Raw genomic sequence first — 48,514 nt, 5'->3', positions numbered from 1 at the left:
GTTATAGTCTCGTGGGCTCGGAGATGTGTATAAGAGACAGTCCCACCACTTCACGCATCTGGCGCGCCAGCTCGGCGACGACCTGTCCATCGGCCCGATGCCCGTCGGCGTCCGCACCGTGGAGGAAGTCGTCCGCGAGCTGTTGAAGCCGCTGCTGAAGGAGTGGCTGGACGAGAATCTGCCGACCATCGTCGAACGGCTGGTCCAGCAGGAAATCGACCGGATGATCCGGCGCTCCCAGAAATTCTGAGCGGCGTCACGCCCGCCACGCATTCCGTTTGAATTCGTAAGCGAAAGTTCCTGGTGATGTTGGAAAAGACGTACCGGCCCGCCGAGGTCGAGGAAAAGCACTACCGGCTGTGGGAAGAGACGGGCGCGTTCGCGGCGAAGACCGAGTCGAACGGCAAGCCCTACACCATCATGATGCCGCCGCCGAACGTGACCGGCAGCCTGCACATGGGCCACGCGCTGACCTTCACGCTCCAGGACGTTCTGACCCGCTACAACCGGATGCGCGGGCGCGACGCGCTGTGGCAGCCGGGCACCGACCACGCCGGCATCGCGACCCAGATGGTCGTGGAACGGAACCTTGCCAAGGAAGGCAAGACGCGCCACGACTTCGGCCGCGACGCCTTCATCGACAAGGTGTGGGAGTGGAAGGCCGAATCGGGCGGCACCATCACCCGCCAGCTGCGCCGGCTGGGCGCCTCGCCCGACTGGCCGCGCGAGCGCTTCACCATGGACGAGGGGCTGAGCCGCGCCGTCCGCAAGGTGTTCGTGGAGTTGCATAGGCAGGGGCTGATCTACAAGGACAAGCGGCTGGTCAATTGGGACCCCAAGCTGCACACCGCCATCTCCGACCTCGAGGTCGAGCAGAAGGAGATCAAGGGCAACCTCTGGCACTTCCGCTACCCGATTGAAGGCGAGGCGGACCGCTTCATCGTGGTCGCCACCACGCGTCCCGAGACGATGCTGGGCGACACCGGCGTCGCCGTCCATCCGGAGGATGAGCGCTACAAGGATCTGATCGGCAGGAACGTCGTCCTGCCGCTGGTCGGCCGCCGGATCCCCATCGTCGGCGACGAGTACGCCGATCCGGAGACCGGCTCGGGTGCCGTGAAGATCACCCCGGCTCACGACTTCAACGACTTCGAGGTCGGGCGGCGCAACAACCTCGCGGCCATCAACATCATGGACCGCGACGCCCGCATCACCGGCGACGAGGTTCCCGAGGCCTACCGCGGGCTCGACCGCTACGAGGCGCGCAAGAAGGTCGTGGCCGAGCTGGAGGCGCTGGGCCTCTTGGAGAAGATCGAGCCGCACACCCACATGGTGCCGCACGGCGACCGCTCCGGCGTGGCCATCGAGCCCTGGTTGACCGACCAATGGTACGTCGACGCCGCCACGCTCGCCAAGCCGGCCATCGAGGCGGTGGAGACCGGCAAGACCGTGTTCGTTCCCAAGCAGTGGGAGAACACCTATTTCGAATGGATGCGCAACATCCAGCCCTGGTGCATCAGCCGCCAGATCTGGTGGGGCCATCAGATTCCCGCCTGGTACGGCCCGGACGGCCATTTCTTTGTCGAGGAGACCGAGGAGGCGGCCATCGCCGCGGCCAAGGCCCATTACGGCGAGGACGTGGCGCTGACCCGCGACCAGGACGTTCTGGACACCTGGTTCTCGTCGGCCCTGTGGCCCTTCTCCACGCTGGGCTGGCCGGACGAGACGCCGGAACTGGCGCGCTATTACCCGACCGACGTGCTGGTGACGGGCTTCGACATCATCTTCTTCTGGGTCGCCCGGATGATGATGATGGGCCTGCACTTCATGAAGGACGTGCCCTTCCGGACGGTCTACATCCACGCCCTGGTCCGCGACGAGAAGGGCCAGAAGATGTCGAAGTCCAAGGGCAACGTCATCGACCCGCTGGAACTGATCGACCAGTACGGCACCGACGCCCTGCGCTTCACCCTGACGGCCATGGCCGCCCAGGGCCGCGACATCAAGCTGGCGGTCAGCCGCGTCGAGGGATACCGCAACTTCGCGACGAAGCTGTGGAACGCCGCGCGCTACACCCAGATGAACGGGGTGGCCCCGGTCCCCGGCTTCAAGCCGGTCGGGCTGACCCAGACGGTCAACCGCTGGATCGTCGGCGCCCTGGCGGAGGCGGCGAAGAAGGTCGGCGAGTCCATCGAGGCCTACAAGTTCAACGAGGCCGCCAACACCGCCTACGCCTTCACCTGGGGCACCTTCTGCGACTGGTACCTGGAGTTCACCAAGCCGATCCTGAACGGTTCGGACGAGGCCGCCATCGCCGAGACGCGGGCGACCACCGCCTGGGTTCTGGACGAGATCCTGCACATGCTCCACCCGCTGATGCCTTTCATCACCGAGGAGCTGTGGGAGCAGCTGTCCACCGACCGGGCGAACCGCCTGATCTCCGCCCATTGGCCGGAACATGGCGCGGAACTGATCGACCCGGCCGCCCGTGACGAGATGGATTGGGTGGTGCGGACGATTTCCTCGGTCCGCTCCATGCGGTCGGAGATGAACGTCCCGCCCGCGGCGCAGATCGAACTGAAGCTGAAGGACGCCGGTCCGGAGAGCCTGAAGCGGCTGGACACGCACCGCGACCTGATCCTGCGCATGGGCCGTCTGGCCAGCGTCGAGCCGCTGTCCGGCCCGGTGCCCAAGAGCGCCGTTCAGGCGGTGCTCGACGAGGCCACGCTGATCCTGCCGCTGGAAGGCATCGTCGACCTCGACAAGGAGCGGGCGCGCCTGACCAAGGAGATCGAGAAGCTGTCCGGCGAGATCAAGAAGATCGACGCCAAGCTGTCGAACGAGCAGTTCGTCGCCAAGGCGCCGGAAGAGGTGATCGAGGAGCAGCGCGACCGCCGCGACACCGCGGAGCAGGCCCGCGACAAGCTGCAGAAGGCGCTGGAGATGCTGGCCGCGTAAGGCTGGTCATCCAGATCCCAAAAGCGAGAAAGGGCAGGGGCTTCGGCTCCTGCCCTTTCTCTTTGTCTGAAGAGTGCCTGACAGCTTGGTGCCTCAGATCTTGATGGAGGACACGAAGCGGTCGGCGTCGGCTTCGAGCTGCCGGAGTTCGTCGGCCAGTTGCGCGGCGGAGTAGATCATCTCGATGGCCGACTTGCCGGTCTCCGCGGCGGTGATCGCCATGGTGCTGACGCTCTCGGTCACCTCGTGGGTGTTGTCGTTGGCCCGGCCCACGGCGCCGACGATCTCCTCGGTCTGTTCGAGCTGGTCGCGCACGGCGGCGGACACGTCCTCCGACAGGTGGGCGACCTCCTCAACGGTGGTCCGGATGGCACGGATTGCCTCGACGACGGAGCCGGTGGCCTCCTGGATGGCGCCGACCTGACCGGCGATGTCTTCGGTCGCCTTGGCGGTCTGGTTGGCCAGCACCTTGACCTCCGAGGCGACGACGGCGAAGCCCTTGCCGGCCTCTCCGGCGCGGGCGGCTTCGATGGTGGCGTTCAGGGCCAGCAGGTTCGTCTGCCCGGCGATGTCGTTGATCAGACGGACGATCTCCCCGATCCGCTGCGAGCTGTCAGCCAGCGCCGCCACCGCCGAGTCGCTCTGCCGGGCGTGGTCCACGGCGCGGCGGATGGCTGTGCTGGAGGTGGTCACCCGCCCGCCGATCTCGCCGATGGAGGCGGAGAGGGTGCGCGATACGTTGTTTACGATGCCGACTACCTCGGACGTCTGCTCCGCCTTCTCGGACGTGTCGAGCGCCTGTTCCTTCATCTTCTCCGCGGTGTCGCGCAGGATGTGGGCGCCGTTGCGGATCTGGTCGGCGGCGTGGCTGACCGTGTGCAGCACGCGCCCGAAGGCCGAATCGAAGTCGTGGGCGATGGCGCGCAGCGCAGTTTCCCGTTCCTCTTCCGCCCGCCGTTCGGCCCGGCGGGACTCCTGCTCCAGTTCATGCGTGCGCTGAAGATTCTCCTTGAACACACTGACGGCGCGGGCCATCGCACCGATCTCGTCTCGCCGTCCGGTCTCCGGCACGGTGGCCGTCCGGTCGCCGCCGGCCAGCCGTTCCATCACCCCCTCGATCAGGCGCAGCGGCCGGGTGATGCTGCGGGCGACCAGAAGGCTGATGATCGCGAAGCCGACCAGCAGGACGGAGCCGACCTGGAGCACGTTGGCGATCACCTCGCTGCGTACCCGGTTCTGAGTCTCCACCGCCCCGGCCATGCCGGCGTTGGCCGACTCCAGCAGGGCCTCGAAACGCGGCACCATGGCCTGGAAGGCGTCGTTGAAGGTCTGCACCTCGGCCCGGAAGGCCTTGGTGGCGTCGACGAACCGGCCGAGGTCGGTGCGGTAGGTGCGGGCCTGTTTCTCCAGCCTGGTCTGGGTGGCCGCGTCCAATCCTGAATCGGCGAGGAAGAAGGTGAATTCGTTGAAGGCCTTGCGGTGGCCTGACAGCAGCGATTCGTCGCTGTAGATGATGAAGTCCTTCTCCATCTTCCGCATGGATTCCATGCGGCCGGTCGGCTTGTCGGCGTTCGGCCACTGCTTCAACTCGTCCTCGATGGCGCGGGCGGAGGCGCGCAGGACGCCGCGCAGACCGCTGTCGTCGGACAGACCCAGTTCCTTCGCCCGCGCGACGACCGACGAGAAGCGCTCCTTCAGCGTGCCGATGCCCTGCGACAGATGGCCCAACTCCTCCTGCGGCAGGCGCTCCACGCCGCGTTCCTTGAGATCGTCCAGCAGGCGCGAGGCTTCCTCGGCGTTCTTCGCGAAGGCGTCGGCCGCCGTCTCGTCGCGGTCGGCCACGAAACGAAGCGCCTGGAAGCGCAGACGGCTGGCCCGGCGCTCGATGGCGGCGGTGTGCTCATAGGCGTCGCGGAACTGATCCAGTTCGGCGGTCGCCTCGAACATGCGCTGGGCGCCGACGGTGACCGTCCCACCCAGCAGGCCCAAGGTGACCACGGACGCGGCGACCAGCAGCGCGATTCGCGTGCCGATGGAAATGTTCGACAGCATATGCGGGAAATCCTTGGTTGCACCGCGGACCTTACCCGCCGCCGAAGACGCCGCTGTTACGGATCGATGGCGGATTCGTTACCGTGCCGTCGCCCCCTGGGCATCGGGGATGAACATCCGTATCTAGAAACCACCGAAAATCGAAAGGGGAGGTCGGCTGTTGTCCTTCGTGCTGTCGAAGCTGCTGTGGCTCCTGGTCTCGCCGGGCAATCTGCTCGTGCTGATCCTCACCGCCGGGACGGCGCTGCTGTTCACCCGCCGTCTGGCCCATTGGGGGCGGCGGCTGGTCGTAGCGGTCACCGTCGGCTTCGTCGTCGTCATGGTCACGCCGATCGCCTCGTGGGTCGCGCTGCCGCTGGAGGAGCGCTTTCCCCGCCCCGATCTGCCGGAACGGGTGGACGGCATCATCATGCTGGGCGGGGCGGTGAACCCGCCGATCACCCGCGACCGCGGCGAGCCGTCCGTCAACGACGCGGCGGAGCGTATCCTGGGTTTCGCCGAACTGATCCGCCGCTATCCGCAGGCTCACGCGGTGTTCACCGGCGGCTCGGGACGGCTGGCCGGTCAGGACGCCCTGGAGCTGCGGGAGGACCTCGCGGTCCGTGGTGCGCTTCGGCAGGTCGGGATCGACCCCGACAGCGTGACCTACGAGAACGAGTCCCGCAACACCTGGGAAAACGCCCTGTACAGCCAGCGTCTCGTCCAGCCGAAGCCTGGGGAGACCTGGGTCCTCGTGACCTCGGCCATGCACATGCCGCGGTCGGTCGGCATCTTCCGGCAGGTCGGCTGGGAGGTGATTCCCTATCCGGTCGATTACCGCACGCGCTTCGGCGGACGGCCCTTCGTCCGCTTCGAATTCGACAAGCAGATCGACGCGCTCCAGGACCCGGTCCGCGAATGGATCGGCCTCGTCGCCTACCGCCTGATGGGGCGGACCGATGCGCTGTTTCCAGGGCCGGCCCATGACCGCACTGCAGCACAGGCGGGCTCCTGAGGGGTGTTGCGCGGTTGGCGCGGCGAGGTAACTCGGCTAGAGTGGCGCCACCAGATTTAGCGGGGTGGGACCATGCGACGCGCGCATATGCTGAGGGGGGCAGTCGTGCTCGCAGGAGCGCTGACGCTCGCCGCCTGTGCGTCCGCGCCGCCCGCGCCATCCTCGTCCGGACTGCCGCGCAGCGGCGTCTACAAAGTCGGCAAGCCCTATCAGGTCAACGGCGTCTGGTATTATCCCGCCGAGGATTACTCCTACAGCGAGACCGGGATCGCCTCCTGGTACGGTCCGGGATTCCACCAAAAGGTCACCGCTAACGGCGAGGTTTACGACCAAAATGAGCTGACGGCCGCGCACAAGACCTTGCCCATGCCAAGCCTCGTGCGCGTCACCAATCTCGACAACGGCCGGTCGTTGGTTGTTCGCATCAACGACCGCGGCCCCTACGCCAACGGGCGAATCATCGACATGTCGCGGCGCGGCGCGCAATTGCTGGGGTTCGAAGGCACGGGCACGGCCAAGGTGCGCGTGCAGATTCTGGCCGAGGAAAGCCGCGCGGTCGCCGCCGCGGCCCGCCAGGGCACGCCGGCGCCGATGCTGGCGGAACTGGACGGCCCGCCGCCGAAAGCCGCCCCGCGCGGTTCGGTGGAGGTCGGCGGCGTCGCCCGTCCGACTCCCGCCGCGGTCACCCGCGCCCCGGTGCCGCCGCCCACGACGGTGGCCGGCGACATGGTCGACGGTCGCTTCGTTCCGGCCCCGGTGGTCGCCGAGCTTCCGATGAAGCCCTATGAGCAGATCTACGTCCAGGTCGGCGCCTTCGGCAGCCAGGACAACGTCACCCGCGTGCGCGCCCGTCTGGCCTCGCTCGGCCAGCAGGCGCAGGTCACCCAGACGGTCGCCGGACGGCAGCGTCTGCAGCGGGTGCGGGTGGGCCCTCTGACCAGCGTGGACTCCGCCGACGCCGTTTTGAACCAGATCCTCCAAGCCGGCCTTACCGACGCCAAAATCGTGGTTGATTGATCACCCGCGAGCCCAGTCCAAGCTTGGCCCGGCACCGGGCCTCGTTCCGTTTCACGTCTTGTCCAGTCCGCGTTTCGAAGGGAGTTGTCATGGTCGCTGTCGTCCGCACCCGCGTTGCCCGCACCCGTTTCGCCATGGGCCTTGCGGTCGCGCTGTTCGCGGCGGGGGTGGGGCCGGTGGCTCACGCCGCCAGCATCGAAACCATCGCCAAGCAGGCGATCCTGGTCGATATCACCTCGAACACCGTGCTGTTCGAGAAGAGCCCGGATCAGCGCATGGCGCCGTCCTCAATGAGCAAGATCATGACGATGTACATGGTCTTCGACGCGATCAAGGAAGGCCGGCTGACGCTGGACAGCACGCTGCCGGTGTCGGAGCGCGCGTGGCGGATGCAGGGCTCCAAGATGTTCGTGGAGCTGCACAACAACATCAAGGTCGACGACCTCATCAAGGGCGTGATCGTGCAGTCGGGCAACGACGCCTGCATCGTCTTCGCCGAAGGTCTCGCCGGCTCCGAATCGGCCTTTGCCGAGCGCATGAACAAGCGCGCCCGTGATTTGGGGCTGAAGGACACCAACCTGACCAACGCGACGGGCTGGCCCGACCCGAATCACTACATGACCGCCCGCGATCTCGCGATCCTGGCCGAGCATCTGATCAAGGACTTCCCGGAATACTACCACTATTACTCGATCCGGGAGTTCAAGTACCACGGCATCAACCAGGGCAACCGCAACCCGCTGCTCTACCGCGGCATGGACGTGGACGGCATGAAGACCGGCCACACCGAGGCCGGCGGCTATGGCCTGACCGCCTCGGCGGAGCGGGAAGGGCGCCGCCTCGTCCTGGTGGTCAACGGGCTGCCGAGCATGCAGGCCCGCGCCGACGAATCGGCCCGGCTGATCGAGTGGGGCTTCCGCGAATTCGCCACCTACGCCCTGTTCAAGGCGGGCGAGACGGTCGATCAGGTGCCGCTCTGGCTGGGCGCGCAGGACACCGTTCCGGTCACCGTGCCGGAGGACATGAAGGTCACCATGGCCCGCGCCGACCGCAGCGGCATGAAGGTGTCGCTGGTCAGCAACGCCCCGGTCGCCGCGCCGGTGAAGAAGGGCGACGTGGTCGGCAAGGTGGTCGTCTCCGCGCCGGGCTTCCCGGGCAAGGAGTTCCCGGTGGTCGCCGCCCAGGACGTGGAGAAGCTGGGCTTCGTGGGCCGCGCCCTGGCGGCGGCGAAGTTCCTCATTTTCGGGGCGAGCTGATTGGTGTAAGCCGGCCCGTCACCGCCGGATTTCGGAACGCGGCGGGCCTCATCACCATCGGGAGCAGACCATGACGCGCGGGCGGTTCATCACGCTGGAGGGCGGCGAGGGGGCGGGCAAGACCACCCAGATCCGCCTGCTCGCCGACGCGCTGATCGGTTTGGGGAAGCGGGTGGTGCTGACCCGCGAGCCCGGCGGCTCGCCGGGCGCCGAGGAGATCCGCGGCCTTCTGGTGTCCGGCGAGACCGGCCGCTGGGGTCCGGTGACCGAGGCGCTGCTGCACACCGCCGCCCGCCGCGACCATCTGGAGCGGACCGTCTGGCCGGCGCTGGAGGCCGGGCACTGGGTCATCTGCGACCGCTTCTTCGACAGCACCATGGCCTATCAGGGCTACGGGCTGGGGCTGGGGCGCGATCTGGTCGCCACGCTCCAGGCCACCGCCCTGGGCGATTTCCGGCCCGACCTGACCTTGATCCTCGATCTGCCGGTGGAGGACGGGCTGGCCCGGGCCGCCGCCCGGCGCGGCGGGGAGGACCGCTACGAGCGCATGGACGTCGCCTTCCACCACCGCCTGCGCGACGGCTTCCTCGACATCGCCGCGCGGGAGCCGGAGCGTTGCGTGGTCGTCGACGCCGGACACCCCGTGGAAACGGTGCAGGCGACCATTCTGGACACGGTGACCCGTCGCTTGGGAGCCTCCTGAGGTGAGCCGCGCCCGCGCGCCAGAACCGGTCCCGGAGGAGGATGCCCTCGCTCCGCGCCGCAACCCCGCGCTGACCGGCCATGACGACGCCGAGCGCCTGCTGCTCGACGCCTGGAACTCCGGGCGCCTGCCGCACGCCTGGTTGATCGGCGGTCCGCCGGGTATCGGCAAGGCGACGCTGGCCTTCCGCTTCGCCCGCTTCGTCCTGTCCCAGGGGCTCGAGCCGCCGGACGCCGGCCTGTTCGGCGCGCCGCCGCCGCCGGCCTCGCTGGCGCTGTCCCCGGACGCCCCGGTCTTCCGGCGCGTGGCCTCGGGCGGGCACGCCGACCTGCTGACCGTGGAGCGCCAGCGCGACGAGAAGCGCGACCGGCTGAAGCGCGACATCGCCGTGGACGACGTGCGCAAGATCGGCCCCTTCCTGCGCAAGACCGCCGCCGAGGGTGGTTGGCGCGTGGCCGTGATCGACGGCGCGGACCGCATGAACCTCAGTGGTTTGAACGCCATTCTTAAGATTCTTGAGGAGCCGCCAACCGGCGCTTTGTTGCTGCTGGTCAGCGACAACCCCGGCGGCATGCTGCCCACCATCCGCTCCCGCTGCCGCAAGCTCACGCTTCAACCGCTTCCTGAAGAAACAGTCCTCAACCTGTTGTCCCAACATCGCCCGGACCTTGGCGACGACGACCGGGCGGCGCTCGCCCGGCTGGCGGAGGGCAGCATCGGCCGGGCCATCGGGCTGGCCGAGGCCGGTGGGCTCGACCTCTACCGGGAACTGATCGGGCTGCTCGGCACCCTGCCGCGGCTGGACATCGCCGCCGCCCACGCCTTCGGCGATAAGCTGACCCGCAAGCAGGACGACGGACTCTACGAGACGGCCACCGACCTGCTCGTCTGGTGGCTGGCCCGCTTCGTCCGGTCGCTGGCCCGCGGCGCCTGGCCGGCAGAGGTGGTGGCTGGGGAGGCCGCCCTGATGACCCGCCTGGCCAACGCCCGCGGCCTTGAACGTTGGGTGGAGGTGTGGGAAAAGGTCCAACGCCACTTCGCCCGTGCGGAATCCGCCAATCTCGACCGCAAGCAGGTGGTCCTGAACGCCTTGGCGACGCTGGAAGCGGCTGCTACTTAACACGGACGACACAACACGCCCATCCGGGCCGGCAACGCGCCGGGCCGGCGCATTCTCGGGAGAGCCTCTGCCATGACCGGGTCGAAGACCTTCTACCTGACGACTCCGATCTATTACGTGAACGACGTGCCGCACATCGGGCACGCGTACACCACGCTCGCCTGCGACGTGCTGGCCCGCTTCATGCGGCTGGACGGCTATGACGTGAAGTTCCTCACCGGCACCGACGAGCACGGCCAGAAGGTGGAGAAATCCGCCATGAACGCCGGGATCGCGCCGCAGGAGTTCACCGACCGCGTGTCGAAGAATTTCCGCGACCTCGTCTCGCTGATGAACTTCTCCAACGACGACTTCATCCGCACCACCGAGCGGCGGCACATCGCGTCGGTGCAGGAGCTGTGGCGCCGCCTGGAATCGGCCGGCGAGATTTATCTCGGCAGCTACGCCGGCTGGTACTCGGTGCGCGACGAGGCCTTTTACGGCGAGGACGAGCTGACCACGTCGCCGTCGGGCAAGAAGATCGCCCCGACCGGCGCCGAGTGCGAGTGGGTGGAGGAGCCCTCCTACTTCTTCCGCCTCTCAGCCTGGCAGGACCGCCTGCTGGAGTTCTACGAGCAGAACCCGGACTTCATCGCTCCCGCCGGCAAGCGCAACGAGGTGATGGCCTTCGTGAAGTCCGGGCTGAAGGACCTGTCGGTCAGCCGCACCACCTTCAAGTGGGGCATCCCGGTGCCCGGCAATCCCGACCACATCATGTATGTCTGGCTGGACGCCCTGGCCAACTACATCACCGCGGTCGGCTTCCCGGACGAGGGCGGCGAGTACGCCAAATACTGGCCGGCCAACCTGCACATGGTCGGCAAGGACATCCTGCGCTTCCACGCCGTCTATTGGCCGGCTTTCCTGATGGCCGCCAAGCTGGCCCCGCCGAAGCGCGTCTTCGCCCATGGCTGGTGGACCATCGAAGGCCAGAAGATGTCCAAGTCGCTGGGCAACGTCATCGCGCCGGAGACACTGGTCAACACCTACGGCCTGGACCAGACCCGTTACTTCCTGCTGCGCGAGGTGCCCTTCGGCAACGACGGCGACTTCTCGCACAAGCAGATGGTGCAGCGGATCAACGGCAACCTCGCCAACGATTACGGGAACCTCGTGCAGCGCTCGCTGTCGATGATCGGCAAGAACTGCGGGGCCGCCGTGCCGCAGCCGGGCGCCTTCACCGAGGCCGACGAGGCCCTGCTCGGCGCCGCCCGCAACCTGCTGCCGATCGTCCGGGCGGAGATCCAGGCGCAGGCCTTCCATAAGGCGCTGGACGCCATCTGGGCGGTGATCGGCGACGGCAACCGCTATGTGGACGAACAGGCGCCCTGGGCGCTGAAGAAGACCGATCCGGCGCGCATGGCCACAGTGCTGTACGTGCTGGCCGAGACCATCCGCCACCTCGCCATCCTGACCCAGCCGATCATGCCGGAAGCCTCGGCGAAGATCCTTGACCAGCTGGCGCAAGGGCCGGAGGCCCGCGGGTTCGACCGGCTGGGGGCGGGTGGGGCGCTGGTCGCCGGCACTCCGTTGCCCACGCCGCAGGGCGTGTTCCCGCGTTATGTGGACGAAGCGAAGAGCTGACGAACGATGCTGGTCGATAGCCACTGCCATCTCGACTTCCCCGATTTCGCCGAGGAGCTGGACGCGGTCATCGACCGCGCCCGGCAGGCGGGGGTGGGGCGGATGGTGACCATCTGCACCTACCTGTCGCGCTTCGACCGCATCCTGGCGGTCGCCGAACGGTACGACGACGTCCTGTGCTCACTCGGCGTCCATCCGCACCAAGCCGCGGAGGAGATCGCCGGGGTGAGCGTGGAGCGCCTCGTCGAACTGTCCACCCACCCGAAGGTGATCGGGCTGGGCGAGACCGGGCTCGACTACTTCTACGACAAGAGCCCGCGCGACGTTCAGCAGGAGTGCTTCCGCCGGCACATCCGGGCCAGCCTTCAGACCGGCCTGCCGCTGATCGTGCACACCCGCGACGCCGACGACGACACCATGCGGATCATCCGCGAGGAAGCCGCCGGCCAGCCGGTGAACGGCCTGCTGCATTGCTTCAGCTCCGGGCGGCAACTCGCTGAAGAGGCTCTGGATTTCGGCTTTTACATCTCCCTGTCCGGCATCGTCACCTTCAAGAAGTCGGAGGACCTCCGCGCCATCGTGAAGGACGTTCCGCTGGACCGGATTCTTGTGGAGACGGACGCGCCCTATCTGGCGCCGGTGCCCTTCCGCGGCAAGCGCAACGAACCGGCCTACGTCGCCCACACCGCGGCCTGCGTCGCCGAGGTCAAGGGCGTGGCCGCGGCTGAAATGGCCCGGATATCCACCGAGAACTTCTTCCGCCTGTTCCCCCGCGCCGGTACGGGCCAGCAGGCCGCCGCATGACCGGCCAGCGGGTCACGATCCTCGGCTGCGGCGGGTCGCGGGGCGTTCCCGTAATCGGTCTCGGCTGGGGTTCCTGTGACCCGGGGAACCCCAGGAACCAGCGGATGCGCCCGTCCATTCTGGTGGAGTGGGAGCAGGAGAGGGCCGGGCAGGGCGGTGACGTCAGCGTCCTGGTCGATACCTCGCCGGATCTGCGCCAGCAGCTTCTCAACGCCGATGTGCGGCGGCTCGACGCCGTGCTGTGGACGCACCAGCACGCCGACCATTCCCATGGCATCGACGAACTCAGGGAACTGTGCCGCGCCATGCACGCGCCCATCGACGCCTTTGGCAGCGCCGATGATTTGGCCGAGTTGGAGCGGCGTTTTGGTTACTGCTTCGAGCCTCTGCGCCCCGGCGATCCCTTTTACCGACCGGTGTTGAGGCCTCGCGCCGTGGAAGGCCCGTTCGAGGTGCGCGGTCGCCGGATCGTGCCCTTCGAGCAGGATCACGGCTATCTGAAGACCCTTGGCTATCGCTTTGATAAATTTGCCTATTCGACCGACGTTGTGAAATTGGATGAAGATGCCTTCACGGCGTTGGAGGGCATCGAGGTGTGGGTGGTCGACTGCGCACGGATCGAGCCGCCACATCCGGTTCACGCCCATCTCGCCCTGACGCTGGAATGGATCGCGCGGGTGCGCCCCAAGCGGGCCTACCTGACGCACATGGACCAGACCATGGATTACGACACGCTCCGCCGGCTGCTTCCCGTCGGTGTCGAGCCCGCCTATGACGGGCTCGTAATTGAGCTTTAGGATTTACTTGATGACGGCATGGGGCAGGGCGACGGTCAGTCGTCCGGCATGATGAGACCCAGCCGCCCGGCGATGAAACGGTCCGCGGCCGCCTTGGCCGCCTGATCCGCCGTCTGGGGATTCAGCTTGAACTTTTCTCTGTAAAGCTTTGATGTCGCAGTGATGGCTGCCGGCAGAGTGTTCACCGCTGCGCGGTATTCCTTCTCCGGCCAGACGTCGAAATCGCTCCAGGATCGAAAAGCGGCCACGGCCCGGCCGCGCTGCTCGGCCATCTTCTTGGCTTCGGCGGACATGGGCGCTTCGAGAAGCGTGCTGGGCACCAGCGACGCTTGAAGATCGTCCACCTCGAACTGGCGTTCATAGCCATGGCGGATGCTGCCGCGTTCCACCAGGGCCGGCTCGATGGCCGGGTCCATGTGGGTGGAGACGGCCTTCCATTCCGGCAAATCGAACAAGGAGGACGGCGGGTTGCACAGGCCGGGCGTCTCGTCGCGCGCGTTGCCCCAGAAGGCGCCGAAGGCTTCGAAGGCCGGCTGCCCATGTTTGGTGAACAGGAAGCAGGGTGCGTCCATTTCTGTGGTCGACAGGACGTGGCGCAGGAACAGCAGCGACGTGCTCAGCGGAGCGCTCGGAACATCACCGAGATTCGCCATCTCTTCATGAAGATAAGGGTCTTTTGGGAGACCTTGGTTCAAGATCTCGCCCACCAGTCGGCGCACCGTGGCGTCCTTGTCGGGCGCCGCCACCGCGCCACTCTGGTGGAGATAGACCAGCCATGCCTTCGCCGGCGCACCGCTGTAGCGCTGGAGCGCCGCGGCAGCGGCCTTGGCGTCCTTTGGAATGCCGGCGACAATCGCGGCCAGTTTCTTCTGCGCCGCTGAATTCTGAGCGGCGAGGTCGGCGGTGCGTTTCTCGTACAGGGCTCGACAGGCCGGGATGGTGGACTTGTCAGCGCAAGCGGCGTCACGTTCGGTCAGGAACGCTTTCTGCGCACGCTCGATGGCATCCCGGTCATCGGTGGATGTGTTCCCCAAGGTGTCGCGCAGCAGCGTCGCCATATCCTCGGCGACGACCTTCAAGTCGGCGCTGGCGCAGATGGTGCGTTCAGCGCGGCCGGATGGTTTGGCACAATCGGGTGCCGTCTGGGCCACGGCGGCGAGCGGAAGCAGACAGAGCGACAACGCGGGGCCGAAAAGCCACGAGAAACGAGGCATAAGGCGCAGCCTTCATCGATGGAATTGGACGCAGAAACGAGCCGCGACGATAATCCATCGACCGGAAGGCCGGAAGGGACGGATTGGTGCCCTGCTCGCTTCCTTGTGATCCTATTTTCCATAATACAGATTATATGATCGCTCTTTCCCTGGGAGTGACAGCTCCTCCACCCTTGGCAATGCCCAAAATGCGCATTACATAAACCCCAGTTTATAGCCAACGGTCGGAATTCGGTGAAGGACTCCCACACGCCGACGACATGGCGGCACCGATGCGCCAAGGCGCTGCTTGCCGCCGCCGTTGGGGTTGCTGCGACCGCTTGGGCGTCCGATGGCGGCGCGGCGTCCGATGGCTCCGCGGACAGCGAGCCCGTCTCCGCGCAGCCGTCTTCCGTACATGACGTTCCGCCCGTTCCCGCCGTGCCCGATCTGTCGGCGCTGCGGACCGCCTTGGCGGAGTTTCATTGCGCCGAACTCGATGTCGCCATCGGCAAGGACCAGAGGGTGGCGATCTCCGGCTTGACCGCGGGCGATACCGATCCGGACAGCCTCGCGTTGCTCGCCCAGGATCTCCTCACCGGTCAACGGGCCGCCGTCGACGTCGAGCGCGCATCCCCTGCCCTGTGCGAGCCTCTGACCCTGATCGGACCGCTGCGGTCCGCCAACGCCGGTTCGGCGACACCCTTGTCGATCCGTTTCAAGGAGGCCGCCGGAACGCCGTTCAAGGGCGGCCAAGACCTGATGTTCGACGTCGTAACCCCTGATTTTCCAACGCATCTGCAAGTGGATTATTTCACGTCGGACGGCGACGTGATCCATCTGCTGCCCAATCCCTTGGAGATCAGCGGCCGTGTGGAGCCCGGTGCGATTCGCCGGCTGGGTGAGCGCGGCGCCGGCGGACGATTCTGGAGCATCGGGCCGCCATACGGTCATGAGTTGATCGTCGTGATCGCCAGCCCCGCACCGCTGTTCCCGTCTCCTCGCCCTGAAGCCGAAACGGCGGCATCCTATCTTCCCGCATTGAAGCAGGCGCTGGACTCCGCCGCTCCGACCACCGTGGCCACGGCGCGTTTCCTGAAAACCAAGGCGCCCTGACAGGCTTGGCTATGCACCCTGTATTCAGGCCGGGAGAAGGACGAAGCGGGCGAGAATGAGGGTGATGTTGTCCGGCCCGCCCGCTCCGTTTGCGAAATCGATCAGCTTGGCGCAGGCATCCTCGGGAGCGGGAGGCGGCTGTTGGGTGAGAATCCGCTGGATCAGCCCTTCCGGCACGATTCCGGTCAGCCCATCCGAACAGAGAAGGTAGAGATCATCAGGCTGCAGATCGTGGATGGCGATATCGGGCTCCACCTGCTCCCCGGTGCCAAGCGCGCGGACAATGATGTTGCGCTGGGGAGCCTGCCCGCGGCGCCCGTTGTCGAGCCACACCTGGTAAAGGCTGTGATCGCGCGTCAGCAGACGAAACTCACCGCCGCGCAAACGATACAACCGGCTGTCTCCGGCGTGGAACACCACCACCCGACCGGTTCCCGGAATGCGCCAGAGCCCCACCAGCGTGGTGCCCATGCCGCGCCCTTCGGCGAAACCGCGCTGGCGGTTCAGGGCGTTGATGCGGCGGTTGGCAGCCACCACCGCGGAACGGACCGTCAATGCGGCGGCGTCGGCCGTCCTGTCCTCCTCCGACAAGGATGGTGTCCGGCCGTCATGTCTGCGGTCGTAGGACGCAACGACCGCAGCCACCACCTCCACCGCGGTGCGGCTGGCGATGTCGCCGCCAGCGTGCCCGCCCATGCCATCGCAGATCACCGCCAAGCCAAGCGCCGGGTCGAGGTGGAACGAGTCCTCGTTGCGCGACCGGACACGGCCAACATCCGTTTGTCCAGCGGCGATCATGTCGATCAGAGCGGAATGCATCACGCGAACGGCTCCAGCGCGTTACAGCCGAACCAGCTTCCTGGAAACAGCCTTCGGCAACGCGAAAAACCGCCTCGGCTTTGCATACGATAATGGCGGAGAGGTTGCGAATTGAACAGCGGGAAAGGACGCGTGAAAACGCCTCAGACGCTGGCGTCCAAGAGTGTGCCCCGCTGCTTGCCGCCGTAGCCGGTTCCGTTCGTTCGTGCCTGGACAGCCGCCGTCTGCGGATCGATCGCCTGCCCCGACTGGGTGGCGTTGCGCGTTTCCCGTGTCTGGTCCAGCTTGCCGACCGCCTGGGTCGCCTGGACCGTCTGGGTGCGAACAGTGGAGGTGGTCTGTTGCGCCGCCTGAACCGCCGGAGACATAGCCATCTGCATCGCCGGTGTGATCGGCGGCTGAGGCTTTGCCATCGGAGGCATATTGAGCGGGTTTAACTGCATGTTAAAAACATGCGCCTGCGCACCCACCGATTCAAGATCCGAATCGACGCAGTGACCGATTAAAAAGCGAAGGCTGCAAGTTCCCTCGCCTTTCTGCTAACCAGTGAATGCGCCGGATCAGATCGCCGGCTGCTGCTGGGTAATGCAGTGGATGCCGCCGCCGCCGCGCACAATGTCCAGCGCCGGAACCTGCACCACCTCGCGGTCCGGGAAGGCCCGGCGCACGATGCGGAAAGCCTCGTCGTCCGCCGAATCCTCGAAAGCCGGCATGACGATGCCGCCGTTGGCGATGTAGAGATTCGTGTAGGACAAGGTCAGCCGCACGCCGCTCTCGTCGCGCCGCGCCGGCTGGCGGACCGGGATGACCTCCAGTTCCCGCCCCTGGGCGTCGCGGGCGCGCTTCAACCGGTCCAGGTTGTCCTGGAACGCCTTGAAATTGGCGTCACCGGGATCGTCGGTGGTGATCGCCATGACGACGCCGGGCTTCACGAACAGGGCAATCTCGTCGATGTGACCGTCCGTCTCGTCGTCCTGATAGCCCTCGCCCAGCCAGATCACGCTGGAGATGCCGAGATGCTCCTTGAGAAGCGCCTCGATCTCCGCCTTGCCGAGATTCGGGTTGCGGTTGGGATTCAGAAGGCACTGCTCGGTTGTCAGCAGCGTCCCCTCCCCGTCCACATGGAAGGAGCCGCCCTCCATGACCAAGGGCGCTTCGAAGCGCCGCAGACCGAGATGGTCGAGCATCAGGCGCCCGACCTGCTGGTCCTTGGCGCTGTCCGGATAGTTGCCGCCCCAGGCGTTGAAACGCCAATGGACGCCGGCCACCTGCCCTTTCCCATCGGTGACGAAGCTGGGTCCGGTGTCACGAATCCAGGAATCGCTGATCGGCAAGGGTAGGATTTCGACGCCCGGCCCGCAGGCCAGGGAGGCGTCGGCGACGTCGGCGGGATCACAGACCATGGTCACCGGCTCGAACCGGCTGATGGCGCGGGCGACGTCGGTGTAGGCGGCAGCGGCGGCGTCGAAGGCCCCCTCGGGCCACGTCTCGGGCCGGCACGGCCACGCCATCCAGCAGCGGGTGTGCCGTTCCCATTCGCCCGGCATGGTGAAGCCTTCCGCCGCCGGTGTCGTCATCTTTGAATCTCCTGCCAAATCCCTGAATGGCCCGGCTCTTGTGCGTGGCCGGAGCGGGTCGTCACGGCGTTACCCGTGACCCACGGTCACCCTAACCACGGAGCGGAGGATTTGGCAACGGCCACCAAAGGGGCCACCGGAATGCCCGGAAGGGCGGCGCGCTCGACCGCTCAGCGGCGGGAGGGCGGACGATCCGAATAACGGCGCTTGGGCGCCGAAAAAGGCATCGAAAAACCAAGACGAAGCATTGGGAACCATAAGAGCGCGCGCACGATACGACCTCATTCGCTGTTGCAGATGCCATTACAATAGCAAATGCAACGGCGAACGGCCACCCCCACCGGCTGCGGCCTAACGGCATAGCCCCTATGAGGCGACACGGGAGGGAGTCAGCCCCCCTGCACCGCCATTTGCTCGTCCCGCTTCCTCTGCCTTTCCTGCCGCGCCATGACCAGGCTGGCGATGAAAATCCCGGTGGCGACCACCACCATCATCAGAGTCGCCAGCGCATTGATCTGCGGGCTGATGCCGAACTTCACGCTGGAGAAGATGACCATCGGCAGGGTGGTGGAGCCCGGCCCCGACACGAAGCTGGCGACCACCACATCGTCGAGCGACAGGGTGAAGGCGAGCAGCCAGCCCGACACGATGGCCGGGGCGATGATCGGCAGCGTGATAACGAAGAACACCTTGGCCGGGCGGGCGCCGAGGTCCATCGCCGCCTCCTCCAGGCTCTCGTCCAGGCTGACGAGGCGCGACTGGATGATCACCGCCACATAGGCCATGGTGAAGGTGGTGTGGGCGATGGTGATCGTCGTCATGCCGCGGCCGTCCGGCCAGCCGATGGCCTGCTCCAGCGCCACGAACAGCAGCAGAAGCGACAGGCCGGTGATGACCTCCGGCATGACCAGCGGCGCGGTGATCATGCCGCCGAACAGCGTCCGCCCGCGGAACCGCCCGAAGCGGGCCAGCGCCAGACCCGCGACGGTGCCGAGCACCACCGATGCGGTGGCCGACATCGCCGCCACCTTGAGCGACAGCCAGGCCGCCCCGAGAAGCTGGTCGTTCTGCAGAAGCTCCGTATACCATTTGGTGGAGAAGCCGCCCCACACCGTGACCAGCCGCGACTCGTTGAAGGAGTAGAAGATCAGCAGCGCGATCGGTACGTAGAGGAAGGCGTAGCCAAACCACAGCGCCCAGGCCAGTTTTCCCATCTGCTTCATCGCCCGGCCTCCGTCTGGCGCCCCTGGACATGCTGGAAGACCATGATCGGCACCACCAGGAACAGCAGGAGCGCGATGGCCACCGCCGAGGCGACGGGCCAGTCGCGGTTGGCGAAGAACTCGTTCCACAGCACGCGGCCGATCATCAGCGTGTCCGGACCACCCAGCAGTTCCGGAGTCACGAACTCGCCGACCGAGGGGATGAAGACCAGAAGCGACCCGGCGATGATGCCCGGCAGAGACAGCGGCAGCGTCACCGTCAGGAACGCCTTCCAGGGCCGGCAGCCGAGGTCCGCCGCCGCCTCCAGCAGCGTCGGGTCGAGCTTCTCCAGCGTCGCGTAGAGCGGCAGCACCATGAAGGGCAGATAGCAGTAGGTCATGCCGATGTAGACGGCCCAGTCCGAGTAGAGCAGCTCGAACGGCTCCGTCGTCAGACCGGTCCATTGCAGCAGGTTGTCCACCACCCCGTTGGCCTTCAGGATGCCGATCCAGGCGTAGATCCGGATCAGGAAGCTGGTCCAGAAGGGCAGGATGACCAGCATCATCAGCGGCCCGCGCTTGGACGGCTCCGCCCGGGCGATGGCGTATGCCATGGGATAGCCCAGCAGCAGGCAACAGACGGTGGTGACCAGCGCGATCTTCACCGAGTTAAGATAGGCCAGGATGTAGAGGTCGTCCCCGCCCAGCCGCAGATAGTTGGACAGGTTCAGCAGGATCTGGAGCTTGGTCGTGCCCGCGTCCTCGTCCACCAGCCAGTCGATCAGCGGCGCGTAGGGCGGCTGCGCCAGCATCGCCTCCGACAGGCTGATGCCGAACACGATCAGGAAGGGCACCAGGAAGAACAGCAGAAGCCACAGGTAGGGGATGGCGACCACCACCCCCCGCCCCCACAGGCCGATCCGGCGCAGAAGATCGATCATTGCGTCAGCACCACCCCGGCGAAGGGACGCCAGCTCAGATGCACCTCGTCGTCCCAGGTGACGGGCATCTCGGTGCGCCGCACCACGTTGGGCGCCGTGACACGCACCGTCTTGCCCGTCTTCAGCTCGACCAGATAGATCGACACGTCGCCGAGATAGGCGATTTCGCGCACGATCCCGCTGGTGACGTTGCGCCCGTCGGAGTTGGCCGGCGGCTCCTTGCTCAGTGCGATCTTCTCCGGGCGGACGGCGACGCCCACCGTGGCGCCGGCGGGGACCGCCACCGCGTGGTTGATGTAGAGGTCGCAGCCGGCGTCCTCGGAGCGGATCAGCACATGGTCGGCCTGATCCTCCACCACCCTGCCCTCGAACATGTTCACCGAGCCGATGAACTCGGCGACGAAGCGGGATTGCGGGTATTCGTAGATCTCGGTCGGCGTGCCGGTCTGGGCGATGACGCCGTGATTCATGACGGCGATCCGCGAGGACATGGTCATCGCCTCCTCCTGGTCGTGGGTGACCACGATGAAGGTGACGCCCAGCTTCTCCTGGATGTTGACCAGCTCGAACTGGGTCCGCTCGCGCAGCCGCTTGTCCAGCGCGCCCAGCGGTTCGTCGAGCAGAAGCAGCTTGGGCCGCTTGACCAGCGAGCGGGCCAGCGCCACGCGCTGCCGCTGGCCGCCGGACAGTTGGTGCGGCTTGCGCTTGACGAACTGGCCGAGTTGGACGAGGTCGAGGATGGCCCCCACCCGCTCCTTGATCTCGGCCTTGGCGACGCCGTCCTGCTTCAGGCCGAAGGCGACATTCTGCTCCACCGACATGTGCGGGAACAGGGCGTAGGACTGGAACATCATGTTGACCGGCCGCTCGTAGGGCGGGATGCCGGCCATGTCGACGCCGTCGATGAAAATCTTGCCCTCGGTCGGCGTCTCGAACCCGGCCAGCATGCGCAGCAGGGTCGTCTTGCCCGACCCGGAGCCGCCCAGCAGGGCGAAGAACTCACCCCGGTAGATCGACAGGCTGACCTCGTCCACGGCGACGAAATCGCCGAAGGTCTTGGTCACCTTCTCGATTCGCACATAGGGCTTCTGTCCCGGGTCCTGCCAGGGTTCCAGGCGCGTGGGCTTGCGGATCGGCTGGACGGCCATGCGGCTCCTCTCGGCGTCCTCTTCTCATGGGAACGCCCCGGCCGTTCCCGATGGGAAACGACCAGGGCGCGTGTCGTGCGTGCCGGTTCGCGGCGCGCTTACTTGCCGGTCTTGACCTTGGTCCAGACGCGGGTGCGGGCGCGGTCGGTGGTCTGCTTGATCGACTTCAGGGCGAACAGCTTGAGGTTGCTGTTCTCCGGCAGGAAAACGGCCGGGTTGGTCTTCACGCCCTCGTCAACCGAGGCCAGCGAGGCCGGGACGGCGTTGGCGTAGCTGACCGTGTTGGACACCGCCGCGATGTTCGCCGGGTCCAGGATGAAGTTGATGTAGGCGTGCGCGCCCTCCTTGTTCGGCGCATCCGCCGGGATGGCCAGCGTGTCCCACCACACCTGCACGCCTTCCTTCGGCGTGATGTATTCGACCTTCACGCCGTTCTTGGCTTCCTCGGCGCGGGCCGCACCCTGGATGGCGTCGCCATTGTAGGCCATGACGACGCAGGCGTCGCCGCCCGCCAGGATGTTGATGTTCTGGCCGGTGACGAACTGCTTGATGTAGGGGCGGACCGCCAACAGCGTCTTCTCGACCTTGTCCAGATCCTCCTTCTTCTCGGAGTTCGGATCGAGGCCGAGGTAGTTCAGCACCGACGGGATCACGTCGATGGCCGAATCCATCACGGTGATGCCGCAGGCCGCGACCTTCTTCGCCACCTCCGGCTTGAAGATCAGGTCCCAGCTGTCGAGCGGGACGTCGGGGGCGACGGCCTTGATCTTCTCCGGGATGATGGCGATGCCGACCGTGCCGCCCAGATAGGGCACAGCGAACTTGTTGCCAGGGTCCGAGTTCTCGAGGAGCTTGAGAACCTTCGGATCGACATTCTTCAGGTTCGGGATCTTCGCCTTGTCGAGCGGCGCCACGACCTTCGCCTGGATCATGCGCGACAGGGTCGGCTCGGCGGTCGGGACGATCACGTCGTAGCCCGACTTGCCGACCAGCACCTTCTGCTCCAGCAGTTCCAGGCTGTCGTAGAGGTCCACCTTGGTGTCGTAGCCGGTGGCCTTGGTGAAGTCCGCCAGCGTCGATTCGCCCAGATAGTCGTTCCAGATGTAGATGTTGACCGGCTTCTTGGCCTGGGCCAGCGCCGGGCCGGCGATGGCGATCGCCGCGACGGCGCCGATGACGCTGAGAGCGAAACGTTTCATGCAGAAAGCCCCCGAATTCTGGATCGTTCGTCAGTTCGTGACTGGTCGACTTTTTTCCATTCGACGTGGGAGGCGGCGTGCGTTGCACGGCGTCCCCGGCGCGAGCGCTATTGCACCCACGGGGGGGTTGGTTGTCAACGATTTGCGGGTGGTTTTGCGGGTTTTGCGGAACGCAAACGCCCCCTTCCGGGGCAGCGGCGGAAGGGGGCGGAAAAATGCTCAAACGTTCAGCAGAAGATTCTCGCGCTCCCAGGAGCTGATCACGCGGTGATAGGCCTCGTACTCGGCCTCCTTCACGCAGGTCACCGCGTCCAGGAACTTCTCGCCCAGCACCTCCTTCAGCGGCTTGCAGGCGTTGAACTTCTGAAGCGCGTCACCCTGGTGGCGCGGCAGGGTGAAGGCGAGCCGGTAGGCGGAGCCCTTCACCGGGTCGGTCGGCTCCAGCCCCTGGGCCATGCCGAGATAGCCGCACGCCAGCGACGCGGCGATGGCGAGGTACGGATTCGCGTCGGCGCCGGCCACCCGGTTTTCCACGCGGCGCGAATCGGCCGGCGAGACGGGAACGCGCAGGCCGGTGGTGCGGTTGTCGCGGCCCCAATGCACGTTGATCGGCGCGTCGGAGTTCGGCACCAGCCGCCGGTAGGAGTTCACGTTCGGCGCCAGCAGCGGCATCGCGTAGGGCAGATACTTCTGGAGCCCGGCGATGTGGGACATGAACAGCGGCGTGTCCGCCCCGTTGGCGTCGGAGAACAGGTTGCGCCCGGTGTCCGCATCGACCACCGACTGGTGGATGTGCATGGCGCTGCCCGGCTCGTTCTGCATCGGCTTGGCCATGAAGGTGGCGTAGACCTGATGGCGCAACGCCGCCTCGCGCGCCGTCCGCTTGAACAGGAAGGCCTGGTCGGCCAGTTCCAGCGCGTCACCGTGGTTGAAGTTGATCTCGATCTGCGCCGCCCCGGCCTCGTGGGTCAGGGTGTCGATGTCGATGTCCTGCGCCTCGCAGAAATCGTAGACCATCTCGAAGATCGGATCGAACTCGTTCACCGCGTCGATGCCGAAGGCCTGCCGCCCGCTCTCCACCCGCCCGTTGCGCCCGACCGGCGGCACCAGCGGATAGTCGGGGTCCTTGTTGACCTGGACGAGGAAGAACTCCAGCTCCGGCGCCACCATCGGCTTCCAGCCGCGCTCCTCGTAGAGCGACAGCACCCGCTTCAGGACATGGCGGGGCGAGAAGTTCACCGGGCTGCCGTCGGCGTAGACGCAGTCGGTGATGACCTGGGCGGTCGGCTCCTCGTACCAGGGGACGAAGCGGATCGTCCGCTCGTCCGGGATCATGTAGATGTCGGAATTCTCATCCGAGGTCACCGAGTCGTCCTCCGGATACTCCCCGGTCACGGTCTGGACGAAGATCGCCTCGGGCAGCCGCAGACCGCGGTCGCGCAGGATGCGCAGGAACTTCTCGGCGGGCACGATCTTGCCGCGCGCGATGCCCGACATGTCGGGCACGAGGCATTCCACTTCGGTGATGCGGTTCTTCTTGATGAAGTCTTCCATGAAACCCATGAACGTATGGACCGCACCGGACGGTGGGCAGCCCCTCCCTGCTGTGAACGACCGCCTTACTATGATCCCGCACCCCCTCCTCGCGCCAGAGGGGAACAAAGATCCTGCCCATATGACCGCTGGAATCATTGACGGGGCGGGGGTCCCTCCCCTAACTCGGCGGTCATGCCGACATCATCCCACATCCGCTCGTGGTACGCCGACACCGCGACTCCGCACCCGCAGCACCCGGCGCTGGAGGAGTCGCTGTCCTGTGACGTCTGCGTGGTCGGCGGCGGCTACACCGGGCTGATGACCGCGCTGGAACTGGCCGAACACGGCTACGACGTGGTTCTGCTGGAAGCCAACCGCGTCGGCTGGGGTGCATCGGGCCGCAACGGCGGGCAGATCATCACCGGCTACAACAAGTCGATGAGCACCATCGAGCGTTGGGTCGGGGCGGAGGATGCAAGGCGGCTGTGGGACCTCGGCGAGGACTCCAAGGCGTTGCTGGCGGAGCGCGTTGCGAAGCACGCCATTCCCTGCGACCTCACCTGGGGCTTCGCCCACGCGGCGGTGAAGCCGCGCCACATGGACGACGTGGCGGCGATGGAGCGCGAGATGCGCGACCGCTACGGCTACAACAAGGTCCGTGCGCTCGACCGCGAGGCCATGCGGGCGGTGGTGGGCAGCGACGCCTATGTCGGCGGGCTGGCCGACGACGGAAGCGGCCATCTGCACCCGCTGAACTACGCGCTGGGCCTCGCCGCCGCTGCTGCCCGGGCCGGCGTGCGCATCTTCGAAGACAGTCGGGTCACCGCCATCGACACCGGGGATCGTCCTGTCGCCACCACGGCGAAGGGGCGGGTGTCGGCGCGCTTTCTCGTGCTGGCCGGGAACGCCTATCTGGGGGCGCTGGCACCGCGCCTGTCGGCCGTGGTGATGCCGGTCGCCACCTACATGATCGCCACCGAGCCGCTGGGCAAGGCCACCGCAACGTCCCTGCTGCCGACCAATATCGCGGTCAGCGACATGAACTTCGTGCTGAACTACTTCCGGCGTTCCGCCGACCACCGGCTGCTGTTCGGCGGCGGCGTCAGCTATTCCGGGATGGACGCACCGGGGCTGAAGACCGCCATGCGGTCCAAGATGCTGGCGGTCTTTCCGCAGCTCCGCGGCGCCACGGTCGATCATTTCTGGGGCGGCCATGTCGCCATCACCATGAACCGCATGCCGCAGGTCGGGCGGCTGACGCCCACCACCTATTTCGCCCACGGCTATTCCGGCCACGGGGTGGCGCTGGCCGGCATGGCCGGGCGGGTCATGGCGGAGGCGATCCGCGGCACGGCCGAGCGGTTCGACGTGTTCGCCCGCGTGCCCCACCTGCCCTTCCCCGGCGGGCGGCGATTCCGCACACCGGCCCTTGTCCTCGCGATGCTCTGGTTCCGGCTGCGCGATCTGCTGTAACCTGCCCGTCCCATTCCCGCTTCCGGTCCCCGCCCATGTCCGATGTCCCCGATACCGAAACAGGAAGCACGGAAGCCGATGCCAAGGCGACGCCCGCCCCCGCAGTGACCGATGCCGCTCCCGCGGCGCCGATGCGGGACACGCATTTCGATTTCGAGCACAAGGTGTTCAGCCTGTCCGGGGCCTTCTTCTGCATCGACCCCTCGTCCAAGCAGCCGGTGCTCCACATCCTGTTGGGCGATCTGAAGGCCGCCCTGCCCTTCAACACGCTGATGGAATCCTTCGACATCAAGGAGGACAGCCGCGACTCCAAGCTGCTGGACGTGGTGGAAAAGGGCTTGGCCTATGTGAAGCAGATCCGGCCAGGCGAACAGATTCCGGGGGAACTGCTGGACGGCCGTGCCTCCTGGTCGGTGGAGGAGAAGCACCGGAACATCGCGCGGGGACGCTTGACGGTGCAGCTTGTTTCCTCGATCTCCGGAAGCGAAATGATCGTGGTGAAGGCCGACGAGTTGGAGCAGATCGTCGAAGACCCGCAGACGAAGCAGCGCGTCAAGGCCGCCTTCAAAGACATCGCGGCGAAGCTCAACCTGCAGGACAATTACGAGCAGTATCTGACCGACCGCATCGAGGATCTGACTCAGGAGCTGTCCTACATCGAGGCGCTGCGCGACCGCTTCAACGCCATCAGCGCCATCAGCGGCAAGCTGACTCGGCTGACCCAAATCTACCGGACCGACCGCACCCTGTGCAACGAGGTTGCGCGCATGCAAGGGCTGCTGGGCAAGCCGCTGAAGGACTATGACGCCATCTTCGAACAGGCGGACGCCCAGACCGGCGAGATCTTCGGCGCGTTGAAGTCCTTCGACACCACCGTGGCCTTCATCCGCAAGATCCGCGACGACCTCCGCGCCCGGCTTCTGGAGTGGGAGGACATCCTCCAGGCCTGGGACACCACGCCGGTGGAGAAGTCCACCGCCATCGAACAGTTGCAGAAGCAGACCTACCGCTTTCTCGCCAACCGCTTCATGGAAACCAAGGTCTGGATTCGCAAGTAACCGGATTCGCCGCCCTCCCCCGCCATTGCCGTGGCCGAGGATTCGAATGGCTGCGATGATCGGAATCGGCTTGTCACCGGAAAGGCGATAGCGAAGCATCCCTCCATCCGCACCTCGACGGTGGCCGACACGGAGGATGTCGCCATGACAAGGATCAAACTGTCTTTATGGGGTATTTTAACCCTTCTCACGATTTTATGGCTTGCCGCTGAACCCGGCGTGTTTCGCGCGGACAGCTTTTTCGGTCTTCGCGCTGCATTGGTTCAGTACAGCGGGATCATCGCCATCGGTTGCATGGGGATGGCAACGATCCTGGCGCTGCGGCCACGCTGGCCGGAGGCGTGGTTCGGCGGCCTCGACAAGATGTACCGCCTGCACAAGTGGCTGGGCATCGCCGGCCTCGTCGCGGCGGTCGTCCATTGGCTGTGGGCCCAGGGGCCGAAATGGGCGGTGGGCTGGGGGTGGCTGGTCCGGCCGCAGCGGGGACCGCGGGCAATTCCCGACAGCTCCCTCGAACAGTCGCTCCGCAGCCTGCGCGGCACCGCCGAATGGCTCGGCGAATGGGCCTTCTACGCGGCCGTGCTGCTGATCGCGCTGGCGCTGTTCAAGCGCCTCCCCTACCGGCTGTTCTTCAAGACGCACCGCCTGCTGGCGATCGCCTATCTGGTGCTGGTTTTCCACGCCGTCGTGCTGACCGACTTCGCCTACTGGAGTTCGCCCATCGGCTGGGTGATGGCGCCGCTGCTCGCCGCCAGCGCCTGGGCCGCCATCGTGGTGCTTCTCGGCCGGGTCGCCGCCGACCGGCGTGTTCCTGGCACGATCGGCGCGCTCCATTACTTTCCCGGCGTACACACCCTTGAGGTCGCGATCGACGTTCCGCAGGGCTGGCCGGGCCACAAGGCGGGCCAGTTCGCCTTCGCCACCTCGGACAGAGCGGAGGGCGCCCATCCCTACACCATCGCCTCGGCCTGGAACGATGCCGAGCGCCGCATCACCTTCGTGGTCAAGGAACTTGGCGACCACACCCGGCGGCTGCGGGAACGGCTGGCGGTCGGCCAAGCGGTGACGGTGGAGGGGCCTTATGGATGCTTCACCTTCGACGATTCCTGTCCGCACCAGATCTGGGTGGGTGGCGGCATCGGCGTCACGCCCTTCATCGCCCGCATGAAGTTCCTGGCGGCAAGGGCCGAACGGCCACGGCAAACCATCGATTTCTTCCACACCACCAGCGAGTACGACGGGGACGCGATCGCGAAGCTCACCGCCGACGCGGCGGCGGCGGGGGTTCGCCTCCATGTCCTGATCGACAGCCGCGACGGCCGCCTGGATGGCTAGCGCATCCGTGCGCTGGTGCCGGAATGGCGCGATGCCAGCGTCTGGTTCTGCGGCCCGACGGGCTTCGGGCAGGCGCTGCGGCACGACTTCGCGGCCCACGGCCTGCCGGTGGACCAGCGCTTTCACCAGGAACTCTTCGCGATGCGCTAACCCCAAGGAAGCCTTACGCTTCCGGCTCGCGCAGCAGGGCCCCCTGGCGCAGCAACTCGCGCTGGATGGCGCCGACCGGGATGTCGCGGGTGCGCTCGCCGCGCCGCGCCGCCATCGACGCGCATACCCCGGCGGCCTGCCCCGTCGCCATGCAGGTGGGCGTCACCCGGTAGGAGGAATGGGCCTCGTGGCTGCCGGAGATGCAGCGTCCGGCCACCAGCAGCTTCTCCGTCCCCTTGGGCAGAAGCGCCCGCATCGGCACCTCGTACCATTCGCCGGAGGGCACGCGCTTCAGCACCGTGCCGCGGCCGGTCGGGCTGTGGATGTCCACCGGGTAGGTTCCGCGCGCGATGGCGTCCTTGAACTTCGCCGCCCCCAGCACGTCGTCCGCGGTCATGGCGTAATCGCCGACGATGCGCCGCGTCTCGCGGATGCCAATTCCGGTGCCGGTCTGGCAGGTGTAGGCGTCGGCGAATCCGGGGGCGTATTTGCGCAGGAAATTGGCGATCTGAGCGGCCTGCCGATGGCTCTCCCACTCCGCGCGGGTCAGGTCGAAGACGTTGGTGCCCAGCGCGCCGGTGACCCGCGTGCAGTTCAGGGCGATCTCCCCGGGATGGGTGGTGGCGAAGAACAGGATGTCCTCGCGCGCCAGATCGAGGTCGCCATTGGCCGTGGCCTTCGACACGAGGTCCCACAGCCCGTGAACGCCGCGCCATTGCGTCGGATGCTCCCGCACATAGCCGTTGAAGGCGTCATGGTCGAAGCCGACCATGCGGAACATCAGCGTCATCGGCTGGGTCAGCCCGTCCTCCTCCCGCCCGACCTCATAGTCGCAGCCGGCCAGCGCCGCGATGTCACCGTCCCCGGTGCAATCGACGATCACGTCGGCCTCGATCACCACAGGGCCGGACTTCGTCTCGAAGACCACCGCGTCGGGCTTGCCCGGCTCGCCGAGGACGGTGGAGGCGAAGGCGTGCAGCAGCACCTTCACTCCAGCCTCGTCGAGGATTTGCTGGGCGGTGACCTTCAGCACCTCCGGGTCGAAGGGAACGGTGAAGCCGGTGTCCGGCGAGGGTGGTATCGCTCCCTGGTTGGTGTAGAGCCGGCCCAGGAAGACAGCCAGCGCCCCGCCCACCACCGGCTCGCCGGGGCCGTGGTCCTGCGGCATCAGGCGGGTGTTGTCCACGACCGCCACCGAACCGCGCTGGGTGTAGAAGCTCATCCAGGGCATGACGAGGGCCGCCGTGGCGTTGCCGCCGAGGAAGCCGTAACGCTCCACCAGGATGGTGTCGGCCCCGGACTGGGCGGCCCCGATGGCCGCCCCCATGCCGGCGGGGCCGCCGCCGACGACGAGCACGTGGCAGCGCGCGACCTTCATGGCGCGGCGCGGTGGCAGGGTGACCGACTCAGGGTTCGGGGGACAGGGCAGAACGGGCAAGACTGGCTCCTTTCGTCATTCCGCTGCTTTGGCCGCTGCTTTGGCCGCCGCTTCAGCGCGCGGCGCCACCGTCTGCAGGGCCAGCGGCGCCGTCTCGCGGGCACGCTCCATCAGCACGGGAATCCGGTCGCGCAGCAGTCCCTTCTGCTCCGCACGGTGGTCCCACAGACGGTCGAGGTCGGCGAGGAAGGTTCCGGCGGTGGTGTGGGACACCGTCGCCCGCGGCTCCAGCCCGATCGAGGACAGGAAATCCGACACCTTGGAGGCATAGGGCAGCGCGATCAGCGGCGTACCGGTGATGGCTGCGAAGATCAGGAAATGCAGCCGCATCCCCACGGCCATTTCGAAATGATACATCAGCCCGATGATCTGGCGCGGCGTGTAACGGTATTGCAACAGATGGGCGCGCTCCGACACCGCCATGCGGCCCATGACGCGGTGCGCCTCCCGCACATCGGCGCGCTCCATCGGCACGAACACCACATCGGCGCCGAAGCGCTGTACGATGTAATCCGCCGCCTCCGCCAAGAGTTGGTGATAGGCCGCGTCGGTGAGTTCGGGCGCCGCGGCCCCCTGTTCGCGCACCGACAGGCCGACCAGCGGCCGCCCGCGCGGGATGCCGGCCTCGGCCAGCATCTCCTCGGTGAAGGGCTCCGGAGTCAGCAGCAACGCCGGATCGGCGGTGACCGTCACCGGAATCTGCACGCCGATCTCCTCGATCAGCCGCTTGGCGCTCGGTTCGCGGACGGTGATGCCGGCCATGCGGTCGAGCCCCTCGCGCACCGCCTCGCGCTCCACCCGGTCCTTCAGCGGGCCGACGCCGATGGCGAAGGTGTAGGTCGGCACCCCCAGATTCTGCGCGATGGTGACCTCGCGCAGGTAGGTCTGCGCCTCGCTGTCGTAGAGGATGCCGCCGCCGCCGAGGAGGAGAAGGTCGAGCCGTTCGACCTCCGGTGTGATCTCGTCCTTCATGGCTTCCCGCGGATTCAGGACGCGATCCACCGCGTGGTTCTCGCGGGTGTGGGCGGCGTTGCGGGAGAAGACGACCACCTCCACTCCCGGCACCGTGGCGCGCAGCTGCTCGATGGCCGAGGTAAGGATCGCCTCGTCACCCAGATTCAGGCCGCCGTAAGATCCTGAAATGCCTATGACCGTCATCCATGTCCCCCTGCCGCACCGAAGCCGTGCGCCTATGCCTTCGGGTGCAACCCGACCGGCTGGCGAAGGTTCCGTGCGACCGGTATTCTTCCCCTCCCGTTCGCCTGGGAGGTGAATAGGGCAAGACAAGGCAGACGATGCAGAAACCGAAGCTGTTCCTCGACCTCGACGGCGTCCTGGCCGACTTCGACCGCGGCGTGAAGGCGGTCACCGGCAAACGCCCGGAGGAGATCCCGATGAAGGTCATGTGGCGGGAGTTGTCCCGCCACTCCGACTTCTTCGGCACGCTGGAGTTCATGCACGACGCGCAGGACCTCTGGCGATTCTGCGAACCCCACGGCCCGACCATCCTGACCGGGCTGCCGCTGGGCTCCTGGGCGCCGGAGCAGAAGCGGCGCTGGGTCGCCCACATGCTCGGCCCCCATGTGCGGGTCATCACCTGCATGGCCCGTGACAAGCACCGCCACGGCGGACCGGGTACCGTCCTGGTCGACGACCGCGAGAAGGCCCGCGATCCCTGGACCCAGGCGGGCGGCGACTTCATCCTGCACACCAGCGCGAAGGAGAGCATCGCCGCCCTGAAGCGCCTGGGCTTCACCGGCTGACCGGGGTCATGTCACGGCGTCATTCCACCGGCAGCCGCCTGGCCTCGCGGCGCGTCTTGACGAGCGAGACGACCACGCCGCCGGCGATCAGCGTCAGCGTCACGCCCAGCGAAATCAGCGGGTCCGGCTTGCCGAAGACCTGGGTGTAGAAAATCTTGCCGCCGATGAAGACCAGCACCAGCGCCAGCGCGTATTTCAGGTAACGGAAGCGGTGGACCATCGCCGCCAGCGCGAAGTAGAGCGCGCGCAGGCCGAGGATGGCGAAGATGTTGCTGGTGTAGATGATGTAGGGATCGGTGGTGATGGCGAAGATGGCCGGCACGCTGTCCACCGCGAAGATCAGGTCGGCGAACTCGACCATCATCAGCGCCAGGAACAGCGGCGTGGCGTGGAGCGCGCTCCGCCCGTCCGGCCCCGCCTCGCGCACGAAGAACTTCTGGCCGCGGAAGCCATCGGTGATCCGCAGGTGCCGGTTCAGGAAGCGCAGCGCCGGGTTGCCGGCGAGGTCCGGCTCCTTGTCCACGGCGAACAGCATCTTCACACCGGTCAGCAGCAGGAAGGCGCCGAAGACGTAGAGCACCCAGTGGAACTCGCTGACCAGCGCGGCCCCGGCGGCGATCATCAGGCCGCGCATCACGATCACGCCCAGGATGCCCCAGAACAGCACGCGGTGCTGGTAGGCGCGCGGAACCGCGAAGTAGGTGAAGATCAGCGATATGACGAAGACGTTGTCGAGCGACAGGCTCTTTTCGATGAAGAAGCCCGTGTAGTACTGCGCCGCCGCGGTGTCGCCCATCGACCACCAGATCCAGCCGCCGAACAGCAGGGCGACGGCGATGTAGAAGGCGGAGAGGCGGAGGCTTTCCTTCACGCCGATCTCGCGGTCGCGGCGGTTGAGGATGCCGAGGTCGAAGGCCAGCAAGGCCAGGACGAGGCCGACGAAGGTCAGCCAGACCCACGCCGGCTTTCCCATGAAGTCGAGAAAGACAGGGGCGATAAGGGAATCCATAACAAGACCCACTTGATTGCGCTGCGTCCGCAGTGAATTCAAGCGGGATCCGACATCACGGCTGACGCCTCAGCCGTCAGAGGGGCCCGGACCCGAACGCCACGCAAATGGTGTTGCCGATTGGCCGTTCAAGAACCGCGTCCCACGAGTCGATCAACTTTTCCCGCAGAACTTCCTTCCTTTGGCGATCATGCCGCACCGTTGAACCGAGCAGGACGGTCTTTTTGATGCATCCAGGCCACAGTGAAGGCAAGAATTCATAACTGGCGATACACTTAGGGTTGCTTTCCCGTCCATCTCTCTTGTGCCGATGGATTCGATCTGCCAAGAACACGGGAAAATCCACACGCGCGAAGGCGCCAGGAGTTCCGCATGAACCAAGCCGAGCTCATCGAGACCATCGCGACCAACGCCGGCATCCGCAAATCCGATGCGGCGAAGGTCGTGCAATCGGTGTTCGAAGGCATTTCCTCGGCGCTGGCCCGCGGCGAGGAGGTGCGCCTTGCCGGGTTCGGCATTTTCGAGGTGGCCGAGCGCGCCGCCCGCGAGGGGCGCAACCCGCGCACCGGCGAGGCGGTGCAGATCGCCGCGTCCAAGGCGCCGCGGTTCAAGCCGGCCAAGCAATTGCGCGACGTGGTGAACGTCTGATCGACATCGCCCAATCCAAGGCTGTTCCAAAACGGCCGACTCACAGGGGAACGGAGCTGAACGCGGCCATGACCATCGAAGCATCGGAATTGCAGGCCCTGACCGCCAAGGTCGTCTCGGCCTATGTCGGCAACAACACGGTGCCGGTCGCCGACCTGCCGGCGCTCATCCTCAACGTTCAGACGGCCTTCAATGGCCTCGGCGAAGAGAAGTCCGCGCCGGCCAAGGCCGAACTGGTCCCCGTGGTGCCGATCAAGAAGTCGGTGACCCCGGAATACATCATATGCCTGGAAGACGGGAAAAAGCTGAAGATGCTGAAGCGGCATCTGAAGACCGTCTACGACATGTCCCCGGACGATTACCGCGCCAAGTGGGGCTTGCCGGCGGAGTATCCGATGGTCGCACCGAACTATGCGAAGGCCCGGTCGGAGATGGCGACGAAGCTCGGTCTGGGCCGCAAGCGGGTGGTCCAGGACTGACCCCTTCCCCAAGCCGCACACTCAATGGCGGGCGCATCCTGGCGATGCGCCCGTTCTTGCGTTCAGCGGTGATGGATGGCGTCGAAGGAACGATCAAGACGCACCAGGGTGACGACGCTGTGTGCGGTGGGACATAAAACTCCGATATGCCCTTCCGTCGCGTTTCATTCATGAACCCGGGCCGCTGGACAAATCACCCGTCGTTCCGCCCAGTCCCATCAACGCCCCTCAGGCGGTGACGCATCCCCGTTGCCGAGCGGGCGCTGCATCAGGACGCTGTCCACCCAGCGCCCGAACTTGAACCCCACCGCCTTCAGCAGGCCCGCCGGCTCGAAGCCCAGGCTGCGATGCAGACCGATGGACGACGCGTTCTCGCTGTCGCCGATCACCGCGATCATCTGGCGGCACCCAGCCTCCTCACAGCGGTCGATCACCGTCGAGAGCAAAGCCCGGCCGGCACCGCGCCCCATGCAGTCCGGATCGAGATAAATCGAATCCTCGACGCTGTAACGGTAGGCGGTGCGCAGCCGGTAGGGACCGGCATAGGCATAGCCTATGACCCTCCCGTCCATCTCCGCAACGACATAAGGCATACCCCGGGCCAGCACGTCGTCCCGCCGACGGGCAAGCTCTTCCAGGCCGGGTGGGACTTCCTCGAAGCTGGCCGCACCGGTCAGGACATGGTGTGCGTAGATCGCCTGGATGCGCTCCAGATCGTCCGGTCGGCTGCTGCGAATGTTCATAGTGGGGCCTCTCACCTTGCGTCGTCCTGGATTTCCTTCCCGAATAGCACGCCCGCAAGCCCGTGGAACACAAGCGTCGCCGCGGACCGCTCCTGCACTGCCCACCCATCCCTGATGAAAATTCTATGCCGAAAGGCCGAGCAGGCTAGCCTGTATGGCCATGCCTTATGAAATGGATACCCATCTCCGGCCGAGTGATGACAAAGCGGAGAGACCGGCATCTGCCTTCATTCCAAACGAAAGCCGTCATATTTTCGCCAATCTCCCAAAAGTTCTCCGGATCTTTTTGGCATTCATAAGGACCGAATAGTCCGGATATACGCCAAAAAATATTGCTGCACCGCCGTTTCAAGGCTTGATCCAACTTGGTGGTGGCGGCACAGTATCAATGTCTGATTGACGTGTTCCTGGATAATTTCGGCAAATCCCCACAATAAGAATGCCGAAACGATGGGCGTCTGCGAACGGCCATCGAAAAGGTTCCGCGGCAAGAGACGGTGGAGCGTTGGAGAGAGGAGGCCGGTGTGCTCAAGAAACTCCTGACTGGTGAAAACGCCAGCCTGACCCGTTATGTCGAGGAGTCGAAGCGGTTCCCCATCCTGGCCCCCGACGAAGAGCGCGAGCTGGCCGTCGCTTGGCGCGACCGCGGGAACGGCCATGCGCTGGAGCGTCTGGTGGGCAGCCACCTGCGGCTGGTCATCAAGATCGCCCGCGGCTTCGGCGGCTACGGGCTGCCGCTGGTCGACCTCGTCGCCGAAGGCAATGTGGGCCTGATGCAGGCCGCTCAGAAATTCGATCCGGGACGCGGTTTCCGTTTCGCGACCTACGCCACCTGGTGGATCCGCGCGGCCATACAGGAATACATCCTGCACAGCTGGTCCCTGGTGAAGATGGGCACGACCGCCGCGCAGAAGAAGCTGTTCTTCAACCTGCGCCGCCTGAAGAGCCAGATGCAGGAGCTGGAACAGGGCGACCTGTCCCCCTCCACCGTCACCGCCATCGCGACCGAACTGGATGTGCCGGAGCAGGAGGTGATCGAGATGAACCGCCGTCTGTCGTCCAACGACAGTTCGCTCGACGCCGCCCTTTCCAGCGATGGCGAAACCAATTGGCTGGAGCTTCTGGCCGACGACCGTCCGACCCAGGAAAGCGTGATCGCCGAGGCCGACGAGTTGGCGCTGCGCCGCCGGCTGGTTGGACAGGCCCTGGAGCGTCTGGACGACCGTGAACGCCGCATCCTGTTCGAGCGGCGCCTGAAGGAGGACCCGTCCACCCTGGAGTCGTTGAGCCAGCAGTTCTGCGTGTCGCGTGAGCGGGTTCGCCAGATCGAGGTCCGGGCCTTCGAAAAACTGCAGAAGGCCGTCCTCAGCGCCGCCCAGGCTCTGCGCCGCGCCCCGGCCCATATGGCGGCCTGAGGTAGACGAACCAATATTTTCACGACGGCTTGCAACATACCGGCGGATGCCAAACGGCTCCGCCGGTTTTCTATTTCGTTAAAACCTGATGATTTGTTGGGCCTGCGACAACTCTGCCGGTTTCCACACCGAGCGTAACCCTCCATAGTGCGCGCGCAGGTTAGTTATTTCGCATTAAAAACAAATTGCGCTAATCTGAGGCGGTCCTATTTTCGCGGGGAAGTCGATCCATGTCGCATTCTGCCCAGACACAATCCATCCTCGACCGAATCTCCTTCTTGCGAATCGACGAACCCACGAAGGCCGTCCTTCGGGAATTTCAACCCCACCTCGCCCAACGCATCGATCAGATCCTCGAGGAATTCTACGGCTACCTGCGCTCGGTCCCGCAGGTCGCGGTGCTGCTCGCCAATCCCACGGTGGTCAGCCGGGCACGCGACATGCAGAAGCAGCATTGGCTGAAGAACGTCTTCACCGGCACCTTCGACGACGCCTACATGGCGCAGGTGCTGAAGATCGGGCAGGCCCACCAGCGCATCGGTTTGGAGCCGCGCTGGTACACGGGCGCTTACTGCTTCACGCTGAACAAACTGATCGACCTCGCCTATCAAGTCTACCGCAAGAAGCCGGAAAAGATTGCCCAGCTGATGCAGGCGATCAACAAGGCGGTCTTCCTGGACATGGATCTGGCGACCTCCGTCTATGTCGATCTGAACACCGCCGCGATCATTTCACGCGAGCTGGGAACCACCGCCGACTCCTTCGAACTCGAAGTGAAGAGCGTGGTCCAGGCCGTGGCCTCCGCCGCGCAGCAGCTCCAGGGAACCGCCCAGAACATGAGCCGCACCGCTGAGGAGACCAGCGCGCAGTCCACCCAGGTGGCGGCAGCCGCGGAGGAGGCCTCCGTCAACATTCAGACGGTTGCCGCGGCGGCGGAGGAGCTGACCGCCTCCATCGGCGAGATCAGCCATCAGGTGACCCAATCGGCGGCCATCGCCGGCGAGGCCATGTCGCAGGCGGAGCGCACCAACACCACCGTGCAGGGTCTGGCCGACGCCGCCAGCCGCATCGGCCAGGTGGTGAAGCTGATCCACGACATCGCGAGCCAGACCAACCTCCTCGCGCTGAACGCCACCATCGAGGCGGCCCGCGCCGGTGAGGCCGGCAAAGGCTTTGCGGTTGTCGCGTCGGAGGTGAAGAGTCTCGCCAACCAAACCGCCAAGGCGACGGAGGAGATCAACTCCCAAATCGGCGCGGTTCAGGGGGCGACCCAGGACGCGGTGCTCGCCATCCGCTCGATCTCCACGACCATCGCGCGGATCAACGACATCTCGACCTCCATCGCGTCGGCCATGGAAGAACAGGGCGCTGCCACCACCGAGATCGCCCGCAATGTCCAGCAGGCGTCGATCGGCACCCGCGAGGTCAGCGAAACCATTGTGCGCGTCAATTCCTCGGCGTCGGACACCGGCTCAGAAGCGCGCAGCGTCCTGTCGGCGACGAACGAACTGTCCATTCAATCGAACAATCTGAGAGCCGAAGTCGACCGTTTCCTGGCACGGGTCCGGGCTGGCTGATTGTTGCAACGGCCTGTGGCCGGCGGCGCCATTCGGTGCCGCCGGCTCATCGAACCACCGCCCTGCCTTCATGCAGGCTGTCCTCGTGCAGGCCACCCGCGCGTTGACGTCAGAGAACGGTGCGGAGAACCGTATCGCTGACCTTGATCTTTGCTGCGTTGGCCGCTGAGCGGATATCATCGAGCGAACGCCAATGGCTGCGGCCACCGATCGTGGTCAAAGCACCATTCTGCATCGCCACGTAAAGGCCGGTGCGCCCCAGATTGACAATCTTGATCATCGCACGGTCCTCCCTGTCTGCTGGTGCTCTCACGTAGCCCGTGAGTCGCGCCCTATCACCGAACGGCCGTCTCTCCGCTCCAATTCGTTTAGAGACTTATCAAGAATCCACGTGGATGGTCAATCAGGCTGTTCGTCATATCCTCTGGGTTGTTCAGCCCTTGCTCCCTGGATGATTTTATAAACAAATTCTCTAAACTTATCCCTTTTTGGTGCGGTTGGCGGGCTGTCCTTGCCCGGTAAGACTTTCATTGGTCGCGGGGAACGCCGCGCCGCGTCGGTCCGTTCACTCCGTCAGATGCTTCGAAGTCCGGAGGAGGAATGGACGCCGCCACCGCGTCGCAGGATGTGATCAGCCTGCCCGTCACAATTCGCCCGGCCTGCCGGACCGACCTGCCGGATCTCGAATGGTTCGGGCTGCACACGCCCCACCGGGAAATCCTGGCCACGGCCTTCCGGGCTCAGGAGCGTGGAAGCGGTGCTCTTTTGGTGGCGGAGGTCAACGGCTTTCCCGCCGGTCAGATCTGCATCGACTTCCAGCGCAAGCGGCATCTGCGCCGCGCCACGCTGTGGGCGTTGCGGGTGTTCCAACCCTTCCGCAACCGGGGCATCGCCACGCGGCTGATGACCGCCGCCGAGGGCGCCGCGCTCGACCACGGCTATTCGGAGTCGGAACTGGGCGTGGACCGGGACAACGCCGGAGTCCTCGCCTTCTATGAGCGGCTGGGCTACGAACTGCGGGGCACCGAACGGGGGCGCTATTCCTACCGCACCCCGGCCGGCGAACTGGTCCAGGTGCCCATCGATCAATGGATCATGCGCAAGCCGCTGTTCCGGCAGGTGGTCTGGCAGACCGGAGCCGGCTTCGCGCCGGTCATTCCGCCGCCAGCGCTATGAGCCGGGCCGGACGGCGCCGCGGCAGACGGATGCGCGCGCCGTCCAGAATGTCCGCCAGTTCCCGTGCGGAATCAGTGGCCATGGTCAGGGCGACCAGGGGAAGCCAACGGTCGAACACCTGGGTCGTCACGTCGCTTTCTCCGGCCTGCATGGCGGCCAGCGCGTCCAGCACCGCCATCTCGTCCATTCCGACCCGCGAGCAGGTCGGGCAGCGGAAGGCCGGCCGCCCGGCGTTGGTCACGGCAAAGGTGCCCAGCAAGGCGAACAACGGCAGCAGAGCCGACGACGGCACGCCGGCCACGCCGAAGCTGGCCCGCATGGCGGCCATCGCGCCGGCGGTGCCGTGACGGAACCACTGCCGGAAACCGGTCAACAGCGCGCGTTCCGCCGTCGTCAGATCGGACACCGTCCAGGGGGACAGCCGCCCCTCGCCCACCGAATCGCACATGTTGACCCCTCCCGACTGAAGTGACGGAACCGACCTTAGACGATCCGCGCCTAGTTTGCGAGTCATTCGCATTTGCAATTGATGGACCTTCTGACGCAGGGAACCTGCACCGATGAGGCTGTGACAACGCTCCGTGACAAAAGCCGGCCCGATCCGATGGAAAGGTCGGGTTAACCATATTCCTGGACCCTTTCCACGCCCGCAGACAGGAGCGTGGAAGGATGAGGCGGACAGTCGGACAGGCGCTGCTCGGATTGGTGGCGGCGTTGGCAATGCTCGGTACGGCGCAGACGGCGGCGGCCCAGATTCACCTGAACCCAGCCTATGGCGACGGCGCCCTGCTCGGCCCGACCATGGCCCGCGGCGCGGTGGTGTGGAGCCACGGCCGGTCGGTGGAGGTGGAGGACTCCAACGCCCCCACCCCGCTCTACATGAAGACCATGAAGGACGCGGGGTGGGACGTGTTCCGGCTGGACCGCATGCGGGTCAGCGACACGCTGCCGAACAGCTCCCGCGCGTTGGCGGGCTATGCCGACCAGTTGAAGGACCGTGGCTACCGCAAGGTCGTGCTGACCGGCCAATCCTTCGGCGCCTTCCTCTCGCTGATGGCCGCCGGGCAGAGCGACAGGGTGGATGCCGTCGTTGGCACCGCCCCCGCGGCCTTTGGAAACTTCTCCGACTCCTACGACAGCTTCCGCGACAACGCCGCGCAGCTCTGGCCGATCCTGCGCGGCATCCACAATGCGCGGGTGATGCTGTTCTTCTTCCACGGTGACGATTTCGACCCCGGCGGACGCGGAGAGTCGGCGCGCAGCATCCTGTCCTCGCGAGGGCTGGACCACATCGTCGTGGATCAGCCGGCCCTGCTGACCGGCCACGGCGCTGCGACGACCGGCATGTTCGTCCGGCGGTTCGGGTCCTGCATCCTGCGCTTCGCCGAGGCGGCGCCGCGCCGGGGCGACCCATCCTGTGACGAATCCTGGGGCCGCACACCGAGCGCGGAGTTGATGCGGGCCGCAGCGCCGGAGCCACGCACCGGCAGCGGCACCTCATCCCCGGCGGGCACCGGGGCCCGCTCCTTCCTCGGCGTCTGGTACGGCGCCTACATCAACGGGCGGGAGATCGCGCTGGCGGTGGACCGGGTTGAAGGCGACGCCGTCTATGCCGACTATGTGCTGGGGCCGGGCATGGAGGCCGACCAGCCGATGGAGCGCGCCCAGCGCAAGGGCCGCATCGAGAACGACGAGTTGGTGTTCGACGAAAAGGGGCGCAACGTGTTGCGCTACAGCGTCCGGACAGACGGGCGCCTGTCCGCCACCTGGCTGGACCGCTCCGGCAAGGGCCGTTTGGAGACGACCCTCCGCCGGATGGATTGAGCAATCACAGACGGTGAGCGATCACAGCCGGCGGGCGAGCGCCAGCAGCCCGCCGGCGCCGATCATCAGACCGCCGGTCAGACGATTGAGGGTGCGGGCCGCGGATCCGCTGGTCAGGCGGGCGCCGATGCTGTTGCCCCCGGTGGCGTAGGCCATGATCCAGCCGAACTCGATCACCACCATGATCGCCACCAGCGCCACGAGTTGGGGCATCAGCGGGGTTGTCGGATCAATGAACTGCGGGAACAGGGCGGCCATGAACACCAGCGCCTTCGGGTTGCTGAAGGCGACCAGCAGCCCACGCAGAAACAGGCGATGGGCCGGGGCTTCCTCCGCCGCAGCGGCGCCGACGACGCGCGGCGAGCCGTCCGGCACCGGCGCCCGCCACGCGGCGATGCCGAGCCAGGTCAGATAGGCCACGCCCGCCCACTTCACCGCCTGGAAGGCCGGCTCCGACGCCGCCAGCAGGGCGCCGAGTCCGAGCACCGACAGGGTGGCCATCGTCGTCAGCGCCACGCACATGCCCAGCCCGCCCCAGGCCGCGCGGCGGACGCCGTAGCGCAGGCCGAGGCTCATCGCCAGCAGCATGTTGGGGCCGGGAGTCATCGACAGCACGAAGGCCGTCGCGAAGAAGAATCCGAGGGTCTGCCAGTTCATCGCCGTCATCCGAAGGGGGCCACGATGTCACCACGGCGCGCCGCGTCTGGCAAACGCCGCCTGTGCAAAGCTGGTCAACGCCGGTTCGCATCGTTCGGCACCGGATCGCGGTAGTCCCAAGGCGGCGTGCGCAGCCACTCCTCCAGGCTGCCCGGCGCCGCCTTGCCCCGCGCTTCCGGCCGCTCGGCCGACTGGATGGGCTCGGCTGGCTTCGAGCCGAGAAGCGCGCCGGGCCACACCCGCCCATCCCGATCGACCCGCGCACGGTAGCGCAACCCCATGGAGGCGATGAACTCCCCCTGCCCGGTCGGGCGCCCGAACGCGAATCCGCCGACGTAGCGGTGACCGTCCGGCAGGGTCAGCGTCCCCGGACCGGTGGCGAGGCCATGCTGGAAACGGCCCTGGAAGATCGTCCCATCCGCGCGACCGCTGCGCCCCGGCCCCTCGGCCCGGCCATCGACGAAGACCGCCTCGGTCCAGTCCGCCGGCTCAGTACCATCGAACGTTTCAAGAACACCGGCACCGTGAGCGAAGCCGTTGCGACAGGCACCGCTCCAGCGGACGGACCTCCCCCGGCTCGGATCAGGGTCGCGGACGCGGCAGCCGCTGACCGGGTCGGTCAGAACCCGCTCCGCCGTTTGCCGCTCCTTCCCTTGGACGGGGCACGACAGGAACGCGCCCAGCGACAGAGCCGCCAGTCCGGCGAGCAGGAACCGGGTTCGCATGATCGGACACTCCGCATGCGCGCACAGCCTTGCGCGGGAGCGGATCCAAACACCGTGAGGAGGACGCCGTCTGTGCGCTGCCTCTCACCTCACGCCGGTTTCGTCCAGCGGGCCGCCGCCGTGTCGTCGGACTCCTTGGCCTCCACCCAGCGCTCGCCCTCCGGCGTGGCCTCCATCTTCCAAAAGGGCGCCTTGGTCTTCAGCCAGTCGATCAGGAAATGGCAGCTTTCGAAGGCCGCCTCGCGGTGGGCGCTGGCGGTGGCGACCAGCACGATGCGGTCGCCCGGCTCCAGCCGCCCGTAGCGGTGGATGATCAGCGCGTCGTCCAGCGGCCAGCGTTCCCGCGCCTCCGCCTCGATCGCCTCCAACTGCCGCTCGGTCATGCCGGGATAATGCTCCAGCGTCATGGCGCTGACGGACTCGCCGCCGGCCATGTCGCGCACCAGCCCGACGAACAGGGTCACCCCGCCGATGCCGGTCTTGCCGCCCGTCATCGCGGCCAGTTCCGCCCCGACGTCGAAATCCTCGCTCTGCACCTTCACCGTCACGGCAACGTTTCCTTCCTCAGCCGCCGGTTACCGGCGGGAACAGGGCCACCTCGTCGCCAGGGCCGACCGGATGGTCGTAGGGCACATGCTCCTGGTTCACCGCGACCTTGACCACCGTACTGTTGGCGAGCGCGTCGGCGTGCTTCGGGCTGCGGGTCTTCAGCCACTCCACCAGGGCGCCGACGTCCCGGACCTCCGCCGGCAGGTCCACCGTCTCGGTCGCCACGCCGATCTTGGTGCGCAGCCAGGCGAAATAGAGGATCTTCATCACCGAACCTCACTGAAAGGCAGGAAATCCACGATCATCCCCGGCTCGACGCGGGTGATCTCTTCCGGCAGTTCGACGAGCCCGTCGGACTCGACCATCGACGACAGGATGCCCGCCCCGTCGCGCGGGTGCTTGACCGCGGTCAAAATCCCGTCGGCGGCGCGGGCGAGCGTGGCCCGCACATACTCGCGCCGCCCCGCCTTTTTCTTGTAGGTAAAGCCCGCGCGCAGCGGGAACAAGGCGGGCGCCTCGTCGGCCGCCCCCATCAGCCGGAGCAGGATCGGGCGGGCGATGCGCAGGAAGGTGACCATGACCGCCACTGGGTTGCCCGGCAAGCCGACAAAGACGGCGCCCTTGGCCGTCCCCAAAGCCACCGGGCGCCCCGGCTTGATCGCCAGCCGCCAGAAATGCAGGCCGCCCAGAGCCTCCACCGCCGCCTTGACGTGGTCCTCTTCCCCGGTGGACATGCCGCCGGAGGTGATGAGAACGTCGTGCGTCCCCGCTGCCGCCTCCAATGCACCGCGAACGGCGTCGAGCCGGTCGGGCAGGATGCCGAGGTCGGTCACGCGGCAACCGAGCTGACGCAGCGCGGCGAGCAGAGCGAAGCGATTGGCGTCGTAGATGCAGCCCGGCTCCAGTGGCACGCCCGGCTCCCGCACCTCGTCCCCGGTGGAGAAGACGGCGACGCGCAGGGCCGTGCGCACCGTCGCCTCCCGCCGCCCCAGCGAGGCGAGCAGGCCGATGTCCTCCGCCCGCAGGCGGCGTCCGGCGGTCAGGACGGTGCTCCCCTGCGCCATGTCCTCGCCAGCGCGGCGACGGTTGGCGCCGCGGCGGATGCCCGGGGGAATGGCGACGGCGCCCTGCTCCGCCTTGCAGTCCTCCTGCATCAGCACCGTGTCGAAGCCTTCGGGCATCGGGGCGCCGGTGAAGATGCGCACCGCCTCGCCGCGCCGCCCCGGACGGTCCAGCGCGTGGCCCGCGGCGACACGCGCCGTGACCGGCAGCCGCGTGGCGGCGTCGGGCGTCAGGTCGTCGAAGAAGACCGCGTAGCCGTCCACCGCCGAATTGTCGTGCGGCGGCACGTCGAACGGAGCGACGACATCCTCGGCCAACACATGGCCCAGGGCGTCGGCAAGACCGATCCGGCGGGTCGCGGTGACGGGGTGAAGGCGGCCGGAGAGAAGCTCCAGCGCCCGGTCCACCGCCATCATCTCGCCGCCGAAGGCGAAGCAATCATCGCTAAGCTGAGCCATTGCCCTACTCCACCCTGCACACCGCCGTCTCAGACAGCCTGTCCCGTTGCCTTGCACCGGTCCAGCGCGCAACGCTTGATGATGAAGGACGCGATGGCCTCCTCGTCGTTCAGGTCGAAGACGGGCACCCCGGCGTCCGGCACCGGCCCGTCGCTGGCGATCGCGACGATGCTCGGATCGTCGCGTGCGATCAGCGACTTGCCCACCGAGGCGCGCCACACCTCGATCTTCTCGTGCGGCTCGCGCTTGAAGCCTTCGATCAGCAGCAGATCGACCGGCGACAGCTTCGGCAGCAGTTCCGCCAGGGACAGTTCCGGCTCGTCGTTGCGGATCTCGTGCATCAGCGCCCAGCGACGGGGCGAACTGACCAGAACCTCGGTGGCTCCGGCCTCGCGATGGTTGTGGCTGTCCTTGCCGGGGTGATCGATGTCGAAGCCCTTGTGCGCGTGCTTCATGGTCGAAACGGTCAGGCCACGCCGGATCAGCGCCGGGATCAGGCGAACGATCAGCGTCGTCTTGCCGCTGCCGCTCCACCCCGTCAGGCCGAACATCTTCATGGAAGCCCCTATCCTCCGCCTTGCCGCCCATCGCTGTGCGGGCGTTCCCCGGTCACATAGCAGAAACACACGGGCATGCGAACGGACAAACCGGATTTGTGGTCCGCTCTGCCGCCAGCCGGAAAGCCGTTTGCGATAAAAAGCGACTCGGCCCAGAAACGCGGCTCAGCCCGGCGTGCGGGCCGGGTTGCCCGGGGTACCCTTCCGGGGCTTGGCCGGCTGGTGGGCCATCATGTGCTTCAGCCCGGCGCGCATGTAATCCCACCCGGTGACGAAGGTGAGGATCGCCGCCACCCACAGGCCCAGCGTGCCGATCAGAGTGACCGGGATGTGGACCGGACCGTAATCGCCGACGATCAGGAAGCCGATCGCCACCATCTGGATCGTCGTCTTCCACTTGGCCATCCAGGTGACCGGCACCCCGACGTTCAGCCCGGCCAGATACTCCCGCAGGCCGGACACCAGGACCTCGCGCAGCAGGATGACCACGGCGGCCAGCACCGACAGCCCGGACAGCCGGGCGAAGGCAACCAGCATGATCAGGGTCGCGGCGACCAGCAGCTTGTCCGCGATGGGGTCGAGGAACTTGCCGATGACGCTTTCCTGCTCCCAGGCGCGGGCCAGATAGCCATCGAACCAGTCGGTGATGCAGGCCGCGGCGAACAGGGCGCAGGCCGTGTAGGCGGCCCACGCCTCCGGCACGTAGAACAACCCGACCACGACGGGAATCACCGCGATGCGCGACAGGGTGAGCAGGTTCGGCAGGCTGGTCAGCATCGGTCGCAACTCTGGAATCGGGGGAAACGCGCGGCGGGCGGCGTCATTCTAACCGTCTGAATGGAAATGATCGTATATCTTTTTCGCCACTGTCTTGCTGATCCCTTCGACCGACTCCAAATCCGCCAGACCGGCGCGGGAAACGGCGACGGCGCTGCCGAAATGGTGCAGCAGGGCCTTCTTCCGGCTGGGTCCGATTCCGGGAATCTCGTCGATCATCGATTTGCCCAACGCCTTGGTGCGCTTGGCCCGGTGGGTGCCGATGGCGAAGCGGTGCGCCTCGTCCCGCAGCCGTTGCAGGAAATAGAGCACGGGATCGCGCATTTCCAGTTGGAATGGCGCGCGGTCCGGCATGAAGAAGCGCTCACGCCCGGCGTCGCGGTCCGGCCCCTTGGCGATGCCGACCAGCGTCACGTCGTCGATCCCGAGATCGGCCAACACGCCCAGCGCCATGTTGAGCTGCCCGATGCCGCCGTCGATCAGCACCAGATCAGGCCACGTGCCCTGCGTCCGCTCCGGATCCTCCTTGATCGCCCGGCCGAAGCGGCGGGCCATGACCTCGCGCATCATCGCGAAGTCGTCGCCGGCGGCGCCCTCGGTCTTGATGTTGAACTTGCGGTAGGCGTTCTTGATGAAGCCCTCCGGCCCGGCGACGATCATGGCGCCGATGGCGTGGGCGCCCTGGACGTGGGAGTTGTCGTAGACCTCGATCCGCTGCGGCGGGCCGTCCAGCCCGAACACCGTCGCCACCCCGTCGAGCAGCCGTGCCTGCGACGAGCTTTCGGCCAGCCGCCGCCCGTGGGCCTCCCGCGCGTTGGTCAGGGCGTGTTCGACGATGCGGCGCTTGTCGCCCCTCTTGGGCGCGGCCAGTTCCACCCGGTGGCCGGCACGCAGCGCCAGGGCCTCGGTCAGCAGTTCCTGCTCCGGCAGGTCGTGGCTGACCAGGACGAGGCCGGGGGCCGCCTTGTTCTCGTAGAACTGGGCGATGAAGGCGGCCAGCACCTCCGGGGTCTCGGCGCTCTTGTCGTGGCTGGGGAAGTAGGCGCGGTTGCCATAGTTGCGCCCGCCGCGGAAGAAGAACACCTGCACGCAGGTCATCCCGCCCTCCGCGTAGGCGGCGATCACGTCGGCGTCCTCGACCACCCCTTCGACGTTGATGTCCTGGTGCGCCTGCACCGCGGTCAGCGCACGGATACGGTCGCGGTAGCGGGCGGCGGTCTCGTAGTCGAGATTCTCCGCCGCCTTGGTCATCTCCGCGACGAACTCCGTCTGGATGTCGCGGCTCTTGCCGGACAGGAAGGCGCGGGCCTGATCGACCTGCGCCTGATACTCCGCCGGGCTGACCCGCTCCACGCAGGGCGCTGTGCAACGCTTGATCTGGTACTGCAGACAGGGCCGCGTGCGCGCGGCGAACACCGTGTCGGCGCAGTTGCGCAGCAGGAAGGCGCGCTGAAGCGCGGTGATCGTCCGGTTGACCGCCCCCGCCGAGGCGAAAGGACCGAAATAGTCGGCGTCGCGCGACCGCGCGCCCCGGTGCTTGGTCAGCTGCGGGTAGTCGTGGTCCTTGGTGATCATGATGTGCGGGAAGGTTTTGTCGTCCCGCAGCAGCACGTTGTAGCGCGGCATCAGCCGCTTGATCAGGTTCGATTCGAGGAGCAGCGCCTCGACCTCGGTGTGGGTCGTGACGAACTCCATGGTTTCCGTTTCCGACACCATGCGCTGCAGCCGCACGGGCAGGCGGTTGACCTGGGTGTAGTTGAACACCCGCCGCTTCAGGTTCTTGGCCTTGCCGACATAGAGCACGGCCCCGTCGCCCGCCAGCATGCGGTAGACGCCGGGCGTCTGCGGCAGGGTCTTCAGGTGGTCGCGGATCACCTCCGCCCCCCGGGCGAGATCGGCGGGGCGCCGTCGCGGGCGTGGAGTCTTGTCCACGCCTTGGGTATCCGCGCCTGGTGCGTCGGCGCCCAGAAGGTCGGCGCCGTCCGTCTCCGGGAGGATGAGGTCCGTGGGGGTGTCTGCGGTATCGGCCATGTCTCGAATGTCGTCGGGTCCGGGGAGGGGGTCAACCACCCCCTGTCCTGAATGGTTAAGACGAACGATCCACCTCTTCGGTGGACATCCGTCGGGATATCCACGACTCCTGTGGATAAGTGTGTCAATAACCCAAGGGTTACCCCAGTGGAACCAAGGCGGCCCAAGGGATTCCAAATCTATGCATAAAAATTGGGCATTTCACGTAAGATATTGTTTTTATTGGAGACCCCCCGAGTCAAGTCGGCACTTTGGCGCTGCGCCGCTATTTTTGCGGATCGTGCAAACAGCCCCTTGCGCCGATGAGGCCGGATGTGTACAACGCGCGGTCCTCTTGCCGGGGCGCCCAACCCACCAAGGGGTTGTCCGCTGAACGGCCAGACGGCCCCTTGCCGAACCGCCTATTCCGTTGGCACGAATCCCAAGGACGGCTGCGCCCATCCCAAATGCTCGCCACCGTCGAGCGCGACCATTTGCCCGGTGACCGACGGCGCGTCGATGAGGAAGCGCAAAGCCGCGCAGATCTCTTCCGGCGAGGGGCCGCGCCTCAGCGGAGTCGCTTCACGCTGTGCGGCGAACTCCTCATCCGTCTGCCGGACATTTTTCAGCGTCGGGCCCGGCCCGATCGCGTTGACCCGGATGCGCGGGGCGAGTGCCATGGCGAGCGTCTGGGTCAACGTCCACAGGCCAGCCTTCGACAGGGTGTAGGAGATGAAATGCGGGGTGAGGTTCCACACCCGCTGATCAATCATATTGACGATCAACCCCTCCGCGTCGCCCGGCACCTGAGCCGCGAAGGCTTGGCTCAACACGAAGGGAGCGCGAAGATTTGCCTCTATGTGGCGGTCCCAGGACTCGCGGGTCACATCCCCCACCTCGTCCCGTTCGAAGCGGGAGGCGTTGTTGACCAGCAGCGACAGCGTGCCCAGCCGCTCGACGGCTTCGGGCACCAGCGCCTGCGCGTCCATCTCGCGCTCCAGATCGGCCTGAAGCGCCACAGCAACGCCACCCTGCCCGACGATCTGCGCCACCACCGCGTCGGCCTCGCTGCGGGAATGCCCGAAATGCACGCCCACACGCCAGCCACGCGCCGCGAGATCGAGCGCGATGGCGCGTCCGATCCGCTTTCCCGCCCCGGTGACCAGGGCCGCTTTCCGCTTGATCTCCACCATGCCGCCATAGGTACCTTGCCACCCGTTCCGGTCAAGGGGTTCCCTCCGGGTCAAGGACCGGACCGGTGAAAGACAGGCGGAGCGGGGCGCGACCATGCTGAGAGAAGCATTCGAGTATCTGACCACACCCTGCCCGCCCTTGTCCCGGCGCTACGGCTATCTGGCGGAAGCGGTGGCTCTCGGCGCGCGCCACCGGCGCCAGCGGCAGGCCTGGGCGCCCCACGTCGATGCCTGCCGCCGCTTCGTCCAGGAAGCCGCCGAACGGGCACCGCGGGGCGGCCGGGCGCTGGTGGCGGGGTCCGGCTTGCTGATCGAGGTTCCGCTGGCGATGCTGGCCGAACGATTCGGCGAGGTGGTGCTGGTCGACATGGTTCACACCCACA

Annotated in this window: 47 protein-coding genes and 1 pseudogene (1 of these 48 only partly in view); 23 read left to right on the top strand and 25 right to left on the bottom strand. The window is 66.5% G+C overall.

The window, feature by feature from the left end; all coding sequences use genetic code 11:
- Nucleotides 1-25 precede the first annotated feature (25 nt).
- Together Q4I23_RS03280 and Q4I23_RS03275 are read left to right on the top strand one after the other, a co-directional pair.
- Nucleotides 26-250, top strand: a complete 225-nt coding sequence (locus tag Q4I23_RS03280) for a DUF2497 domain-containing protein (RefSeq protein WP_498525301.1) — start codon at nucleotides 26-28, stop codon at nucleotides 248-250.
- A 56-nt stretch (nucleotides 251-306) separates the two neighbouring features.
- Nucleotides 307-2,958, top strand: a complete 2,652-nt coding sequence (locus tag Q4I23_RS03275) for a valine--tRNA ligase (RefSeq protein ID WP_498525300.1) — start codon at nucleotides 307-309, stop codon at nucleotides 2,956-2,958.
- A 93-nt stretch (nucleotides 2,959-3,051) separates the two neighbouring features.
- On the opposite strand, the pseudogene Q4I23_RS03270 reads toward Q4I23_RS03275, so the two are convergent.
- A pseudogene (locus Q4I23_RS03270) lies at nucleotides 3,052-4,101 on the bottom strand (methyl-accepting chemotaxis protein); the annotation flags it as partial.
- A gap of 1,078 nt (nucleotides 4,102-5,179) precedes the next feature.
- Between Q4I23_RS03270 and Q4I23_RS03265 the strand changes: the two are divergent.
- The 8 genes from Q4I23_RS03265 to Q4I23_RS03230 all read left to right on the top strand — a co-directional run bounded on the left by Q4I23_RS03265 (nucleotide 5,180) and on the right by Q4I23_RS03230 (nucleotide 13,324).
- Complete coding sequence (locus Q4I23_RS03265) at nucleotides 5,180-6,004, top strand: YdcF family protein (RefSeq protein WP_498525304.1); 825 nt, start codon at nucleotides 5,180-5,182, stop codon at nucleotides 6,002-6,004.
- Between the two features lie 105 nt (nucleotides 6,005-6,109).
- The gene (locus Q4I23_RS03260) at nucleotides 6,110-7,021 is read left to right on the top strand and encodes a septal ring lytic transglycosylase RlpA family protein (protein ID WP_498525299.1); all 912 of its coding nucleotides are present in this window, start codon (nucleotides 6,110-6,112) and stop codon (nucleotides 7,019-7,021) included.
- Between the two features lie 89 nt (nucleotides 7,022-7,110).
- Nucleotides 7,111-8,277 carry a D-alanyl-D-alanine carboxypeptidase family protein gene (locus Q4I23_RS03255; protein ID WP_454018387.1) on the top strand — a complete coding sequence of 389 codons (1,167 nt, stop codon included), beginning with the start codon at nucleotides 7,111-7,113 and terminating at the stop codon, nucleotides 8,275-8,277.
- A 70-nt stretch (nucleotides 8,278-8,347) separates the two neighbouring features.
- Nucleotides 8,348-8,980 (top strand): dTMP kinase, encoded by a 633-nt coding sequence (gene tmk / locus Q4I23_RS03250; RefSeq protein WP_454018388.1) that lies wholly within the window; start codon nucleotides 8,348-8,350, stop codon nucleotides 8,978-8,980.
- Between the two features lies 1 nt (nucleotide 8,981).
- The gene (locus tag Q4I23_RS03245; RefSeq protein WP_498525298.1) at nucleotides 8,982-10,100 is read left to right on the top strand and encodes a DNA polymerase III subunit delta'; all 1,119 of its coding nucleotides are present in this window, start codon (nucleotides 8,982-8,984) and stop codon (nucleotides 10,098-10,100) included.
- A gap of 72 nt (nucleotides 10,101-10,172) precedes the next feature.
- Entirely contained in the window at nucleotides 10,173-11,723 is a 1,551-nt protein-coding gene (gene metG / locus Q4I23_RS03240; protein WP_498525297.1) for a methionine--tRNA ligase, read from the top strand.
- A gap of 6 nt (nucleotides 11,724-11,729) precedes the next feature.
- On the top strand, nucleotides 11,730-12,527 hold the full coding sequence (locus Q4I23_RS03235) for a TatD family hydrolase (protein WP_498525296.1): 798 nt from the start codon (nucleotides 11,730-11,732) through the stop codon (nucleotides 12,525-12,527).
- Entirely contained in the window at nucleotides 12,524-13,324 is an 801-nt protein-coding gene (locus Q4I23_RS03230; protein ID WP_498525295.1) for an MBL fold metallo-hydrolase, read from the top strand. Before Q4I23_RS03235 ends, Q4I23_RS03230 begins: the two co-directional genes overlap by 4 nt.
- Before the next feature lie 35 nt (nucleotides 13,325-13,359).
- Here the strand turns inward: Q4I23_RS03230 and Q4I23_RS03225 are convergent, their stop codons facing one another.
- Nucleotides 13,360-14,538: a lysozyme inhibitor LprI family protein gene (locus tag Q4I23_RS03225; RefSeq protein ID WP_498525294.1), complete on the bottom strand. Its 1,179-nt coding sequence runs from the start codon at nucleotides 14,536-14,538 to the stop codon at nucleotides 13,360-13,362.
- 234 nt (nucleotides 14,539-14,772) lie between these two features.
- Here Q4I23_RS03225 and Q4I23_RS03220 point away from each other — a divergent pair, with 234 nt between their 5' ends.
- The gene (locus tag Q4I23_RS03220) at nucleotides 14,773-15,633 is read left to right on the top strand and encodes a DUF4384 domain-containing protein (RefSeq protein ID WP_498525293.1); all 861 of its coding nucleotides are present in this window, start codon (nucleotides 14,773-14,775) and stop codon (nucleotides 15,631-15,633) included.
- Nucleotides 15,634-15,657: 24 nt separating this feature from the next.
- Here the strand turns inward: Q4I23_RS03220 and Q4I23_RS03215 are convergent, their stop codons facing one another.
- The 8 genes from Q4I23_RS03215 to Q4I23_RS03180 all read right to left on the bottom strand — a co-directional run bounded on the left by Q4I23_RS03215 (nucleotide 15,658) and on the right by Q4I23_RS03180 (nucleotide 24,082).
- Nucleotides 15,658-16,452, bottom strand: coding sequence for a PP2C family protein-serine/threonine phosphatase (locus Q4I23_RS03215; protein ID WP_498525303.1), 795 nt, complete (start codon nucleotides 16,450-16,452; stop codon nucleotides 15,658-15,660).
- Between the two features lie 143 nt (nucleotides 16,453-16,595).
- Nucleotides 16,596-16,826: a hypothetical protein gene (locus tag Q4I23_RS03210; protein ID WP_498525292.1), complete on the bottom strand. Its 231-nt coding sequence runs from the start codon at nucleotides 16,824-16,826 to the stop codon at nucleotides 16,596-16,598.
- Nucleotides 16,827-17,012: 186 nt separating this feature from the next.
- Nucleotides 17,013-18,029 (bottom strand): agmatine deiminase family protein, encoded by a 1,017-nt coding sequence (locus Q4I23_RS03205; protein ID WP_498525291.1) that lies wholly within the window; start codon nucleotides 18,027-18,029, stop codon nucleotides 17,013-17,015.
- A 389-nt stretch (nucleotides 18,030-18,418) separates the two neighbouring features.
- On the bottom strand, nucleotides 18,419-19,252 hold the full coding sequence (locus Q4I23_RS03200) for an ABC transporter permease subunit (RefSeq protein WP_454018396.1): 834 nt from the start codon (nucleotides 19,250-19,252) through the stop codon (nucleotides 18,419-18,421).
- Nucleotides 19,249-20,172 carry an ABC transporter permease subunit gene (locus Q4I23_RS03195; RefSeq protein ID WP_035673867.1) on the bottom strand — a complete coding sequence of 308 codons (924 nt, stop codon included), beginning with the start codon at nucleotides 20,170-20,172 and terminating at the stop codon, nucleotides 19,249-19,251. The genes Q4I23_RS03200 and Q4I23_RS03195 overlap by 4 nt, the downstream gene beginning before the upstream one ends.
- Nucleotides 20,169-21,320, bottom strand: coding sequence for an ABC transporter ATP-binding protein (locus Q4I23_RS03190; RefSeq protein ID WP_498525290.1), 1,152 nt, complete (start codon nucleotides 21,318-21,320; stop codon nucleotides 20,169-20,171). Before Q4I23_RS03190 ends, Q4I23_RS03195 begins: the two co-directional genes overlap by 4 nt.
- 98 nt (nucleotides 21,321-21,418) lie before the next feature.
- Nucleotides 21,419-22,519, bottom strand: coding sequence for an extracellular solute-binding protein (locus Q4I23_RS03185; protein ID WP_349597134.1), 1,101 nt, complete (start codon nucleotides 22,517-22,519; stop codon nucleotides 21,419-21,421).
- A 219-nt stretch (nucleotides 22,520-22,738) separates the two neighbouring features.
- Nucleotides 22,739-24,082 carry a glutamine synthetase family protein gene (locus Q4I23_RS03180; protein ID WP_237903554.1) on the bottom strand — a complete coding sequence of 448 codons (1,344 nt, stop codon included), beginning with the start codon at nucleotides 24,080-24,082 and terminating at the stop codon, nucleotides 22,739-22,741.
- A 165-nt stretch (nucleotides 24,083-24,247) separates the two neighbouring features.
- Between Q4I23_RS03180 and Q4I23_RS03175 the strand changes: the two genes are divergently transcribed.
- The 4 genes from Q4I23_RS03175 to Q4I23_RS03160 all read left to right on the top strand — a co-directional run bounded on the left by Q4I23_RS03175 (nucleotide 24,248) and on the right by Q4I23_RS03160 (nucleotide 28,071).
- Entirely contained in the window at nucleotides 24,248-25,528 is a 1,281-nt protein-coding gene (locus Q4I23_RS03175; RefSeq protein WP_498525289.1) for an NAD(P)/FAD-dependent oxidoreductase, read from the top strand.
- Between the two features lie 35 nt (nucleotides 25,529-25,563).
- A complete protein-coding gene (locus Q4I23_RS03170; RefSeq protein WP_498525288.1) occupies nucleotides 25,564-26,586 on the top strand; it encodes a hypothetical protein in 1,023 nt (340 codons plus the stop codon).
- Nucleotides 26,587-26,730: 144 nt separating this feature from the next.
- The gene (locus tag Q4I23_RS03165) at nucleotides 26,731-27,921 is read left to right on the top strand and encodes a ferredoxin reductase family protein (RefSeq protein ID WP_498525287.1); all 1,191 of its coding nucleotides are present in this window, start codon (nucleotides 26,731-26,733) and stop codon (nucleotides 27,919-27,921) included.
- A 15-nt stretch (nucleotides 27,922-27,936) separates the two neighbouring features.
- Nucleotides 27,937-28,071, top strand: coding sequence for a hypothetical protein (locus Q4I23_RS03160; protein ID WP_498525286.1), 135 nt, complete (start codon nucleotides 27,937-27,939; stop codon nucleotides 28,069-28,071).
- A gap of 13 nt (nucleotides 28,072-28,084) precedes the next feature.
- Here Q4I23_RS03160 and Q4I23_RS03155 read toward each other — a convergent pair whose 3' ends face one another.
- Both Q4I23_RS03155 and Q4I23_RS03150 read right to left on the bottom strand, forming a co-directional pair.
- Nucleotides 28,085-29,509 (bottom strand): FAD-dependent oxidoreductase, encoded by a 1,425-nt coding sequence (locus Q4I23_RS03155; protein ID WP_454018400.1) that lies wholly within the window; start codon nucleotides 29,507-29,509, stop codon nucleotides 28,085-28,087.
- 15 nt (nucleotides 29,510-29,524) lie between these two features.
- Nucleotides 29,525-30,667 carry a polysaccharide pyruvyl transferase family protein gene (locus Q4I23_RS03150; protein WP_498525285.1) on the bottom strand — a complete coding sequence of 381 codons (1,143 nt, stop codon included), beginning with the start codon at nucleotides 30,665-30,667 and terminating at the stop codon, nucleotides 29,525-29,527.
- Nucleotides 30,668-30,804: 137 nt separating this feature from the next.
- On the opposite strand from Q4I23_RS03150, the gene Q4I23_RS03145 reads away from it, so the two are divergent.
- Entirely contained in the window at nucleotides 30,805-31,272 is a 468-nt protein-coding gene (locus tag Q4I23_RS03145) for a hypothetical protein (RefSeq protein WP_498525284.1), read from the top strand.
- A gap of 19 nt (nucleotides 31,273-31,291) precedes the next feature.
- On the opposite strand, the gene Q4I23_RS03140 is transcribed toward Q4I23_RS03145, so the two are convergent.
- Nucleotides 31,292-32,281, bottom strand: a complete 990-nt coding sequence (locus tag Q4I23_RS03140; protein ID WP_498525283.1) for a TerC family protein — start codon at nucleotides 32,279-32,281, stop codon at nucleotides 31,292-31,294.
- A gap of 321 nt (nucleotides 32,282-32,602) precedes the next feature.
- Here Q4I23_RS03140 and Q4I23_RS03135 point away from each other — a divergent pair, with 321 nt between their 5' ends.
- Nucleotides 32,603-32,929 carry an HU family DNA-binding protein gene (locus Q4I23_RS03135; RefSeq protein WP_282184083.1) on the top strand — a complete coding sequence of 109 codons (327 nt, stop codon included), beginning with the start codon at nucleotides 32,603-32,605 and terminating at the stop codon, nucleotides 32,927-32,929.
- 68 nt (nucleotides 32,930-32,997) lie between these two features.
- Entirely contained in the window at nucleotides 32,998-33,408 is a 411-nt protein-coding gene (locus Q4I23_RS03130) for a Ros/MucR family transcriptional regulator (RefSeq protein WP_498525282.1), read from the top strand.
- A gap of 218 nt (nucleotides 33,409-33,626) precedes the next feature.
- Here Q4I23_RS03130 and Q4I23_RS03125 read toward each other — a convergent pair whose 3' ends face one another.
- Nucleotides 33,627-34,151, bottom strand: coding sequence for a GNAT family N-acetyltransferase (locus tag Q4I23_RS03125; protein ID WP_454018404.1), 525 nt, complete (start codon nucleotides 34,149-34,151; stop codon nucleotides 33,627-33,629).
- A 524-nt stretch (nucleotides 34,152-34,675) separates the two neighbouring features.
- Between Q4I23_RS03125 and rpoH the strand changes: the two genes are divergently transcribed.
- Nucleotides 34,676-35,566, top strand: coding sequence for an RNA polymerase sigma factor RpoH (gene rpoH / locus Q4I23_RS03120; protein ID WP_014240481.1), 891 nt, complete (start codon nucleotides 34,676-34,678; stop codon nucleotides 35,564-35,566).
- A gap of 230 nt (nucleotides 35,567-35,796) precedes the next feature.
- Nucleotides 35,797-37,143 carry a protoglobin domain-containing protein gene (locus Q4I23_RS03115; RefSeq protein WP_498525281.1) on the top strand — a complete coding sequence of 449 codons (1,347 nt, stop codon included), beginning with the start codon at nucleotides 35,797-35,799 and terminating at the stop codon, nucleotides 37,141-37,143.
- Between the two features lie 109 nt (nucleotides 37,144-37,252).
- Here Q4I23_RS03115 and Q4I23_RS03110 read toward each other — a convergent pair whose 3' ends face one another.
- The gene (locus Q4I23_RS03110) at nucleotides 37,253-37,423 is read right to left on the bottom strand and encodes a hypothetical protein (RefSeq protein WP_498525280.1); all 171 of its coding nucleotides are present in this window, start codon (nucleotides 37,421-37,423) and stop codon (nucleotides 37,253-37,255) included.
- 320 nt (nucleotides 37,424-37,743) lie between these two features.
- On the opposite strand from Q4I23_RS03110, the gene Q4I23_RS03105 reads away from it, so the two are divergent.
- Nucleotides 37,744-38,319, top strand: coding sequence for a GNAT family N-acetyltransferase (locus Q4I23_RS03105; protein WP_237903542.1), 576 nt, complete (start codon nucleotides 37,744-37,746; stop codon nucleotides 38,317-38,319).
- Here Q4I23_RS03105 and Q4I23_RS03100 read toward each other — a convergent pair.
- On the bottom strand, nucleotides 38,297-38,767 hold the full coding sequence (locus tag Q4I23_RS03100) for a hypothetical protein (protein ID WP_237903541.1): 471 nt from the start codon (nucleotides 38,765-38,767) through the stop codon (nucleotides 38,297-38,299). The genes Q4I23_RS03105 and Q4I23_RS03100 overlap by 23 nt on opposite strands.
- A 221-nt stretch (nucleotides 38,768-38,988) precedes the next feature.
- Between Q4I23_RS03100 and Q4I23_RS03095 the strand changes: the two genes are divergently transcribed.
- Nucleotides 38,989-40,143, top strand: coding sequence for an alpha/beta fold hydrolase (locus tag Q4I23_RS03095; protein ID WP_454018406.1), 1,155 nt, complete (start codon nucleotides 38,989-38,991; stop codon nucleotides 40,141-40,143).
- Nucleotides 40,144-40,164: 21 nt separating this feature from the next.
- On the opposite strand, the gene Q4I23_RS03090 is transcribed toward Q4I23_RS03095, so the two are convergent.
- From Q4I23_RS03090 to Q4I23_RS03050, 9 genes are all read right to left on the bottom strand, one after another.
- Nucleotides 40,165-40,800, bottom strand: a complete 636-nt coding sequence (locus Q4I23_RS03090) for a LysE family translocator (protein ID WP_498525279.1) — start codon at nucleotides 40,798-40,800, stop codon at nucleotides 40,165-40,167.
- Between the two features lie 74 nt (nucleotides 40,801-40,874).
- The gene (locus Q4I23_RS03085) at nucleotides 40,875-41,525 is read right to left on the bottom strand and encodes an MORN repeat-containing protein (RefSeq protein ID WP_454018408.1); all 651 of its coding nucleotides are present in this window, start codon (nucleotides 41,523-41,525) and stop codon (nucleotides 40,875-40,877) included.
- Between the two features lie 89 nt (nucleotides 41,526-41,614).
- Entirely contained in the window at nucleotides 41,615-42,073 is a 459-nt protein-coding gene (locus tag Q4I23_RS03080) for a molybdenum cofactor biosynthesis protein MoaE (protein WP_498525278.1), read from the bottom strand.
- A gap of 16 nt (nucleotides 42,074-42,089) precedes the next feature.
- Entirely contained in the window at nucleotides 42,090-42,341 is a 252-nt protein-coding gene (gene moaD, locus Q4I23_RS03075) for a molybdopterin converting factor subunit 1 (RefSeq protein ID WP_014240490.1), read from the bottom strand.
- Entirely contained in the window at nucleotides 42,341-43,594 is a 1,254-nt protein-coding gene (gene moeA / locus Q4I23_RS03070; RefSeq protein ID WP_498525277.1) for a molybdopterin molybdotransferase MoeA, read from the bottom strand. Before moeA ends, moaD begins: the two co-directional genes overlap by 1 nt.
- A gap of 29 nt (nucleotides 43,595-43,623) precedes the next feature.
- On the bottom strand, nucleotides 43,624-44,151 hold the full coding sequence (gene mobB / locus Q4I23_RS03065; RefSeq protein ID WP_498525276.1) for a molybdopterin-guanine dinucleotide biosynthesis protein B: 528 nt from the start codon (nucleotides 44,149-44,151) through the stop codon (nucleotides 43,624-43,626).
- A 165-nt stretch (nucleotides 44,152-44,316) separates the two neighbouring features.
- Nucleotides 44,317-44,928, bottom strand: coding sequence for a CDP-diacylglycerol--glycerol-3-phosphate 3-phosphatidyltransferase (pgsA, locus tag Q4I23_RS03060; protein WP_454018411.1), 612 nt, complete (start codon nucleotides 44,926-44,928; stop codon nucleotides 44,317-44,319).
- A 48-nt stretch (nucleotides 44,929-44,976) separates the two neighbouring features.
- Entirely contained in the window at nucleotides 44,977-46,959 is a 1,983-nt protein-coding gene (uvrC, locus tag Q4I23_RS03055) for an excinuclease ABC subunit UvrC (protein ID WP_498525275.1), read from the bottom strand.
- Nucleotides 46,960-47,360: 401 nt separating this feature from the next.
- Entirely contained in the window at nucleotides 47,361-48,131 is a 771-nt protein-coding gene (locus Q4I23_RS03050) for an SDR family oxidoreductase (protein WP_498525302.1), read from the bottom strand.
- Nucleotides 48,132-48,225: 94 nt separating this feature from the next.
- Between Q4I23_RS03050 and Q4I23_RS03045 the strand changes: the two genes are divergently transcribed.
- Nucleotides 48,226-48,514, top strand: partial view of a hypothetical protein gene (locus tag Q4I23_RS03045; protein WP_454018414.1) — the 5' end (the start) only. Its footprint extends 512 nt past the window's final position; the window shows 289 of its 801 coding nt (coding positions 1-289); it begins with the start codon at nucleotides 48,226-48,228; its stop codon lies off the right edge, out of view.

It is taken from the genome of Azospirillum sp. UFLA03-27 (genome assembly GCF_059803775.1).
Note: the sequence above shows the minus strand (reverse complement) of the source record. Positions and strands in the feature narration are given on the sequence as shown.

Coding starts and splice junctions, on each gene's coding strand:
- Q4I23_RS03275 (WP_498525300.1), top strand. CDS start 307: ATGTTGGAAAAGACGTACCGGCCCGCCGAGGTCGAGGAAAAGCACTAC.
- Q4I23_RS03255 (WP_454018387.1), top strand. CDS start 7,111: ATGGTCGCTGTCGTCCGCACCCGCGTTGCCCGCACCCGTTTCGCCATG.
- tmk (WP_454018388.1), top strand. CDS start 8,348: ATGACGCGCGGGCGGTTCATCACGCTGGAGGGCGGCGAGGGGGCGGGC.
- metG (WP_498525297.1), top strand. CDS start 10,173: ATGACCGGGTCGAAGACCTTCTACCTGACGACTCCGATCTATTACGTG.
- Q4I23_RS03235 (WP_498525296.1), top strand. CDS start 11,730: ATGCTGGTCGATAGCCACTGCCATCTCGACTTCCCCGATTTCGCCGAG.
- Q4I23_RS03230 (WP_498525295.1), top strand. CDS start 12,524: ATGACCGGCCAGCGGGTCACGATCCTCGGCTGCGGCGGGTCGCGGGGC.
- Q4I23_RS03225 (WP_498525294.1), bottom strand. CDS start 14,538: ATGCCTCGTTTCTCGTGGCTTTTCGGCCCCGCGTTGTCGCTCTGTCTG.
- Q4I23_RS03215 (WP_498525303.1), bottom strand. CDS start 16,452: ATGCATTCCGCTCTGATCGACATGATCGCCGCTGGACAAACGGATGTT.
- Q4I23_RS03210 (WP_498525292.1), bottom strand. CDS start 16,826: ATGGCTATGTCTCCGGCGGTTCAGGCGGCGCAACAGACCACCTCCACT.
- Q4I23_RS03205 (WP_498525291.1), bottom strand. CDS start 18,029: ATGACGACACCGGCGGCGGAAGGCTTCACCATGCCGGGCGAATGGGAA.
- Q4I23_RS03200 (WP_454018396.1), bottom strand. CDS start 19,252: ATGAAGCAGATGGGAAAACTGGCCTGGGCGCTGTGGTTTGGCTACGCC.
- Q4I23_RS03195 (WP_035673867.1), bottom strand. CDS start 20,172: ATGATCGATCTTCTGCGCCGGATCGGCCTGTGGGGGCGGGGGGTGGTG.
- Q4I23_RS03190 (WP_498525290.1), bottom strand. CDS start 21,320: ATGGCCGTCCAGCCGATCCGCAAGCCCACGCGCCTGGAACCCTGGCAG.
- Q4I23_RS03185 (WP_349597134.1), bottom strand. CDS start 22,519: ATGAAACGTTTCGCTCTCAGCGTCATCGGCGCCGTCGCGGCGATCGCC.
- Q4I23_RS03180 (WP_237903554.1), bottom strand. CDS start 24,082: ATGGGTTTCATGGAAGACTTCATCAAGAAGAACCGCATCACCGAAGTG.
- Q4I23_RS03175 (WP_498525289.1), top strand. CDS start 24,248: ATGCCGACATCATCCCACATCCGCTCGTGGTACGCCGACACCGCGACT.
- Q4I23_RS03170 (WP_498525288.1), top strand. CDS start 25,564: ATGTCCGATGTCCCCGATACCGAAACAGGAAGCACGGAAGCCGATGCC.
- Q4I23_RS03165 (WP_498525287.1), top strand. CDS start 26,731: ATGACAAGGATCAAACTGTCTTTATGGGGTATTTTAACCCTTCTCACG.
- Q4I23_RS03150 (WP_498525285.1), bottom strand. CDS start 30,667: ATGACGGTCATAGGCATTTCAGGATCTTACGGCGGCCTGAATCTGGGT.
- Q4I23_RS03145 (WP_498525284.1), top strand. CDS start 30,805: ATGCAGAAACCGAAGCTGTTCCTCGACCTCGACGGCGTCCTGGCCGAC.
- Q4I23_RS03140 (WP_498525283.1), bottom strand. CDS start 32,281: ATGGATTCCCTTATCGCCCCTGTCTTTCTCGACTTCATGGGAAAGCCG.
- Q4I23_RS03130 (WP_498525282.1), top strand. CDS start 32,998: ATGACCATCGAAGCATCGGAATTGCAGGCCCTGACCGCCAAGGTCGTC.
- Q4I23_RS03125 (WP_454018404.1), bottom strand. CDS start 34,151: ATGAACATTCGCAGCAGCCGACCGGACGATCTGGAGCGCATCCAGGCG.
- Q4I23_RS03115 (WP_498525281.1), top strand. CDS start 35,797: ATGTCGCATTCTGCCCAGACACAATCCATCCTCGACCGAATCTCCTTC.
- Q4I23_RS03110 (WP_498525280.1), bottom strand. CDS start 37,423: ATGATCAAGATTGTCAATCTGGGGCGCACCGGCCTTTACGTGGCGATG.
- Q4I23_RS03105 (WP_237903542.1), top strand. CDS start 37,744: ATGGACGCCGCCACCGCGTCGCAGGATGTGATCAGCCTGCCCGTCACA.
- Q4I23_RS03100 (WP_237903541.1), bottom strand. CDS start 38,767: ATGTGCGATTCGGTGGGCGAGGGGCGGCTGTCCCCCTGGACGGTGTCC.
- Q4I23_RS03095 (WP_454018406.1), top strand. CDS start 38,989: ATGAGGCGGACAGTCGGACAGGCGCTGCTCGGATTGGTGGCGGCGTTG.
- Q4I23_RS03090 (WP_498525279.1), bottom strand. CDS start 40,800: ATGAACTGGCAGACCCTCGGATTCTTCTTCGCGACGGCCTTCGTGCTG.
- Q4I23_RS03085 (WP_454018408.1), bottom strand. CDS start 41,525: ATGCGAACCCGGTTCCTGCTCGCCGGACTGGCGGCTCTGTCGCTGGGC.
- moaD (WP_014240490.1), bottom strand. CDS start 42,341: ATGAAGATCCTCTATTTCGCCTGGCTGCGCACCAAGATCGGCGTGGCG.
- moeA (WP_498525277.1), bottom strand. CDS start 43,594: ATGGCTCAGCTTAGCGATGATTGCTTCGCCTTCGGCGGCGAGATGATG.
- mobB (WP_498525276.1), bottom strand. CDS start 44,151: ATGAAGATGTTCGGCCTGACGGGGTGGAGCGGCAGCGGCAAGACGACG.
- pgsA (WP_454018411.1), bottom strand. CDS start 44,928: ATGCTGACCAGCCTGCCGAACCTGCTCACCCTGTCGCGCATCGCGGTG.
- uvrC (WP_498525275.1), bottom strand. CDS start 46,959: ATGGCCGATACCGCAGACACCCCCACGGACCTCATCCTCCCGGAGACG.
- Q4I23_RS03050 (WP_498525302.1), bottom strand. CDS start 48,131: ATGGTGGAGATCAAGCGGAAAGCGGCCCTGGTCACCGGGGCGGGAAAG.